General features: G+C 61.5%; 54 protein-coding genes (1 of these 54 only partly in view). 35 read left to right on the top strand and 19 right to left on the bottom strand.

Annotation, left to right across the window (positions count from 1 at the left end):
* Both ACE3PP_RS21265 and hemB read left to right on the top strand, forming a co-directional pair.
* A protein-coding gene (locus ACE3PP_RS21265) for an O-acetylhomoserine aminocarboxypropyltransferase/cysteine synthase family protein (RefSeq protein ID WP_374385321.1) crosses the window boundary here: on the top strand, window positions 1–1,142 show its 3' portion. 172 nt of this gene lie to the left of the window's left edge; only the last 1,142 of its 1,314 coding nucleotides appear in the window; the start codon falls outside the window, past its left edge; its stop codon occupies window positions 1,140–1,142.
* 139 nt (window positions 1,143–1,281) lie between these two features.
* A complete protein-coding gene (gene hemB / locus ACE3PP_RS21260) occupies window positions 1,282–2,319 on the top strand; it encodes a porphobilinogen synthase (protein WP_374385320.1) in 1,038 nt (345 codons plus the stop codon).
* Window positions 2,320–2,439: 120 nt separating this feature from the next.
* Here hemB and blaOXA read toward each other — a convergent pair whose 3' ends face one another.
* The 4 genes from blaOXA to ACE3PP_RS21240 all read right to left on the bottom strand — a co-directional run bounded on the left by blaOXA (window position 2,440) and on the right by ACE3PP_RS21240 (window position 6,286).
* On the bottom strand, window positions 2,440–3,249 hold the full coding sequence (gene blaOXA, locus ACE3PP_RS21255) for a class D beta-lactamase (protein ID WP_374385319.1): 810 nt from the start codon (window positions 3,247–3,249) through the stop codon (window positions 2,440–2,442).
* 72 nt (window positions 3,250–3,321) lie between these two features.
* Entirely contained in the window at window positions 3,322–4,305 is a 984-nt protein-coding gene (locus ACE3PP_RS21250) for a YheT family hydrolase (RefSeq protein ID WP_374385318.1), read from the bottom strand.
* Window positions 4,287–5,135, bottom strand: a complete 849-nt coding sequence (locus tag ACE3PP_RS21245) for an alpha/beta fold hydrolase (protein ID WP_374385332.1) — start codon at window positions 5,133–5,135, stop codon at window positions 4,287–4,289. Before ACE3PP_RS21245 ends, ACE3PP_RS21250 begins: the two co-directional genes overlap by 19 nt.
* Window positions 5,135–6,286 (bottom strand): type III PLP-dependent enzyme, encoded by a 1,152-nt coding sequence (locus ACE3PP_RS21240; RefSeq protein ID WP_374385317.1) that lies wholly within the window; start codon window positions 6,284–6,286, stop codon window positions 5,135–5,137. Before ACE3PP_RS21240 ends, ACE3PP_RS21245 begins: the two co-directional genes overlap by 1 nt.
* Window positions 6,287–6,421: 135 nt before the next feature.
* Here ACE3PP_RS21240 and ACE3PP_RS21235 point away from each other — a divergent pair, with 135 nt between their 5' ends.
* The 10 genes from ACE3PP_RS21235 (at window position 6,422) to ACE3PP_RS21190 (ending at window position 17,751) form a co-directional block, all read left to right on the top strand.
* Window positions 6,422–7,606 (top strand): CaiB/BaiF CoA transferase family protein, encoded by a 1,185-nt coding sequence (locus ACE3PP_RS21235; protein ID WP_374385316.1) that lies wholly within the window; start codon window positions 6,422–6,424, stop codon window positions 7,604–7,606.
* Window positions 7,603–9,912, top strand: a complete 2,310-nt coding sequence (locus ACE3PP_RS21230; protein ID WP_374385315.1) for a penicillin acylase family protein — start codon at window positions 7,603–7,605, stop codon at window positions 9,910–9,912. The genes ACE3PP_RS21235 and ACE3PP_RS21230 overlap by 4 nt, the downstream gene beginning before the upstream one ends.
* A 135-nt stretch (window positions 9,913–10,047) precedes the next feature.
* Window positions 10,048–10,908, top strand: coding sequence for a flagellar motor stator protein MotA (motA, locus tag ACE3PP_RS21225; protein ID WP_374385314.1), 861 nt, complete (start codon window positions 10,048–10,050; stop codon window positions 10,906–10,908).
* A gap of 34 nt (window positions 10,909–10,942) precedes the next feature.
* Window positions 10,943–11,950: a flagellar motor protein MotB gene (gene motB / locus ACE3PP_RS21220; protein ID WP_374385313.1), complete on the top strand. Its 1,008-nt coding sequence runs from the start codon at window positions 10,943–10,945 to the stop codon at window positions 11,948–11,950.
* A 97-nt stretch (window positions 11,951–12,047) separates the two neighbouring features.
* On the top strand, window positions 12,048–12,533 hold the full coding sequence (locus ACE3PP_RS21215; RefSeq protein WP_374385311.1) for an RDD family protein: 486 nt from the start codon (window positions 12,048–12,050) through the stop codon (window positions 12,531–12,533).
* A gap of 69 nt (window positions 12,534–12,602) precedes the next feature.
* Window positions 12,603–13,343 carry an arginyltransferase gene (locus ACE3PP_RS21210; RefSeq protein ID WP_374385310.1) on the top strand — a complete coding sequence of 247 codons (741 nt, stop codon included), beginning with the start codon at window positions 12,603–12,605 and terminating at the stop codon, window positions 13,341–13,343.
* A gap of 124 nt (window positions 13,344–13,467) precedes the next feature.
* The gene (locus ACE3PP_RS21205; RefSeq protein ID WP_374385309.1) at window positions 13,468–14,583 is read left to right on the top strand and encodes a TRAP transporter substrate-binding protein; all 1,116 of its coding nucleotides are present in this window, start codon (window positions 13,468–13,470) and stop codon (window positions 14,581–14,583) included.
* Window positions 14,584–14,659: 76 nt separating this feature from the next.
* Window positions 14,660–15,286 (top strand): LysE family translocator, encoded by a 627-nt coding sequence (locus tag ACE3PP_RS21200; RefSeq protein ID WP_374385308.1) that lies wholly within the window; start codon window positions 14,660–14,662, stop codon window positions 15,284–15,286.
* A 165-nt stretch (window positions 15,287–15,451) separates the two neighbouring features.
* Complete coding sequence (locus ACE3PP_RS21195; protein ID WP_374385307.1) at window positions 15,452–16,057, top strand: TRAP transporter small permease subunit; 606 nt, start codon at window positions 15,452–15,454, stop codon at window positions 16,055–16,057.
* Window positions 16,054–17,751 (top strand): TRAP transporter large permease subunit, encoded by a 1,698-nt coding sequence (locus ACE3PP_RS21190; protein WP_374385306.1) that lies wholly within the window; start codon window positions 16,054–16,056, stop codon window positions 17,749–17,751. The genes ACE3PP_RS21195 and ACE3PP_RS21190 overlap by 4 nt, the downstream gene beginning before the upstream one ends.
* Window positions 17,752–17,805: 54 nt before the next feature.
* On the opposite strand, the gene ACE3PP_RS21185 is transcribed toward ACE3PP_RS21190, so the two are convergent.
* Window positions 17,806–18,909, bottom strand: a complete 1,104-nt coding sequence (locus ACE3PP_RS21185; RefSeq protein WP_374385305.1) for a TRAP transporter substrate-binding protein — start codon at window positions 18,907–18,909, stop codon at window positions 17,806–17,808.
* Between the two features lie 299 nt (window positions 18,910–19,208).
* Between ACE3PP_RS21185 and aguB the strand changes: the two genes are divergently transcribed.
* The 6 genes from aguB (at window position 19,209) to ACE3PP_RS21155 (ending at window position 26,091) form a co-directional block, all read left to right on the top strand.
* Window positions 19,209–20,084, top strand: coding sequence for an N-carbamoylputrescine amidase (aguB, locus tag ACE3PP_RS21180; RefSeq protein ID WP_374385304.1), 876 nt, complete (start codon window positions 19,209–19,211; stop codon window positions 20,082–20,084).
* Window positions 20,085–20,233: 149 nt separating this feature from the next.
* On the top strand, window positions 20,234–21,445 hold the full coding sequence (locus ACE3PP_RS21175) for a polyamine ABC transporter substrate-binding protein (RefSeq protein WP_374385303.1): 1,212 nt from the start codon (window positions 20,234–20,236) through the stop codon (window positions 21,443–21,445).
* Between the two features lie 281 nt (window positions 21,446–21,726).
* Window positions 21,727–22,971, top strand: coding sequence for a polyamine ABC transporter substrate-binding protein (locus ACE3PP_RS21170; RefSeq protein WP_374385302.1), 1,245 nt, complete (start codon window positions 21,727–21,729; stop codon window positions 22,969–22,971).
* Between the two features lie 109 nt (window positions 22,972–23,080).
* Window positions 23,081–24,229, top strand: a complete 1,149-nt coding sequence (locus ACE3PP_RS21165; RefSeq protein ID WP_374385301.1) for an ABC transporter ATP-binding protein — start codon at window positions 23,081–23,083, stop codon at window positions 24,227–24,229.
* Between the two features lie 69 nt (window positions 24,230–24,298).
* On the top strand, window positions 24,299–25,252 hold the full coding sequence (locus ACE3PP_RS21160) for an ABC transporter permease subunit (protein WP_374385330.1): 954 nt from the start codon (window positions 24,299–24,301) through the stop codon (window positions 25,250–25,252).
* Complete coding sequence (locus ACE3PP_RS21155; protein WP_374385299.1) at window positions 25,249–26,091, top strand: ABC transporter permease subunit; 843 nt, start codon at window positions 25,249–25,251, stop codon at window positions 26,089–26,091. The genes ACE3PP_RS21160 and ACE3PP_RS21155 overlap by 4 nt, the downstream gene beginning before the upstream one ends.
* Window positions 26,092–26,139: 48 nt before the next feature.
* Here the strand turns inward: ACE3PP_RS21155 and ACE3PP_RS21150 are convergent, their stop codons facing one another.
* The gene (locus ACE3PP_RS21150; RefSeq protein WP_374385298.1) at window positions 26,140–28,209 is read right to left on the bottom strand and encodes a putative bifunctional diguanylate cyclase/phosphodiesterase; all 2,070 of its coding nucleotides are present in this window, start codon (window positions 28,207–28,209) and stop codon (window positions 26,140–26,142) included.
* A gap of 230 nt (window positions 28,210–28,439) precedes the next feature.
* Between ACE3PP_RS21150 and ACE3PP_RS21145 the strand changes: the two genes are divergently transcribed.
* The 10 genes from ACE3PP_RS21145 to ACE3PP_RS21100 all read left to right on the top strand — a co-directional run bounded on the left by ACE3PP_RS21145 (window position 28,440) and on the right by ACE3PP_RS21100 (window position 37,406).
* Complete coding sequence (locus tag ACE3PP_RS21145) at window positions 28,440–29,771, top strand: MATE family efflux transporter (protein WP_374385297.1); 1,332 nt, start codon at window positions 28,440–28,442, stop codon at window positions 29,769–29,771.
* 42 nt (window positions 29,772–29,813) lie between these two features.
* Window positions 29,814–30,299: a YajQ family cyclic di-GMP-binding protein gene (locus ACE3PP_RS21140; RefSeq protein WP_374385296.1), complete on the top strand. Its 486-nt coding sequence runs from the start codon at window positions 29,814–29,816 to the stop codon at window positions 30,297–30,299.
* A gap of 8 nt (window positions 30,300–30,307) precedes the next feature.
* Window positions 30,308–30,769, top strand: coding sequence for a GNAT family N-acetyltransferase (locus tag ACE3PP_RS21135; protein WP_374385295.1), 462 nt, complete (start codon window positions 30,308–30,310; stop codon window positions 30,767–30,769).
* A 10-nt stretch (window positions 30,770–30,779) separates the two neighbouring features.
* On the top strand, window positions 30,780–31,127 hold the full coding sequence (locus ACE3PP_RS21130; RefSeq protein ID WP_374385294.1) for a hypothetical protein: 348 nt from the start codon (window positions 30,780–30,782) through the stop codon (window positions 31,125–31,127).
* Between the two features lie 17 nt (window positions 31,128–31,144).
* Window positions 31,145–32,242 (top strand): ABC transporter ATP-binding protein, encoded by a 1,098-nt coding sequence (locus ACE3PP_RS21125; RefSeq protein WP_374385293.1) that lies wholly within the window; start codon window positions 31,145–31,147, stop codon window positions 32,240–32,242.
* A complete protein-coding gene (locus tag ACE3PP_RS21120; protein ID WP_374385292.1) occupies window positions 32,239–33,069 on the top strand; it encodes an ABC transporter permease subunit in 831 nt (276 codons plus the stop codon). Before ACE3PP_RS21125 ends, ACE3PP_RS21120 begins: the two co-directional genes overlap by 4 nt.
* Complete coding sequence (locus ACE3PP_RS21115; protein ID WP_374385291.1) at window positions 33,066–33,884, top strand: hypothetical protein; 819 nt, start codon at window positions 33,066–33,068, stop codon at window positions 33,882–33,884. Before ACE3PP_RS21120 ends, ACE3PP_RS21115 begins: the two co-directional genes overlap by 4 nt.
* The gene (locus ACE3PP_RS21110; RefSeq protein ID WP_374385290.1) at window positions 33,881–35,293 is read left to right on the top strand and encodes an amidase; all 1,413 of its coding nucleotides are present in this window, start codon (window positions 33,881–33,883) and stop codon (window positions 35,291–35,293) included. Before ACE3PP_RS21115 ends, ACE3PP_RS21110 begins: the two co-directional genes overlap by 4 nt.
* Window positions 35,294–35,385: 92 nt before the next feature.
* Window positions 35,386–37,074: a thiamine pyrophosphate-binding protein gene (locus tag ACE3PP_RS21105; protein ID WP_374385289.1), complete on the top strand. Its 1,689-nt coding sequence runs from the start codon at window positions 35,386–35,388 to the stop codon at window positions 37,072–37,074.
* A complete protein-coding gene (locus tag ACE3PP_RS21100) occupies window positions 37,071–37,406 on the top strand; it encodes a DUF1491 family protein (RefSeq protein ID WP_374385288.1) in 336 nt (111 codons plus the stop codon). The genes ACE3PP_RS21105 and ACE3PP_RS21100 overlap by 4 nt, the downstream gene beginning before the upstream one ends.
* Window positions 37,407–37,514: 108 nt before the next feature.
* Here ACE3PP_RS21100 and ACE3PP_RS21095 read toward each other — a convergent pair whose 3' ends face one another.
* The 4 genes from ACE3PP_RS21095 to ACE3PP_RS21080 are packed head-to-tail and all read right to left on the bottom strand — an operon-like array spanning window position 37,515 to window position 39,144.
* Window positions 37,515–37,973 carry a PspC domain-containing protein gene (locus tag ACE3PP_RS21095; protein ID WP_374385287.1) on the bottom strand — a complete coding sequence of 153 codons (459 nt, stop codon included), beginning with the start codon at window positions 37,971–37,973 and terminating at the stop codon, window positions 37,515–37,517.
* Window positions 37,970–38,206, bottom strand: coding sequence for an envelope stress response membrane protein PspB (gene pspB / locus ACE3PP_RS21090; RefSeq protein ID WP_374385285.1), 237 nt, complete (start codon window positions 38,204–38,206; stop codon window positions 37,970–37,972). Before pspB ends, ACE3PP_RS21095 begins: the two co-directional genes overlap by 4 nt.
* 60 nt (window positions 38,207–38,266) lie before the next feature.
* Entirely contained in the window at window positions 38,267–38,938 is a 672-nt protein-coding gene (gene pspA / locus ACE3PP_RS21085; RefSeq protein WP_374385284.1) for a phage shock protein PspA, read from the bottom strand.
* Window positions 38,939–38,991: 53 nt separating this feature from the next.
* A complete protein-coding gene (locus tag ACE3PP_RS21080) occupies window positions 38,992–39,144 on the bottom strand; it encodes a hypothetical protein (RefSeq protein ID WP_374385283.1) in 153 nt (50 codons plus the stop codon).
* Between the two features lie 147 nt (window positions 39,145–39,291).
* On the opposite strand from ACE3PP_RS21080, the gene pspF reads away from it, so the two are divergent.
* A complete protein-coding gene (gene pspF / locus ACE3PP_RS21075; protein WP_374385282.1) occupies window positions 39,292–40,284 on the top strand; it encodes a phage shock protein operon transcriptional activator in 993 nt (330 codons plus the stop codon).
* Here pspF and corA read toward each other — a convergent pair.
* Complete coding sequence (corA, locus tag ACE3PP_RS21070) at window positions 40,279–41,250, bottom strand: magnesium/cobalt transporter CorA (protein WP_374385281.1); 972 nt, start codon at window positions 41,248–41,250, stop codon at window positions 40,279–40,281. The two genes, pspF and corA, sit on opposite strands and share 6 nt — an antisense overlap.
* A 191-nt stretch (window positions 41,251–41,441) precedes the next feature.
* Here corA and ACE3PP_RS21065 point away from each other — a divergent pair, with 191 nt between their 5' ends.
* From ACE3PP_RS21065 to ACE3PP_RS21045, 5 genes are all read left to right on the top strand, one after another.
* Entirely contained in the window at window positions 41,442–42,017 is a 576-nt protein-coding gene (locus tag ACE3PP_RS21065) for a sigma-70 family RNA polymerase sigma factor (protein WP_374385280.1), read from the top strand.
* The gene (locus ACE3PP_RS21060; protein ID WP_374385279.1) at window positions 42,014–42,691 is read left to right on the top strand and encodes a hypothetical protein; all 678 of its coding nucleotides are present in this window, start codon (window positions 42,014–42,016) and stop codon (window positions 42,689–42,691) included. The genes ACE3PP_RS21065 and ACE3PP_RS21060 overlap by 4 nt, the downstream gene beginning before the upstream one ends.
* Window positions 42,692–42,707: 16 nt before the next feature.
* Window positions 42,708–44,000, top strand: coding sequence for a S8 family serine peptidase (locus ACE3PP_RS21055; RefSeq protein WP_374385278.1), 1,293 nt, complete (start codon window positions 42,708–42,710; stop codon window positions 43,998–44,000).
* Window positions 44,001–44,093: 93 nt separating this feature from the next.
* Complete coding sequence (locus ACE3PP_RS21050; protein ID WP_374385277.1) at window positions 44,094–44,864, top strand: sulfite exporter TauE/SafE family protein; 771 nt, start codon at window positions 44,094–44,096, stop codon at window positions 44,862–44,864.
* A gap of 180 nt (window positions 44,865–45,044) precedes the next feature.
* Window positions 45,045–45,635, top strand: coding sequence for a hypothetical protein (locus ACE3PP_RS21045; protein ID WP_374385276.1), 591 nt, complete (start codon window positions 45,045–45,047; stop codon window positions 45,633–45,635).
* A gap of 79 nt (window positions 45,636–45,714) precedes the next feature.
* Here the strand turns inward: ACE3PP_RS21045 and xsc are convergent, their stop codons facing one another.
* From xsc to ACE3PP_RS21015, 6 genes are all read right to left on the bottom strand, one after another.
* On the bottom strand, window positions 45,715–47,490 hold the full coding sequence (xsc, locus tag ACE3PP_RS21040; RefSeq protein WP_374385275.1) for a sulfoacetaldehyde acetyltransferase: 1,776 nt from the start codon (window positions 47,488–47,490) through the stop codon (window positions 45,715–45,717).
* A 108-nt stretch (window positions 47,491–47,598) separates the two neighbouring features.
* Window positions 47,599–49,083 carry a PLP-dependent aminotransferase family protein gene (locus tag ACE3PP_RS21035; protein WP_374385274.1) on the bottom strand — a complete coding sequence of 495 codons (1,485 nt, stop codon included), beginning with the start codon at window positions 49,081–49,083 and terminating at the stop codon, window positions 47,599–47,601.
* A gap of 114 nt (window positions 49,084–49,197) precedes the next feature.
* Window positions 49,198–50,070, bottom strand: a complete 873-nt coding sequence (locus ACE3PP_RS21030; RefSeq protein WP_374385273.1) for an ABC transporter permease — start codon at window positions 50,068–50,070, stop codon at window positions 49,198–49,200.
* Complete coding sequence (locus ACE3PP_RS21025; RefSeq protein ID WP_374385271.1) at window positions 50,067–51,071, bottom strand: ABC transporter permease; 1,005 nt, start codon at window positions 51,069–51,071, stop codon at window positions 50,067–50,069. The genes ACE3PP_RS21030 and ACE3PP_RS21025 overlap by 4 nt, the downstream gene beginning before the upstream one ends.
* Window positions 51,064–52,149 carry an ABC transporter ATP-binding protein gene (locus tag ACE3PP_RS21020; protein WP_374385270.1) on the bottom strand — a complete coding sequence of 362 codons (1,086 nt, stop codon included), beginning with the start codon at window positions 52,147–52,149 and terminating at the stop codon, window positions 51,064–51,066. Before ACE3PP_RS21020 ends, ACE3PP_RS21025 begins: the two co-directional genes overlap by 8 nt.
* A gap of 142 nt (window positions 52,150–52,291) precedes the next feature.
* Window positions 52,292–53,458 carry an extracellular solute-binding protein gene (locus tag ACE3PP_RS21015; protein WP_374385268.1) on the bottom strand — a complete coding sequence of 389 codons (1,167 nt, stop codon included), beginning with the start codon at window positions 53,456–53,458 and terminating at the stop codon, window positions 52,292–52,294.
* Between the two features lie 602 nt (window positions 53,459–54,060).
* On the opposite strand from ACE3PP_RS21015, the gene ACE3PP_RS21010 reads away from it, so the two are divergent.
* On the top strand, window positions 54,061–55,161 hold the full coding sequence (locus tag ACE3PP_RS21010) for a mandelate racemase/muconate lactonizing enzyme family protein (RefSeq protein WP_374385267.1): 1,101 nt from the start codon (window positions 54,061–54,063) through the stop codon (window positions 55,159–55,161).
* Between the two features lie 6 nt (window positions 55,162–55,167).
* On the opposite strand, the gene ACE3PP_RS21005 is transcribed toward ACE3PP_RS21010, so the two are convergent.
* Together ACE3PP_RS21005 and ACE3PP_RS21000 are read right to left on the bottom strand one after the other, a co-directional pair.
* The gene (locus ACE3PP_RS21005; RefSeq protein ID WP_374385266.1) at window positions 55,168–55,566 is read right to left on the bottom strand and encodes a type II toxin-antitoxin system death-on-curing family toxin; all 399 of its coding nucleotides are present in this window, start codon (window positions 55,564–55,566) and stop codon (window positions 55,168–55,170) included.
* Window positions 55,563–55,790, bottom strand: a complete 228-nt coding sequence (locus ACE3PP_RS21000) for an AbrB/MazE/SpoVT family DNA-binding domain-containing protein (RefSeq protein WP_374385265.1) — start codon at window positions 55,788–55,790, stop codon at window positions 55,563–55,565. Before ACE3PP_RS21000 ends, ACE3PP_RS21005 begins: the two co-directional genes overlap by 4 nt.
* Window positions 55,791–56,073 lie beyond the last annotated feature (283 nt).

Below are 56,073 nucleotides of genomic sequence, written 5' to 3'. Positions count from 1 at the left end.
GCATCATGAACCCGACGACCGCCGTCCTTGAAGAGCGGTTGGCAACCCTGGAAGGCGGTGTCGCCGCCCTCGCCGTTGCGTCGGGCCAAGCGGCCTCGGCCTTCTCGATCCAGAACATCGCCAAGGCGGGCGACAACATCGTCTCCTCGACCGACCTTTATGGCGGTACCTGGAACCTGTTCGCCAACACGTTCAAGGACCAGGGCATCGAAGTGCGCTTCGTCGATCCGAAGGACCCGGAAGCCTTTGCCAAGGCGACCGACGACAAGACCCGCGCCTATTATGCCGAGACCCTGCCCAACCCGAAGCTGCGCGTCTTCCCGATCAAGGAAGTGGCGGATATCGGCCGCAAGCTGGGTGTGCCGCTGATCATGGACAACACGGCAGCGCCGATCATCGCCCGCCCGTTCGATCATGGCGCAGCCATCGTCGTCTACTCGACCACGAAATATATCGGCGGTCACGGCACGTCGATCGGCGGCGCCATCATCGACGGCGGCAATTTCGATTGGGAAGCCAATGCCGCGCGCTTCCCCGGCCTCAACCAGCCGGACCCCTCCTATCACGGCGCCGTCTGGACGCAGGCCGTGAAGCCGCTGGGGCCGATCGCCTATATCATCAAGGCGCGTGTGACCTTGCTGCGCGACCTCGGCGCCGCGATGAGCCCGTTCAATGCCTTCCTTTTCATCCAGGGCCTGGAAACGCTGCCGCTGCGCATGCGTGAGCATGTGAAGAACGCCCAGGCGGTCGCCAACTATCTCAACAGCCACCCGTCAGTGAGCAAGGTCATCTATCCGAGCCTTGCCGGCGGTGAGGAGAAGCGTCGCGCCGACGCCTACCTCAAGGGCGGCTACGGTGCCCTGCTCGGTTTCGAGATCAAGGGCGGGCTGGAAGCCGGCCGCAAGTTCATCGACTCCCTGAAGCTCCTCTACCACGTTGCCAATATCGGCGACGCGCGGAGCCTCGCGATCCACCCGGCCTCGACCACCCATTCGCAGCTGACGCCGGAAGAGCAGCTGTCGAGCGGCGTCTCCGACAGCTATGTGCGCCTGTCCATCGGCATCGAGCATATCGACGATATTCTCGCCGATATCGGCCAGGCCCTCGACGCCGCCACCGGCAAGGCGAAGGCGGCGGAATAACCACCCATCGTTACCGGGTGCCGGCCCCATCGCCGGCACCCGTCTTCTCCCTGCGGCGCCGGCGCCTGTTGCACACAGGTTCGGTACGTTGTATCCGACGGTAATCTTTCTGATTTGAAGCCGCCGCCAGGATCCGCCGATGACCGAGCACAGCCATGATGCCCATGCCAAGCGCCAGCCGTTTGGCCAGTTTCCCCGCATCCGCATGCGCCGAAATCGGCAGGAAGACTGGTCGCGCCGGCTGGTGGCGGAGAACGCCCTTTCGGTCAACGATCTCATCTGGCCGGTTTTCGTCAAGGAAGGCGGCCCGGCGAAAGAGGCCGTGCCGTCGATGCCCGGTGTCGACCGGCTGACCATTCCGGCCTTGCTCAAGGCCGCGGAAAAGGCGGCGAAGCTCGGCATCCCAGCCCTCGCCCTTTTCCCCGTCGTGCCGCGCGACAAGAAGTCGCCCGACGCCGAGGAAGCCTGCCGCGCCGACAATCTGTGCAATCGCGCTGTCCGTGCCCTCAAGAAGGCCGTCCCCGAAATCGGGATCATCTGCGATGTGGCGCTCGACCCCTACACGGATCATGGCCATGACGGGCTGATGCAAAAGGGCGAGATCGTCAACGACGCGACCATCGAGGTCCTGATCCGCCAGACCCTGGCACAGGCCGATGCCGGCGTCGATATTGCCGCCCCCTCCGACATGATGGACGGGCGCATCGGTCGCCTGCGCGATGCCCTCGATGCAGCCGGATATCAGCGGGTGAAGCTGATGTCCTATGCGGCGAAGTATGCGAGCGGCTTCTATGGCCCGTTCCGCGACGCTGTCGGTTCGAAATCTGCGATCGGCAAGGGTGACAAGCGTACCTATCAGATGGACAGCGCCAATGGCGACGAGGCCTTGCGCGAATGCGCGCTCGACGTCGCCGAGGGTGCCGACATGCTGATGGTGAAGCCGGGCCTCCCCTATCTCGACATCGTCTGGCGCGTGAAGGAAGCCTTCAAGATGCCGGTCTTCGCCTATCAGGTCTCAGGCGAATACGCGATGATCAAGGCCGCCGCCCAGAACGGTTGGCTCGACAATGACCGCGTCGTGATGGAAAGCCTGCTCTGCTTCAAGCGTGCCGGCGCCGACGGAATTCTCACCTACTCCGCCATCGAAGTGGCGGAGAAGCTAGCGAAGGCGAAGTAGGCCTCCCCCCTCTCATTCGTCATCCCCGGGCTTGACCCGGGGATCGGTTGCGACTGGGCTCTGTGCTTCAGTTGCAGGCTGATGCCCGGGTCAAGCCCGGGCATGACGGATTGGAGGAATTCACAACTTCCCCAGTACCCCCGGCAGCCACTCAAGCGCGCCTTGCTTGGCGCGCATGCCGGCGAAGGATTTCTGCTTCGTCTTGTCTTCGATGAGGCGCACGAAGACGATTTTGCGGCCGTCTTTTTCCGCCCAGCCGACGAACCAGCCGAGTTGACGCTTTTGCGCATCCTTGGAGCCGTCGGCATTGCTGAGGAAACTGGTGCCGGTTTTGCCGGAGACGGTCCAGCCGCTGTCGAGCTTGGTTTGCGGCATCGATGCATAGGTCATGTCGAAGGCCTTCCCTGAAACCGGCAGCGAGCGGTCGAGGAGTTTCTTCAGGAAGGCTGCCTGCTGCAGCGGTGTGATCTTCAGCGAGGAGCCGAGCCAGGCCTGCGTGAGGCCGTCATCCTTGCCGGAATTGCCGCTGACATCCTTGTTACCGTAATCGAATGCTTCGACATAGGAGCGGAACTTCTCCATACCCAATTTCTTGGTGAGTTCCTGGCTGTACCAGACGACGGATTTGTCGAGCCAGTAACGCGGGGTCACAGTCGTCTTCCAATTCTCCATCCAATCGGCAAATCCCGGCTGGAAGTCCCAGGCCGGATGTTCGGCATCTACCAGGATGTCGGAATCGAAGCCCATCACCGCCAGCGGCACCTTGAAGGTTGAGGCCGGTGTGACAGCACGGTCGCATTCGCCTTCATGCAGCAGCTCGGCACCGCTCGCCGCATCGACGAGCAGCGAGCAGGTCACGTCAGCGTGTGCCGCCTGTGCAGCGGTGCCAGCCAAAGCGACAAGCACGACAGCGATAATCCTGTTGAACATCAGCGTCCCCTGAATTGAGAAGATCGCCTGTATATGGATGGCTCGGGGCAAAATTATGGCGGCGACACTGTGTCAGTGCGCTTTGTGCCGCAAGATGTCGAGGAAGCGGAGAATGGCAAGATCGTACCAGGGGCGGTCGAGGCCGATGCCGTGGAAACCGACATGGCCGCCGGAGACCGGCAATTTGAGATGCAGATAGGGGTTGTCGTCCCAATGCACCTGTCCATAGGTCTCGACGGGAATCCAGGGATCGTCGGAGGCGTGAATGACGAGCGTCGGCACGCGAATGCTCCCCAAACGCGGCGCGGCGGAGCATTCGGCGTAATATTCCTCGGCATCGCGGAAGCCGGCCTCCGGTGCGACGATGCGGTTATCGTATTCGGTGATCGTGCGGATGTCCTTGGCGTCCAAGCCCCGCTCCTTGCGCATCCCTTCGATGAGATGCGCATGATAGAGCCGGTTGCGCTTCGAGGTGATGCAATGCGCGGCCGCTCGGAGATCGATCGGCGCCGAAATACTGACGGCACCGAGGAGATCGGCACTGGCGCCAACCTCAGCGAGATATTTGAGAACGACATTGCCGCCCAGCGAGAAGCCGATGACCACGATGCCGTGCCGCTTCAGCTTGTGATCGAGATCGTGGATGACGCTCGCCACGTCCTCGCTGCGGCCGGCGTGATAAGTGGTCTTGGCGAAATCGCGCCCGGGCCCCGCGCCACGCAGGTTAAGCCGCATCACCGGATAGCCGGCGGCCAAGAGATGCGCGGCGCTGACTCGGCAATAATAACTGTCTTCGCTGCCAGAGAGGCCGTGGACAAGCAGGATCAGCGGGCGGCGGGCGGCATGGGTCGGACGATGGAGCTTCGCGATCAGCCGATCACCGCTGCCATCATGGCAGGTGAAGATATAACCTTCGCCCGGCCATTGATCGAGTTCGTCCTTCGGCGGGCGCAGCCAGTTGCGCAAGGTCTGCAGATCGCCGCCCCGCCACAGGCGTAACGGCCGGAACGGCGGCAGATCGAATTTCTGCAGGATCCTCAGCTCGCCGTCAGCCATGCCTCGATCACGCTTATCTGGTCCGGCGCCATCAGGGCCGGCGCATGTCCCATGCCGGGAAACGTCACCAATTTGGCGCGCGGGCCGCGCCGGGTCATCTCGTCGGCTGTCTGCGGCAGCAGCAAATCGGAATCCCCACCGCGCAGCAACAACGTTGGAATGGAGATGCGGTCCCACAGCGCCCACAGGTCCCAATCCTGCACCGCCTTCTTGACGTTCTCCGCGATGGCCGGATCGTAGGCGAGACCGAAGGTGCCATCGTCGCGCCGCCGGTGACCGTAGGCGACGAGATGCTGCCACTGTGCGTCGGTCAAAGGGCCGAACGGTGCCAGCACCTTTTTGAGATGCGTCTCCAGCGAGGTCAGCGACGAGAAGCGATTGTCGAGGCCGACATAATCCGCAATGCGCAACAAGGCCGCCTTCGGCACGAAGGGCCCGACATCGTTGATGACCAAGCGTCGGATCGGCGAGCCGGCCTGCGCCGCCAATGTCATGCCGATGAGCCCGCCCATCGACGTGCCGACCCAGTCGAGCTCGGTCACATCCAGGCGCGCGATCAACGCGGCCATGTCGGCGCAATATTGCGGATAGCCATAGTGCGCCGGGTCGCGCAGCCATTCACTGCGGCCGCGACCGACGATGTCGGGGCAGATCACGCGGGCGGACTTTGCCAGTTCCTTGGCGAGCGCGTCGAAGTCGCGACCGTTGCGCGTCAAACCGTGACAGCAGACGATCGTGCGCGCCGCTTGCGGATCGCCCCATTCAGCATAGGCGACACGGTGGAAACCGGCCGGGCTGAGGCCGAGGAACGATTTCTGCCGCGGCTCCATCAAGCGACCGATCCGATCGGTTGATCATGGACAACCACCAGGGTTTCCGGCGTGAAGCCGTTGAAATGCGTGGCAAGCGCGTTTGAATAAGCACCGACCCGGTCGATTTCGATCCAATCGCCCTCGTCGATATCGGCGGGCAGCGAGAAGGTCGATGGCAAAACGTCGAGGGAGTCGCAGGTCGGTCCGTTGAGCGTGAAATCCATCGGCGTCCCTGAGAACTGGCCATTGAGGCGATGCGCCCGCGCCGGCAGGCGAAGGCCGGCATCGACCATTTCCGAGAGCGAGCCGTAGATTCCGTCATTGATGTAAAGCTGATTGTCCTTGCGCAGCTGCACCTGCGTCACCACCGACACGGCATGGGCGACAAGGGCACGGCCGGGCTCGCACATCAGCACGCAGTCGCGGCGGAGTTTCAGGCGCTTCACACCCTCCTCGATTTCGTGGATGAAATCCTCGAAGGGGGGCATGTTGGTGCCCAGATATTGGGCGGGGAATCCGCCGCCGACATCAAGGCCGACGATATCGACCTTCGCCTTCTCGAGAATCTCACCGGCAATCTTCAAGGCCTCGGCATAGGCGCCGGGGACAAGGCATTGCGACCCGACATGGAAGGCCAGACCGACGCGGCAGCCGCGCGATGCCGCCTCGCGCAGGATCGCAGCGCTCTCATCCGCTTCGGCACCGAACTTCGCCGCCAGATGATAGAGCGCGCCATCGACCGGCGGCGTCTTGAAACGGACATAGATGGTAAGGCCCTCGGCACCGCCCGTCTCGGTCAGGATCTTGTTGAGCTCGCTGATATGGTCGACCACATAGGTGTCGATTTCATAGACCTTGGCAGCCGTACCGATCACCGCCCGGCCCTTCACCGGATGCATGAAATAGCAGGCAGCGTCGCGGAAGGTTTCGCGGACCTGGGCGATCTCGGGCAAGGAGGCCGTGTCGAAATGCCGGATGCCGGCCTTGTGCAGGGCGCGCAGAACCTCGGGGTGCGGGTTGCATTTCACGGCATAGAGGACGCGCCCCGGAAACTGGTCGAGGAAGCGACCGGCGGCCTGGCCGATGATATCGGGCCGCAGGCAATAGACCGGATAGCTCGGCTTCAGCGCCTCGATCATGCTGCGCACGCTGTCGAATTCCTTGGCCATGGCGTACCCCCGAGGCTTCCTTTAGGCAGATGAACGGCTTCTAGCCGATGGGCCGCCGGTTGTCACCCGGCCCCGGGATCAGCTATCTACATGCCCAATCAACAAGTCAAATGAATGACAACAGGGGATTTGAGCATGACGCAATCCGGCCAGGCGCCGACGGCCAAAGACATCCGACAGCAGGGGCCACTGGCCGGGATCGTCGTCATCGACCTGACCAGGGTCCTGGCCGGCCCATTTTGCACCATGCTGCTTGCCGACCTCGGCGCCCGGGTGATCAAGATTGAAAACCCAAATGGGGGTGACGATTCCCGGGCCTATGGCCCCTTCATCAACGGCAAGTCCGGCTATTTCATCGCCCAGAATCGCGGCAAGGAATCGATCGCGCTGGATTTGAAACAGAACGCGGACAAGGCCATCCTGCATCGCCTGCTGAAACGTGCCGACGTGCTGATCGAGAATTTCCGGCCCGGCACGATGGCGCGCCTCGGCTTCGGACAGATGGCGCTGAAAGAAATGTACCCGCAGCTCATCTACGCCTCGACTTCCGGCTTCGGCCAGACCGGCCCCTATGCCGACCGGCCGGCCTATGACATCATCGCGCAGGCGATGGGTGGTATCATGAGCATCACGGGACATGAAGGAAATGAACCGACGCGGGTCGGCGCGTCGATCGGCGATCTCGGCGCCGGCCTCTTCACCACGATCGGCATCGTCTCGGCGCTGCATCACCGCAACCGTTCGGGCGAAGGGATCACGGTCGACGTCGCCATGCTCGACAGCCAGTTGGCCCTCCTTGAGAACGCCATCGCCCGCTATTACTCCAGCGGCAAGGCACCGAAACCCTTGGGTGCCCGCCATCCGTCGATTGCGCCCTTCGAAGCCTACCGGACGCAGGATTCGCATGTCGTCATCGCCTGCGGCAATGACGGGCTGTTTCGCACCTTTTGCGAGGTGATCGAGCACCCGCACCTCGCCGACGATCCACGCTTTGCCACCAACGCCAAGCGGTCTGAGAATGTCATTGAGTTGAAGACGGCTTTGGAGGCGTTCCTGACCGGAAAGACGACGGACCATTGGCTCGACCTCTTCAATCGCACCGGCATCCCATCGGCGCCGATCAACGACGTGGCGCAGGCGATCCACGATCCGCAGGTCCAGCATCGGCAGATCGTGCTGCCGGTCGACGATGACAGCGTGGCGCCGCTGGCCGTTGCTGGTTCGCCCATCAAATTCTCCGGCTTTCCTCAGGCGACCAGCCGGCCGCGTGCGCCGGAACTTGACGAGGACCGGGCGCGGATCCTGGCGGACTTTCCTTGATCCTGCGCTGGTCCCTGCGCCTCTTCCTCGGCGCGCTCCTCCTCATCGCGATCGTCTCCGGCGGTGGCTTCCTGTGGCTGCGTACCAGCCTGCCACAGGAAGACGGCACGCTTTCCCTACCCGGACTTGCGGCCGAGGTCAGCATCACGCGGGATGATCGCGGCATACCGACCATCAACGCACAGTCCCTGCCCGACGCCTATTTCGCACTGGGCTTCGTTCATGCGCAGGACCGCCTCTTCCAGATGGATGCCATGCGGCGCCTGGGTGCCGGGCGCCTGTCCGAACTCCTTGGGACGGCGACGCTTGAGACGGACCGGCTGATGCGTACGCTCGGGCTCTATCGGTCGGCCGAGGAACAGGTCGCCGCCGCGAGCCCCGCCCTCAAGAGCGCGCTTCAATCCTATGCGGCCGGCGTCAACGCCTTCATCGACCACCATTCCGGCGCCTTGCCGCCCGAATTCTACCTCCTCAACTACCAGCCGGAGCCCTGGCAGCCGGCGGATTCGCTCGTCTGGGGGCGCCTGATGGCGCTCGACCTTTCCAACAATTGGAAGAGCGAAAGCGACAATCGCGCGCTTCAGCGTGGGCTGCCGCCCTATCTCTTCGACCTGCTCGTTTCGGCGCCGTCGCCGGCACGGGCATCGAACGACGACGGTCTGCCAGCTTTCCGCCAGCCGCTCAGCGAGGCGTCGAATTCCTGGGTCGTCGGTGAGCAGCGCAGTGCCAGCGGCAAGCCGCTCATCGCCAACGATCCGCATCTGGGATTGGCGATGCCCGCAACCTGGTATCTCGCCCGGGTCGAGACGCCCGACTATACCTGGACCGGGGCGACCGCGCCCGGGCTGCCTTTCTTCATGATCGGCACGAACGGCCGGGTTGCCTGGACCTTCACCACGACGCATAGCGATACGCAGGACCTCTTCGAGGAGAAGCTCGTCGCGGGTCAGCCGGATCAATATTTGACGCCTGATGGACCGGCGACAATGACGACGCGCGAAGAGAAGATCGCGGTCAAAGGCGAGGCCGATGTCACGCTCAAAATTCGTGCGACCCGGCATGGGCCGGTCGTTTCCGATCTCGGCGGCGATCCGCCACCCCCGGATTCGGTCCTGGCCCTCGCGTGGACGGCGCTCCTCCCCGGCGATCGCACGCCGGAGAGTATCCTCGCCGTCAACCGGGCACACGATGCGGCCGCGCTTGAAGTAGCTCTCGTTGATTTCCACGCGCCGCAGCAGAATGTGGTCTATGCCGACAGCGAGGGCGTGACCGGCTTCATCGCGGCCGGCCGCGTGCCGGTGCGGCGCAACCTCTTCGCTGATAGCCGACTGCCGGCCCCCGGCTGGAGCGGCGCATATGATTGGACCGGCACCTTGCCGATGTCGTCGCTGCCGCAGCTGCGCGGCGACAGCAACGACTTCCTGGTCACCGCCAACAACGACATTCGGCCCCAGGGCTACCGCCCCTTCATTACCGCGGATTGGCCCGACGACGCCCGCGCCAAGCGGATCCGCAGCCTGCTGGCACCGCAGGAAGGGCTGACCCTCGATGCGCTGAAGAAGATCCAGCTAGACAATCACTCGGCGCCGGCCCTCGACTTCGTCCGCCATTGGCAGGATGCCGCCGCAGCCGCCGATCCAGACCTTGCCGCGATCCTGGCGCACTGGGATGGTAGCATGGCGCGGGATGCCGCTGCCCCGCTCATCGCCACCATCTGGATCGATCGGACCGCACGGCGGCTTCTCGCCGACGAAATGCGCGGCCATTTCGACGATTGGTGGTTCTGGCAGGTCGACCGGCTGGAAAGCGTGCTGGCCGACGGCCATGCCTGTAACGATATCCAGACCCCAGCGGCGGAGGGTTGCGCAGACATCCTGGCCGAGGCACTACGCGACACCCGCCGTGATCTGGCCGCCGCCTATGGCGCCGATCCACACCAATGGCGCTGGGGCGACAGCCACAGGGCACCCTTTGACCATCCGGTCTATCGGCAGATTCCGATTCTCGGCGATCTCCTGTCTGCCGATTTGGCTACCGACGGGGACTTCTTCTCAATCAATCGCGGGACCATCCGGCCGCCACGCCAGGGTGTTGCCCTTCCACACGTGCATGGCCCCAGCCTGCGCTTCCTGATGGATCTCGCATCGCCGGATGATGCCCTCTTTGCCCTGGCCGGCGGACAGTCCGGTAATCCCTTCTCGCCGCACTACCAGGATGGGCTTGGCGACTGGCGCGATGGCGTCTATCGCAAAATCGGCGGTGGCGGGGTCGCACAGCTTGTCCTGGAACCGTCAGCGCAACCCTGAATCGGCAAGAAATCCAGCAGGGGCAAGAGGCTAATTTGAACTGCAATTCAAGCCCTTGCCCCGACTCCTAAACCAAGTATTAACTAAAACCGGCCATCTTGGGGCGAAATCAAGTGGGGCGGGCCTCGGCATTCCATGCTGGTTATTGTCGGTATCATCGTTGTCTTCGGCTGCGTTTTTGGCGCCTACGCGGTGCATGGCGGCCATTTGGGCGTGCTCTGGCAGCCCTCCGAATTCGTCATCATTCTGGGCGCCGCCGTCGGCGCCCTGATCATTTCGAGTACCAAGACCGGCCTAAAAGCCGTTGGCGCGGCCTTCAAGCGCGCGCTCAAGGGTCCGCATTACAAGAAGCCGGACTATCTTGAGCTCCTCTCGGTGCTCTATCAGATCTTCCGCCTGGCCAAGACAAAGGGCATGCTGGCACTGGAACAGCATGTTGAAAAGCCGGACGAGAGCACCCTCTTCGCCCAATTCCCCAAGTTCCAGCATGACCACCATGCGGTCGAATTCCTGTGCGACTATCTGCGCATGATGACGTTGGGAACGGAGAATCCGAACGAGGTCGAAACGCTCATCGATGCTGAACTGGAAACGCACCATGCCGAGCTTCATGTCGGCGGCCACGCAATCCAGAACACGGCCGATGCCATGCCCGCCCTCGGTATCGTCGCCGCGGTGCTGGGCGTCATCCACACGATGGGCTCCATCACCGAGCCGCCGGAAGTCCTCGGCCATCTGATTGGCGCAGCACTTGTGGGTACGTTCTTCGGTATCTTGATGTCATATGGCGTCTTCGCGCCGATCGCTAGCTCGGTCAACGCGACGGACAATGCCGATTCCAAATATTTCCAATGCATGAAGGCGGGATTGCTGGCCCACATGCAGGGCTATCCGCCCGCCGTGTCTGTCGAATTTGCTCGCAAGGTTTTGTGGTCGACGGAACGGCCGAGCTTCTACGAAGTCGAGCAGGCGGTGAGCGCCCTGCCGGCGCCGTAACGCTTGCACGCTCTCGCGCTGAAAGGTCTGCCAGATGGCGGATGAAAGACCAATCATCATCAAGCGCATCAAGAAGTCGGGTGGCGGCCATCATGGCGGCGCCTGGAAGGTCGCCTATGCCGACTTCGTGACCGCGATGATGGCTTTCTTCCTGCTGCTGTGGCTCCTTGGCAATACCACCGAGGAGCAGAAGAAGGCGATTGGCAACTATTTCAATCCCACGATCGCCATCTCCTCATCCTCGACCACCGTCGCCGTCATGGATGGCCAGCCCCAGGTCATGGAAACCACCGCCGGCGGTGCTGCCGCCGAGGTCGATGTCGAGGAAGATGGAACCGGCCAGACTGGTGATGGCACCGGCCAGACCGATGAAGGCGAGGCGCCATCGGCACAAACCCAGGGCGAAAAGCCGGTCGACGAAAAGCAGGCCGAAGCCGCGCTGAAAGCCGCCGAGACCAAACGCTTCGAAGAAGTCAAACAGCAGATCCAGCAAGTTATTGCCCAGACGCCGGACCTATCCGGGCTTGAAGACAATCTGAAGATCGACCAGACACCCGAAGGTCTCCGCATCCAGCTCCTCGACAAGGAGAAGGAGTCGATGTTCGCGTCCGGCAGCGCGCAGATGGCCGAAAAGAGCCGCAAGCTGCTGTCATTGGTGGCGCACGCGGTGAAGAACATGCCGAACAAACTCGCCATCTCCGGTCACACGGATGCCACGCCCTATGCCGGCACAGATGGACGCAGCAACTGGGAATTGTCGTCTGATCGCGCCAATGCGGCCCGTCGCGTGCTTGTCGAGAACGGGATCGATCCGGCTCATGTGCGCAATGTGGTCGGGCGCGCCGATACCGACCCATTCATCAAAGACAATCCCAACGACCCGCAAAACCGTCGCATCTCAATCGTGCTTCTCTCCGAGGTACACGCACCCGATGCAGCCGCTGCGGGCGCAGCGCCGGCAGCCGCGCCGGCCGAACCGGCTTCGCCGCCAGAGGAGATTGTTCCCCCGGCACAAAGCAATGAATCCGGGTCGGGCGGCTGACTTTTGCGTGATGATCGCCAGCGCTCTTGCGCTGCAGGCCCAGCCCTCACATATACCGGCAGCCACATAATGGGGATTGCCGCCCGTGACCAATAGAATGCCGCCGCTCATCGAACTCGGCTCGCTCGGGGACAACCGATCCACTTTGGACCTGGACGACCCCAGGCTTTACGACGGCATCCTGTTGCGTCGGACCTTTGCCGCCTTTCTCGATTTCGTCATCGTCACGGTAATCGCCAGTCTGCTCTGGTTGGTTAATTGCGCAGCAACCCTGGGCACTTTGGGACTGCTGTCACTGCCGGCCTTTGTTCTTGCCCCGGTCGTGATCCATTTGGCCATGAGCACCTTTCTTGTCGGCGGCAGTCGCAGCGCCACATATGGGATGCGCGCCTGCGGCGTCCGCCTCATTGGCCGGAATGGCGGTCGTGTCGACCACGTTCAAGCCTTTCTGACGACGGCAATGTTTTTCGCCAGCGTATCGATTTTCTTCCCAATCCTGCTGGTCGGCTTCTTCACGCCGCGTTCCCGTCTGGTCCACGACATTGTCGTTGGCACGCTGGCGATCCGCGACGAGGTCAAATGAGACGGGCGAACTGACGCCCCTGCCCCGCCGATATTGGCATGGCCACCCAGATTGCCCTAAACTGGAGGCATGAGCGTCCAGAGCCGCAGCTTTCCGATCAGCTTCATGGTGACCACCGAGGTCCCGTGCCCGTATCTGCCTGATCGGATGGAACGCAAGATCATCACCGAGCTTTCCGGCGGTCAAGCGACGGAAATGTTCGAGCTTCTGTCCCGTGCCGGGTTCCGCCGCAGCCATTCCATTGCCTATCGACCGGCCTGCGCCGGGTGCAATGCCTGCGTCCCGGTGCGGATCGATGTGGCAAACTTCAGCCCATCCCGCTCCCTTCGCCGCGTCCTGGCGCGTAATGCCGATCTGGCGTCGGAAATCCGGCCGGCGCACCCGACGCAGGAGCAGTATCAGCTTTTCAGCCGATACCTGGACATGCGCCACAATGACGGTGAAATGGTCGGCATGGGTCCGCAGGACTATGCCAGCATGGTGGCGGACAGTCCGATCGACACGCGTATGATCGAGTTCCGCGATCCAGCGCGCTCACTTGTCGCTGCCTGCCTCACCGATTGGAGTTCGGACGGCATTTCTGCCGTCTACAGCTTCTTCGCCGCAGATCAGGTCCACAAAAGCCTGGGGAGTTTCGTCGTTCTCCGCCTGATCGAACTCGCCGCCCAGATGGGATTGCCTTATCTCTATTTGGGCTACTGGGTGAAGGGCAGTCAAAAAATGGACTATAAGCGCCGCTTTCAGCCGTTGGAGCGGTACGGTCCGGACGGTTGGCAACCGTTGGCGTTTCAGGAAGGTACCTTGAAATGACCCATTCAGGCCGCTTTTCTTGCCCATTGTGACCTGTTAGTTTCCGGCGCGAGACAGTTAACGGGCTTTGGGGCGACCGCCCCCGGACACGGCCGAGCGCCCATCGACCAGATTGAGGAATGCCATGCGACGTCGTCGCTTTTTGACCGGTGCCCTGACGGCCGGAGCCGCGGGCGCAGCCACCACGTTGGGCAGCACTTTTCCAAAGCCCGCCTTGGCCCAGGAACGTACCGAATGGAAAATGGTGACGGCTTGGCCCAAGGGACTGCCGGGTCTGGGTTCCAGTGCTGAACGGCTGGCCGAGCGCATCAACCAATTGTCCGGCGGCCGTCTGGTAGTGAAGGTCTTTGCCGGCGGTGAACTGGTATCTCCGCTTCAAGGATTTGCCGCGGTCTCGCAGGGGACGGCGGAAATGGCGCATGACTTCTCGCTCTATCATATCGGCCAGATGCCGGCGGCGGGCTTCTTCAGTGCCGTCCCGTTCGGCCTGATCCCCAACGAATTCAACGGCTGGATCAACTTTGCCGGTGGTCAAGAGCTGTGGGACGAACTCTATGACGCCGCCGGCGTCAAACCGTTCCTGGCCGGGAATACTGGCGTGCAGATGGGCGGCTGGTTCCTGAAGGAAGTGAACAGCGTCGCCGATCTGAAAGGACGCAAGTTCAGCATCCCCGGCTATGGCGGCGAAGCGCTGCGCAAGTTGGGCGTCGATGTCATGCCGATGGCAAGCGGCGAGTTGTTCGCCAAGCTGCAAGACGGTGCCATCGATGGTGCCGAATGGGTCGGGCCCTATAACGACCTGTCCCTAGGCCTCTATAAAATAACGAAATTCTATTATTGGCCCGGTTTCCAAGAGCCCGGTACGGGCCTTGAGTGCATCGTCAACAAGGGGAAGTTCTCCGCCCTACCCGACGATCTGAAGCAGATCGTCGCTGCTGCTTGCATGGCGGAGAACGGGCTGACGGCAGCTGAATATAGCGGCCGCAGCCCGGCTGCCCTGGCCACGCTGGTCAACGAACATGACGTGCAACTCAAGAAATTCTCGCGCGACGTTCTTATCTCGTTCGGCAACGCCTCGAGCGAAGTCGTGCAAGAGGTTCTCGACAACGGTGACGATGTGACCAAGCGCATCGTCACCTCCTATCTGAAATATCGGAAGACCACCCTCACTTGGACGCGCGTCAGCGAAGGCGGCTATCTCGCGGCCCGCGATCTCGGCTTCGATTATCCGACGGGCTGACCGCCCGGCAATCCCGCGCTGGACGATTGGTGAAGGCTGTGGCTTGCTCTTCCCATCCACAGGGTGGGAGGCAGTCATGTTATGGGAGACTTGGGCGGCATTTGCGGCAGCGTCCGCCCTGCTGATGATCATTCCCGGCCCTACCATCCTTCTGGTCATTTCCTATGCACTGGGCCAAGGATGGCGAGCCGCTCTGCCGATGGCGATCGGTGTGGCACTCGGAGATTTTACCGCCATGTCCCTGTCGATGCTGGGCCTTGGCGCCCTGCTGTCGACCTCGGCCACTATTTTCACCCTCCTCAAATGGTGTGGCGCCGCCTACATGGTCTGGCTCGGCATCAAGATGTGGCGGGCGGGAGGACGCTTGAACACCCAGCCGCGCCGGGATGCGGCCGGTGCGCTGTACATGCTGGGCCATGCCTGGATCGTGACTGCGCTCAATCCGAAAAGCATCATCTTCTTCGTGGCATTCTTACCCCAATTCATTGATCCGAAACGGGATTTTCTGACCCAGATGCTTGTTTTCGAAAGCACCTTCCTGGTGCTCGCCTTTGCCAACGCATTCGCCTACGCCCTTCTGGCCTCGCGCGCCCGTGCCGCCATGGGCAGCGAGCGCATGATCGGTTTCGCCAACAAAGTGGGGGGCTCGCTGCTGATTGGGGCGGGGGCACTGACCGCCACGGCCCGGGCAGCCCAAAGTTGACTGGCTCAACTGCAGCGAAGGGATAAACCCCAAGCATCTCCCCTGCCCCCATACCAAAGTCGAACTTGGCGCCAGATCAGGAATGATTGCGGGTCATCAAGGCTTTAGTTAGCTTTCTCGGATAGCTAAACCCACTCCAAGAGGTGGGACTCGGGGAGGAACAGAATGCAGGGTGTCCTGACAATCTGTCGCGGCATTGATGCCGTGACCGCGTTTATTGGCCGGCAAGTGAAGTGGCTCATCCTGGCCGCCATCATTGTCAGCACCGTCAACGCCATCGTGCGCAAAGTGTTCGACGAGAGTTCGAACGCTTGGCTTGAACTGCAATGGTACCTCTTCGGCGCGGTGTTCATGTTTGCAGCTGCCTATACGCTGCAGCGGAATGCGCATATCCGCATCGATGTCATTTCCAGCCATTTGAAGAAACGAACCCGCGACTGGATCGACCTCTTCTGCCACATCGTCTTCCTGATGCCCTTCGTCCTCCTGATGCTGTGGCTGTGCTGGCCGTTTTTCCTGGAATCTTATCGAACGCAGGAAATGTCGATGAACTCAGGAGGCCTCATCATCTGGCCCGCAAAGGCAATTATCCTGATCGGGTTCGTCCTGCTCTTCTTCCAAGCACTCTCGGAAATCGCCAAGCGCATCGCCATTCTTGCCGGGCAAATGGATGACCCGGACGATCATGGCTCGATGCACGCGACTGTCGCCACAGAACTGGCGGCAACTGGGATGGACCATCCACATGGCGATCGGGAGAATGGCCGATGATTGAAATTATCGCCCACAATCTGGCGCCGATCATGTTCGCGGCGCTGATCATTTTCTTGATCTCAGGCTATCCGGTCGCTTTCGCCCTGGCCGCCAACGGTTTGTTCTTCTTCTTCATCGGCGTGGAGCTGGCGCCGCTCTCCGGCGGCGAAATCACACTTTCTTGGCCCTTGCTGCAAACCTCGCCGGGCAGGTTGCTCGGCGTCATGAATAACGAAACGCTGCTGGCCATCCCCTTCTTCACCTTTATGGGAATAGTGCTGGAAAAATCCGGCATGGCGGAAGACCTTCTCGACACGGTTGGGCAGCTGTTCGGTCCGGTGCGCGGCGGCCTTGCCTACGCGGTCATCCTGGTGGGTGCCGTCCTTGCCGCAACGACGGGTGTCGTTGCCGCATCGGTCATGGCGATGGGTCTCATCTCCCTCCCCATCATGTTGCGCTATGGCTATGACCGCTCCCTTGCCACGGGTGTCATTGCGGCGTCGGGCACACTCGCCCAGATCATCCCGCCTTCCTTGGTCCTGATCGTCCTTGCCGACCAGCTCGGGCGTTCCGTCGGTGACATGTATGCAGGCGCCATCCTTCCGGGTCTTATGCTCACGGGGATCTACTGCATCTACATTTTCGTCATCACGATCATCCGCCCGAATGCGGCGCCGGCCCTGCCGGCAAGCGCACGTACGCTGGGCAGCGGCGCCACCTCGCTTCTGGTCGTCACTGTCTTGGGCGTGGCGGTCGCGGTCGCGGTCTATTTCGCACTGTTGTCCGAAAGCCCTAACGGTGCCGGCATCTGGGGTGCCACTATCGGCGCGTTGATTGCCTATTCCCTGGCCGTCGCCAATCGGACGATGAAGCTCAACCTGCTTTCCCGCCTCGCGCAGGAAGTGGTCATAACCTTGATACCACCCTTGGCGCTTATCTTCCTGGTCCTCGGCACGATCTTCCTCGGCATTGCCACGCCGACCGAAGGTGGTGCCATGGGTGCCGCCGGGGCGCTGGTCATGGCGCTTGCGAAACGGCGCATCTCCTGGGTGTCCCTGCGCGAAGCCCTGGATTCGACGACCCGCCTATCTTGCTTTGTACTTTTCATCCTGATTGGCGCGCGCGTCTTCTCCTTGACCTTCTATGGCGTCAACGGCCATGTCTGGGTCGAAGAGCTCATGTCGAGCCTGCCCGGCGGCGAGTGGGGCTTCCTCATCGCCGTCAACATCCTGGTTTTCATCCTGGGATGCTTCATCGACTTTTTCGAAATCGCCTTCATCATCATCCCCTTGCTGGCACCGGTGGCGGCCAAGCTCGGGATTGATCTCATCTGGTTCGGCGTGCTTCTTGGCGTGAACATGCAGACTAGCTTCCTGACACCGCCCTTTGGCTTCGCACTCTTTTACATGCGATCCGTGGCACCGGTCGGGAATTGGCTGGACAAGGTCACCGGCCGTACGCTTGCCGGCGTGAAAACCACGGAAATCTATCGCGGCGCGGTCTCGTTCATCCTGCTGCAGCTCATCATGGTCGCTGCGGTCATGCTGTTCCCCAAGCTGGTCACGCATTACCAAGATGAGATATCGACCGTTGACCCCAGCAAGATCGAAATCACGCTTCCCGGCAGCGACGGTGGCGATGGTAGTGGGCTTGAGGAACTACCCAGCCTCGACCTCTCCGAGCCACCGACGATCGAGGTGGAGCCGCAATAAGAAAAGGCCCGGCGATCCTTGCGGATCGCCGGGCCAGCTACGTCAGCGCAAAGCTTAGAGCTGCTTGGCGCGCTGCTGGTTCATCATGAAGGTGTCGAATGTGTGTTCCGACACCTGGAACCACAGATACTCATCGGCACGCATGGCCGACATCGACTCATAGGCCTTTTTGAAGGCCGCGTTGCCGGCAGCAATCTCTTCATAGGCCGCCTTGGCGGACTTGAAGCAGGCTTCCATCACGTCCTTCGGATAGGGCTTCAGCTTGGCGCCACCGGCCACCAGCTTCTTCAACGCCGTCGGGTTGAGGAAGTCATACTTGGCCTGCGTATCGGCCGTCGTCGCCTGGGCCGCCGCGCGAACGATCGCCTGATAGCTCTTCGGCAGCGCGTTCCACTTCTCGGTATTGATCATGATGTGGAGATAGGCACCACCTTCCCACCAGCCCGGATAGTAATAGAACGGCGCCACCTTGTAGAAACCGAGCTTCTCGTCGTCATAGGGGCCAACCCATTCGGCCGCGTCGATCGTCCCTTTTTCCAGGGCCGGATAGATCTCACCACCCGCGATCTGCTGCGGCACGACACCGACGCCCGACATGACTTTGCCGGCGAAGCCGGCAATGCGCATCTTGACGCCCTTCAAATCCTCGACGGATTTGATCTCCTTGCGGAACCAGCCACCCATCTGGGCACCCGTGTTGCCGCATGGAAGACCGAAAAGATTGTGCGTCCCGTAGAACTCATTCATGAGATCGATGCCGCCGCCATAATACATCCAGGCGTTCTGCATGCGGCTGTTGAGACCGAACGGCACGGCGGTCCCGAAAGCGAATGTCGGGTCCTTGCCCCAATAGTAATAGGAACAGGTGTGGCAGATTTCGACCGAGCCCTTGCCGACCTCATTGGCGGCCTCCAAGCCCGGCGCAAGCTCGCCGGCCGGGAAGACCTGAATCTTGAACTTGCCGTCAGTGGCATCTGAAACGTAATTGGCGAAGGTCTCCGCCGCGCCATAGATCGTATCGAGGCTCTTGGGAAAGCTCGACGTCAAGCGCCAGTTCAATTCAGGCGCGCTTTGCGCGATGGCCGGGGCCGCGACGGCACTGGCGGCCAAGCCGACGCCACCCAGTCCGGCGCCCTTCAGAAATTTGCGACGAAGCATTGGATTTCCTCCCGATTTGACGGTCGTTGACGGGACCCTGGGGGCCCCGCGTGATTGGTCGCAAAGGACCATTTTCTGGGCGCCTGCACTTGCCGCAGGGACAAAACTGTACCTCGCAGCCGCAAAGCGCGCCGCCCACGACACAATGTGACGATTCCAGAACAACCTGCAAGTACTCCTAAAGGAGGGGCTGCATGCCACGAAGGGCTTGATCAGCGGCAGGCAAGAGCTATGAATCCTTGCAGTCGGATGTTTCCTGATAAAGGGGCCGTCGGTGTGAGAGTTTTGGGGAAGACCGCATGGCAAGGGTAACGGTAGCGGCGACGCAATTCGCCTGCAGCGCTGACGCCGCCAGCAATGTCGACCGGGCGGAGGCACTCATCCGCCAGGCGGCCAACCGCGGCGCGCAAATCATTCAGCTCCAGGAGCTGTTCGAAACACCGTATTTCTGCAAAGACCAGAAGGCGGAGTTGTTTGACTTGGCCCACCCGGTCGACGATCACCCGACCATCATGCGCATGCAGGAATTGGCGCGTGAGCTTGAAGTTGTCCTCCCCGTCTCCTTTTTCGAAGCCGCCAACAATGCCTATTACAATTCGTTGGCGATCCTGGATGCCGATGGGGAGATGTTGGGGCTTTATAGAAAATCCCACATTCCCGACGGCGTCGGGTATCAGGAGAAGTTCTATTTCAATCCGGGCGACACCGGGTTCAAGGTTTGGGACACCGCCTTCGGCCGCATCGGTTGCGGCATCTGCTGGGATCAGTGGTTTCCCGAATGCGCGCGTGCTCTGGCCCTGATGGGAGCGGATATCCTGCTCTATCCCACGGCCATCGGCAGTGAGCCCAACGATCCAGACTACAGCAGTGCCGAGCATTGGCAACGCGCGATGCAGGGGCACGCCGCGGCCAACATGATCCCAGTCGTTGCCTCGAACCGGATCGGCCGCGAAGATGGCGAAACCTGTGCCATTACTTTCTACGGCCGGTCCTTCATCGCCGGTGCGCGCGGTGAAATCATCGCTTCGGCGCGAGATGAGGAAGCTGTATTGACCGCTGAGTTCGACTTCCAATCGCTGCGCCGCCAGCGCGCCGGCTGGGGCCTCTTTCGCGACCGACGGCCGGATCTTTACACGGTCCTCATGACCTTGGACGGTCAAAATTGGAGCGAATGACGCAGTCGGCTGCTTTTTCACGGGCATTTGTTGACAAAACCACCCCGCCGGATGCCACAATGCCGCCTATAAGGGACTCAATAAGTTAACTATTTTCTGGATCGCCGGGACCCCGACCGGGATCAATTCATCAACAGAACCAGGAGGCCATGGTGCAAAAGTCGAGATTGGTTGGAATTGCGTTCATTTCCGCGCTGCTGCTGGCTGGCTGCGGCGAGGAGAAGAAGGAAGCCGAAACGCAGCAATCGTCGGCCAACACCACGGAGACCGCACCGGCCAGCAACACGACTGAAACCGCTGCGGCAACGGCCGAAGCTGCCCCGGCTGAGGCCGGCGCTGGCGGTAAGCTCAACATTTACAACTGGTCGGACTATATCGCCGAAGAGACGGTGCCGGATTTTGAAAAAGCGACCGGTATCAAAGTCCAGTATGACGTCTACGATTCAAATGAAATGCTGGAAGCCAAGCTGATGGCTGGCGGAACCGGCTACGACTTGGTCCATCCGTCCGGCGCCTTCCTCGGCCGCCAGATCGTTGCCGGCATCTATCAGGAGATCGACCCGGCCAAGATCCCCAACTACAAGAACCTCGATCCGAAGATCATGGAACTGCTGGCGGCGTTCGACCCCGGCAACAAGTTCGCCGTGCCATGGTTCTGGGGCACGACCGGCATCGGCTACAACGTTGCCGAGATCAAGAAGCGCATGCCGGATGCGCCAGTCAACAGCCTCGACATGGTATTCAAGCCGGAACTGGCGCAGAAGTTCGCCGATTGCGGCATTTCCATGCTCGATGCACCGTCTGAAGTGCTGCAGATCGCCCTCAACTATCTGGGCAAGGATCCGTACACCGCCAGTGCCGACGACTACGCCGCTGCTGAAAAGCTGCTGCTGGCTGTCCGGCCCTATGTGAAGTACTTCCATAGCTCCAGCTACATTAACGATATTGCCTCTGGCAGCATCTGCCTCTCGCTCGGCTGGTCGGGCGACTTCAGTATCGCGGCCGCGCGTGCCGAAGAAGCCAAGAACGGCATCGAGGTCTCCTACGCGATCCCGAAGGAAGGCACGATCATTTGGATGGACACGATCGCCATGCCGAAAGATGCCGTGAACATTGACCAGGCTTATAAGTGGATCGACTACAACCTCGATCCGAAAGTAGCCGCCGCCAATGCAAACTACGTCGCCTATGGCAGCCCGGTTGCCGCCGCCTTGCCGATGATCAACAAGGAACTCCTGGACAACCCGAACATCTATCCGCCGGCCGACGTCCAGGCCCATCTCTTCCCGGACAAGGTTGCGACGCCCGAAGTCGAGCGACTCCGCACCCGCACCTGGACAAAAATCAAGACCGGCCAGTAACAACCGGGATGTAAGCGCCGTAAGCGCTAGCATCCCATCAAAACTGGGGCCCCGCGGCACATGCCGCGGGGTTTCTTTATTGCGCAATGACGAATCCGGATACGAGTCTGACGCCTCGCATCATCTCCAAGGTTGCTGCGAGGGTTGACAGCCCGCATGCCGGCAGGGTCAGATATAAGAAATAATTAACGATCGATGAACAGGGATTGATCGCGCAGGAAAAGACCGGAGCATCGCCGGCACCTGCGTGATAAGGGCGTGAACAGTAGGGAGTACAAATCGTGGCAAAGACTGAATTCGGTCGCTTCACCCTCATGGGTGCGACGGTGCTGGCGGCTGGGATCCTGCTGACAGCCTGCGGCGAAAAGAAATCCGACGAACAGGCAGGCGTGTCCACGGAAAGCACCAGTTCTGCCACCTCTGAGGCGACCAGCAATTCCACTGCCACCACTGCAGCACCAGCGACTCAAGAAGCATCTGCCCCGTCAACCGGCGATGGCACCAAACAACTCAACGTCTATAACTGGTCGGACTATATCGGCGAAAATACGGTTGCCGATTTCGAGAAAGAGACCGGCATCAAGGTGCAGTACGACACCTTTGACGGCAACGAAACGCTCGAAGCCAAGCTAATGACCGGTGGCACCGGCTACGACGTCGTATTCCCTTCCTCATCCTTCTTTGCCCGCCAGATCAAGATCGGCCTCTTTCACAAACTGGATAAGAGCCTGCTGCCGAATCTCAAGAATTTGGATCCCCATATTATGGAGATCCTGTCCAAGGATGCCGATCCCGGAAACGACTACGCCATTCCCTACATGTGGGGCACCAACGGCTTTGCCTATAATGTCGACGTCATCAAGAAGCTGATGCCGGACGCGCCGCTGGACAGCCTTGCCATGCTGTTCGACCCGAACGTCGTTTCAAAGTTCAAGGATTGCGGCGTCACGCTGCTGGACTCACCTGAAGATGTGTTCCCCTTGGCCCTCGCCTATCTCGGCAAGGATCCGACGTCGCAGAAGGAAGAGGACATCGTCGCCGCCGCGGATTTGGTGATGAAAGTCCGCCCCTTCATCAAGAATTTCGATTCTCAGCAGTATCTGACGGCACTTCCCAACGGCGAATATTGCATGTCGATGAGTTGGTCGGGCGATTACGCCACCGCCGCTGCGCGCGCGGCCGAGGCCGGCATCAAAATCAATCTCGCCTATACGATCCCGAAGGAAGGCACCAACGTCTGGTTCGACGGCATGCTCATCCCGGCCGACGCACCGCACGTGAAGAACGCGCATCTGTTCCTTGACTATATGATGCGCCCGCAAGTGATTGCCGATGCGACGAACTACACGAACTACGCCAATGCCAATGTGCCGGCGAAAGAGTTCGTCAACAAAGAGATTCTGGAAGATCCCGCCGTCTACCCCACCGAAGAAGTGATGAAGCGCAGCTTCCCGTCGGTGGTGCGGGACGACAAACTCAGTCGCGTCATTACCCGGGAATGGACGCGGGTCAAGACCGGACAATGAACAAACAGGGCAGCACATTTCAAATGTGCTGCCCATTTTCATAGAGAAGATCGACTCATCGTCGAGGCGCAGACACCAGCCCTTCGGGGCAATCAAAACAGGACGCATCATGGCGGCTGAAAGAGCAAGAGCAGAAACGACGACCCAGGTCTGGAACGACCCGAACGCCAAGCCCTATATTCGCATTGAGAATGTCACCAAGAAGTTCGGCGATTTCGTCGCCGTCAACGACGTGTCACTCAATATCTATCGCGGCGAACTTTTCGCGCTGCTGGGCGGATCGGGTTGCGGCAAGACCACGCTGCTGCGCATGCTCGCCGGCTTTGAGCAGCCGACTTCAGGCAAGATATATATCGACGACGTCGATATGGCCGACATTCCGCCCTATGAGCGCCCGACTAATATGATGTTCCAGTCCTATGCTCTCTTCCCGCATATGACGGTCGAACAGAATGTCGGTTTCGGCCTGCGCCAAGACAAGGTTCCGGCTGAGCAAGTCAAGACGCGCGTTGGCTCGATCCTCGACATGGTGCAGATGCGCCAGTTCGCCCACCGCAAGCCCCATCAATTGTCCGGCGGCCAACGCCAGCGCGTGGCCCTTGCCCGCTCTCTGGTCAAGGAACCCAAGCTCCTGCTCCTCGACGAGCCATTGGGCGCCCTCGACAAGAAGCTGCGCGAAGCGACCCAGTTCGAAATCATGAACATTCAGGACCGCCTCGGCATTACCTTCATCGTGGTGACGCACGATCAGGAAGAAGCCATGACACTGTCGACCCGCATCGGCGTTATGAACAGCGGCCAGATCGTCCAGGTGGGAACGCCCAAGGAGATCTACGAATACCCGAACACCAAGTTCGTCGCCGACTTCATCGGCTCGGTCAATCTGTTCGAAGGCAACATCGTCGAAGACGAACCCGACCATGTGCTGATCGGCTCACCCGAGGCCGGAACCGAGATCTACATCGACCACGGCATCTCGGCGGCGCCCGGCGCCAAGGTCTGGGTGGCGATCCGGCCCGAGAAGATGGACCTCTCCAAAACCCGGCCTGACGGAGATGGCCGCAACGCGACGCCCGGCATCGTCAAAGGCATCGCCTATATGGGCAACCTCTCCGTTTATCTGATCAAGCTCGACAGCGGCAAGGAAGTCAAAGTGACCATGTCGAACCAGCGTCGCGCCGCCGAGCACGCGATCGATTGGGATGATCGGGTCTATGTCACCTGGCATGCCAACAGCCCCGTCGCCTTGCTGAGCTGAGGCGACATCATGGCTTCTGAAACAACACACCAAACATCGCTGCCGCTTGGGGGGCAACTTCACAAGATCATGGTCGCCCTGGGCCTGCGCCCGCGCGCGGCCGTGATCCTGGTGCCCTATCTGTGGCTGACGATCTTCTTCGTCGTCCCCTGCCTCATCATCCTCAAGATCAGCCTGGCGCAAACGCTGATCGCGCAGCCGCCCTACACCCCCATGCTGGGACCGGACAGCGTACCGCATGAACAGCTGTTCGATAATTTCAAGCGCCTGGGCCAAGATTTTCTGTACATCATTGCCTATGGCAACTCCCTGAAGCTGGCAGCAATCTCGACGGTGCTGTGCCTGCTTATCGGTTATCCGATGGCCTATGGCATCGCGCGCTGCTCGCCCTCGACACGATCACTGCTGTTGCTGGCGATCATCCTGCCGTTCTGGACCTCATTTCTCATCCGTGTTTATGCCTGGATGAGCATTCTGGGTAAGGAAGGCGTTTATAATAAGTTTCTTGACGCCATCAACTACAATTGGTTCGCGCAGAACTTTAATGACCTCCTCATTTTTCTGCATGTGACCAGCGAGCCATATCTGAGCTTGGCGCCATTGCAGATTCTCTACACGCCCACGGCGATGTATATCGGCATCGTCTATGCCTATCTGCCGTTCATGATCCTGCCGCTCTACTCCAACCTTGAGAAGATGGACCTCTCCCTGCTGGAAGCCGCAGCCGACCTTGGTTGCCGGCCTTTCAAGGCCTTCTGCGTGATCACCATCCCGCTCTCTTTGCCGGGCATCATTGCCGGCTCGTTGCTGGTCTTCATTCCGGCCGTCGGCGAGTATGTCATTCCGGAATTGCTGGGCGGTCCGGACGCGCTGATGATTGGTCGCGTCGTCTATAACGAATTCTCGCAGAACCGCGACTGGCCGATGTCTTCTGCCGTGGCGGTTGCCATCCTCCTGGCGCTCGTCATCCCGATCATGCTGTTCCAATACTTCCAGAACAAAGCCCAGGAGGCGCCGAAATGACCAATCGGCTTTCCTGGTTCGTCATCGCCGTCCTCGTCGCCGGATTCATCTTCCTTTACGGACCGATGGTGGTGCTCATCACCTATTCCTTCAATGCCAACAAACTGATGACGTTGTGGGGTGGTTTTTCCACCAAATGGTATCCGGAGTTGCTGGGCGATGCGGCTGTTCTGACTGCTGCCAAGAACAGCTTCATCGTTGCATCCGTGAGCGCGACGTTCGCGACGGTGCTGGGTACGATGGCGGGCTACGTCCTTGCCCGCTATCGGAAGTTCCACGGTCGCACCGCCTTCAGCGGCATGGTGACGGCACCGCTCGTCATGCCTGAGGTCATCACCGGCCTTTCCATGCTGCTCCTCTTCAAGGAGATGGGCTATTGGTTCGGCTGGCCGACATCGATGGGCTTTTCGACGGTCATTCTGGCGCACATCACATTCTCGATGTCCTATGTGACGGTCGTGATGCAGTCACGCTTCTCCGTCTTCGATATGTCTCTTGAAGAAGCGGCTCTCGATCTCGGGGCAAAGCCCTTGAAGACGTTCCTGGTCATTACCCTACCGATCGTGGCGCCGGCCGTGGTTTCCGGTTGGCTTCTCGCCTTCACGATCTCGCTCGATGATTTGGTGATCACCATCTACAACAACGGCCCGGGCTCGGGCACGCTGCCGCAGCTCATCTTTTCAAAGGTGCGCCGTGGCGTCGACCCGACGATCAATGCGCTGGCGACCATCATCATCACGGTGGTGGCGACAGGTGTTATCGCCTCGCATGTCCTCATGACACGTGCCGAGAGGCGACGACAGCGGGATATCCAGGCGGCCCTGCAGGCCAATCAATAGGGAAAGAAAAAGGGCGCCATTCAAAATGGCGCCCTTTTTTCTTGTCGACTATCGGCCGGTTGCGCGCTTGGGGTCTAGAGCGCGGTCGCGCATCAATTCGACGCAGGCGTCTACCGCCAGTGGCTTGCCGTACCGCCAACCCTGACCAAATTCGCAATCGCGTTCCTTCAGCAGCCGCTCTTCCTCTTCACTCTCGATGCCTTCGGCGACGACCTTGAGATCGAAGAGGCGTGCCAGCTGCAAGATGGCCTCGACCATCTTGACGCCACTGGTATCGGCGGTCATTGCGCTCACAAAGGACCGGTCGACCTTCAGCGTATCGACCGGCAACCGGCGCAGAAGGCTCAAGCTGGAATAACCGGTGCCAAAATCATCGAGCGAAAGTCCGACGCCGATTTCCTTCAGCCGTTTCAGCAGCTTCATGGTCAGTTCGAAATCGCGCATGACGGCGCTTTCCGTGATCTCGAGCTTCAGCTGCGCGGGTGAGAGACCTGATTCGCGCAGCGCCTGGCGCACAATTTCCGGAAGGGCCGGACCATCGAGCTGACGCGACGAAACGTTGACACTGATGAAGAGGTCGGGTGCCAGCTTCTGATCCGTCCATTCCCGGCGCTGGCGGCAAGCCTCCTGGACGACCCAAGTACCGATCGGCACGATCAGGCCGGTCTCCTCGGCAATCGGAATGAAATCCATCGGCGAGATCATGCCGCGCTGCGGATGGCGCCAGCGGACGAGGGCCTCGAAGCCCGCAAGCCGCGCGTTGCGCAGGTCAAAAATCGGTTGGTAGAGCAGCAGCAGTTCGCCGCGCTTCAATGCCAAATGAAGCTCCGCTTCGATCCGCAGTCGGTCGCGTGCGCGCCGCTGCATGTCGGGATCGAAGACGACCTCCTGACCACCACCTTCGGCACGCGCTTTGTTGAGGGCGGCCGTCGCGTCGCGGATCAGATCTTCGGCGCTCTGATGATGCGCCTGGGCCTGCGCCATGCCGATCGACAGGCTCAAGAGGACGCTTTCATCGCCCAGCGTGATCGGCTCTTCGGCCGCCGCGCGCACGCGGTGCGCCACGCGCACCAGGTCTGTGTCGTCGCGCATCACGTCAAGGAGGATGCACATCGTGTTCTCACCCATGATGGTGAGCGTATCCGTGGTACGCAACGTGCCGACCAGCCTCTGCGCTACGACCTTCTGGACGGCATCGCAGAAGACCTGACCATAGGCCTCGCGCATCGTCTCAAAGCGATCGATCTGCAACAGGATGATGCCGAAATTGGCATTCTGCTTGCGCCGGTTCTTGACGATGGTCTGGTTGAGACGGTCGTAAAGGACGATGCGGTTGGGCAGCCCCGTCATCGCATCGGTCAGTTTGCGTTCACTGATATCAGTGAGCGAACCGGCAATCCGGAATGCTTTGCCGGTGTTGTTGCGCTGGCCCGTGCCGCGCACCAGGAACCAGCGATATGTCTGGTTCTTGTGCAGCATGCGGCATTCCATCTGCAGGGACAGGGTAATGCCTTCCAGATGGTTGCGCAGTTCGACCTGGAACTGGTCGACATCGTCCGGGTGAATGATGGCGAGCCAGTCTTCCAACCGGCGGAATCCATCTTCGCCGGTGCGGCCCAGCAATTCAAAGCAGCGCGCCGACATGAAGAGCGAATCGTCCTGCAGCGTCAGATCCCAGATCCCATCGCTGGAACCGGCGACGGCCAGGGCGAAGCGCTCGCGCTCAAGACGGGTTGCGGCAACTGCATGTACCCGGTTGAGCTGGCTCCTGACGCGGGCAAGCAATTCGGTGCCGTGAAGCGGCAAGGTCAGAATGTCGTCGGCCCCGCGGGCGAGGCACTCCTCGACCAGGCTTTCGGTACCCGGATCCACCAGCAAGACGATCGCCATCCGCTCGCTATCGAACAGAGCCCGCAAATCTCCAATGAAGTCGGCATCGGCCGGGGTGCGAACACGCAACAGCAAGACGTCAGCCGGTAAGTCGCTTGACTTGGAACCCTGAAAGAAAGCGTGGTCGGCGACAAAATCGACATGTCGCCCCTCGGGACCGAGGACAGCTTTGACCGCGGCGCGTACTGCGTCGTCGGCGCTGACACAAAGAATGTGACCCTCAAGCATCCTGGCAATATACCTCATCCGGGGCGACCGCCCGCGCCCCGCGACAACCATCAAGCGCGGAATCCCACAACGTTAACTAAATGGAATTGTTTAAGGATATCTTACTGGCGCGCTAGTCCTTTGAATTGCCAAGGAAAATGGCGGAAATCCGCCAATTCCATCGTTGCCGGTTCCCTTGCCAGTGCGCACCGAGGGTGCCTATATTGCGCCCGCCCTTCCAAATCAGTCCCATGACCGACACAGCCGTTCACATGCCCCGGGTCACCCACGCGCGGATCTTGGCCGTGGCGATTCCGGCCATTCTGGCCAATTTTTCGGCCGTCCTGCCGCAATTGGTCGATACAGCCCTGATCGGCCAGTTGGGCGAGGCGGTGGCGCTGGGCGGGATCTCGGTCGGCGCATCGCTTGCCACATTCGTGCTTTGGGCTTTCGCCTTCCTGCGCCTCGGCACGGCCGGCTTCACGGCCCAGGCCTATGGTGCCGAGGATGGCGATGAGATCAAGGCGACGCTCAACCGGGCCCTCGCCCTCGCCTGGATCTTCGGCTTCATCATTCTCCTGCTCATGGTGCCGCTGGCCTATGTGACCGTGCCCCTCTTTGGTGCCAGCGAAGCGGTCGCCGATCTGGCCGCGCGCTATTTCCACTACCGCCTGTTCAGCGCCCCCTTCGATCTCACCAATTACGTGATCCTCGGCTGGCTGGTGGGGCTGCAGCGGATGGGCCGGGCGCTAAGCCTGCAATTGCTGCTCAACGGCCTCAATGTCGTGCTGTGCTGGCTCCTCGTCTACAAATTCCATCTCGGTGTGGACGGCGCCGCCATCGCAACGGCCCTCGCGCAAGCGGCGACGGCGATTGCCGGCCTCATCGTCGCCCGACGACTGCTGCGCATCGTCCCGTTGAGCGACGATGCCGGCTCGCTCATCGATCTCGACAAATTGTTCGAGCTGGTTTCGGTCAATTTCGACATCTTCCTGCGCACGCTCGCCATCATGTTCGTCATGGTCTATTTCGTGGGCCTCGGCGCGCGCATGGGCAACGAAACATTGGCCGCCAACCAAGTGCTGTTCTCGTTGCTGGCCACCATCGCGCAGTCGCTGGATGGATTTGCACAATCGGCCGAGACTCTAACCGGCCAGGCCATCGGCGCCCGCGACCGGCGTCAGCTTCGCGCCGCCGTCTCCGGTTCCTTCCTCTGGGCACTCCTTCTGGCGCTGCTCCTGGCGCTGCTGCTGCAGCAGCAAGGCCCGGTCATTGTCGGCCTCTTCACCGACGATCCCGCTGTGATCGCAGCAGCCCTCCCCTATCTCCCCTGGCTGGTGGCGACGCCTCTTGTCGCCCTCTGGTGCTATATCCTCGACGGCATCTTCATCGGTGCCACTCGTGGGCGCGAGATGCGCAACAGCATGGTCGTCTCGGCGCTGGGGGCTATCATCGCCCAATATTTCGCCATTCCCGCCTTCGGCAATCACGGGCTTTGGGGATCGCTCATGCTGTTTTTCGTCCTGCGTGCCCTGACGCTCTACGTGTCCTATCCGCGCATTCCCCGCTCGCTGGCGGAATGAAGCGAGCTGTGGCAGATTTCAAGGATATTTCTGGAGGTTCCGATGCCGTCATTTGACATCGTTTCGAAAACCGAACTCGCCGAGGTCGAGAACGCCGTCCAAGGCGTCGTGCGCGAGATCGGCACACGTTTCGATTTCAAGGGCTCGCATTGCACGATCGAGCGCAAGGAAGCGGTCATCACCATCAATGCAGATGACGATCTGAAATTGAAGCAGGTGCAGGAACTGCTGCGCGTCCATATCACCCGCCGCAAGCTCGACCCCGGCTGCCTCGAATTCAAGGACGAGCAGAAGGCGACGGGCAATTCGCGCCGCCAGGAAGTGGTGGTCAAGCAAGGAATCGAACAGACCTTGGCGAAGAAGATCGTCAAGGACATCAAGGACAGCAAGTTGAAGGTCCAGGTCTCGATCCAGGGCGACGAATTGCGCGTCACCGGCAAGAAGCGCGACGATCTGCAGGATGCGATTGCCTTTGTGAAGGGCCTCAAGATCGAGCAGCCGCTTCAGTTCACCAATTTCCGCGATTGAGGCAGACCTTGCTCACACCGATCATCCGCATCGAAAATCCCGACCAGCCAGATGTGCGCACCATGCTGGCCGAGGGCGATGCCTATTACGCCACCCTCTATCCGGCCGAGAGCAATCATCTGGTCGATGTCTCGACCTTGCAGGGGCCTGAAACAAGCTTCTATGTCGCCCGCGTCGACGGTGCCTTGCACGGCATCGGCGCCATTCTGCGCCAGCGCGATTACGCCGAGATCAAGCGCATGTATGTCGACCCAAAGGCGCGCGGCCTGAAACTCGGCAGCCGCCTCCTCCACGCGCTCGAGGCCGATGCGCGCGCCGTTGGCATGCGCTGCCTGCGCCTTGAAACCGGCGTCAAGCAGCCCGAAGCGATTGCGCTTTACAGCAAGGCCGGCTTCCGTGAAATCGGCCCCTTCGGCAGCTATCAACTCGATCCCAATTCGCTTTTCATGGAAAAGCACCTCACGGCATAGGATTTCCGATATGGCGCTCAAAAAGAACCCGCTCAACCTCAACGCGCTGCAATTGAAGACGCTGACCCTGTTTCAGGCCCTGTCCGGCCTCGACGGATACGCCTTGCCCGGGGAAGAGCCCGGCCATACGCTGATCCAACGCCTGCCGCATGCGCATGGCGACCACTTCCATCTCGGCCCCTGGGTGATTTCTGCGAGCGACGCGACGGGCCTTGGCAACGACGCCGCCTGGAAGGCACTGGAGCGTAAGGGCCTCATCCGTTCCATGTATCCGATGGCCTGCATCCTGACACCCGCCGGCCACGCCTATGATACCGGATTGCGCCAGGCGATCCTGCACGAAGCGCATCATCATTGAGCGCCGGCGGGCCGAGCATGAACACGGCCAGCCATCTGGATCTGCGCGACCTTTCGGCCGGGGCGGTCGCTGGTGTGCTCGACGGCTTCTCGGCCGAAATCGCTCGTGGTCAGATGTTGGCTGTCGTCTCGCCGGAAGCCGCATCGCTGCGCACGCTGATCGACCTCATCGCCGGATTTGCCCGCCCGCACCACGGACGCATCCTCCTTGATGGCAAGGACCTCGCACTGCGCGCGCCGGGCGAACGCGGATTCATGTCGCTGCGCGCCCATCTGGCCCTGTTCCCGCATCTCGATGCCCGGGCCAACATCGCCTTTCCATTGGAACAGCGCGGCCATGACCGCGCCGAATGCAATAACCGCCTGCAGCGCCTCGTCGAAGAAATCGGGATTGCGCCCGATCAATTGGGCCTGCTGCCTGGCGCGCTCGACCCAGTCATGTCCTTGCGCGTAGCGCTTGCCCGCGCCTTGGCGGGCGAACCGGAGGTCCTGCTGCTGGAACGGCCGCTGCAATCCCTGCCCTCGGCTGCGCGGCGCGCGTTCCTGCCGGAATTGAAACGCCTGCACCGGCAATTCGGCATCACAGCACTTCTCGCCACCGATGATCTGGCCGAAGCGATGGCTCTCGCCGATTCCATCATCGTCCTTTCCGGCGGTCGCGACGTGCAGCGCGGCCGGCCCGACGAGCTGTTCAGCAAGCCGGCCAATGCCATCGTCGCGCGCCTCGCCGGCCCCTGCAACTTGCTGCCCGTCGATATCGTGCCCGGTGAAACCAAGATCGACGTGAGATCCCCCCTGCTGCAATCGGGCGGTGGCGAGATGCCGCGCGAACGCTGCCATCCGGGCCTTGGGGCCGGTCCCGCCTTGCTCCTGGTGCGGCCCGAAGTGGTGCGGCCGTTCCTCGGCATCCGCCGCTTCGACATGCTGACCGACGGCAGCATCGTCGACGTGATGCCGCGCGGTGGCGCCGCACAGATCCGTGTCGCCGTCGACGGTTTGCCGGCAGGTATCATGGCCGAGATTCCCTTGCCGTCCCCCTTCCCGCTCGAAAGCGGTCGCCGCGTAACGCTGGGCTGGAACCGAACCGATTCATACCTGTTGCCGGCCGAGCCATGATCGCCAAGGGAAGCGACCTGCCGAATGCACCACGGGGCATCTTCCTGCAGGTCGCCGGTATTGCCTTGCTGCTGCAAGCGATTGCGCTCATGGTCCCGCTCGCCGGTGCTGGATGGCTCAGTCTTCAGGCAGAGAGTGATGGGGCATTGAGCTTCACCGCCTGGACCCGGCTTGCTGGTTCGCCTGAAGCGCGCGCGGCCCTGTTCAACAGTCTGCTTCTTGCTGCTGTGACGGCGGTAGCGACTGTTCTTCTTGGCATTCCACTCGCCTTCGCTGTTTTGCGCGCGCGGCGCTGGCTGGGGCGCCTGCTACTTGCCGTCATTCTCATTCTCTGTTTCGCCGATCCGGGCATCCGCATTCTGGGTTGGATGCTGGTATTCAAGGATCTGATCGCGTCCGGGACATTGCCATTGCTCCTCGGTGGCGGCTTCATCGCCGAATGCATTGCCGCCACCCATGCCTGGCTGCCACTCGCCACCATCATCCTCCTGGCCGGTTTCGCACGCGTCGATCAGGTCGTGCTCGACGCAGCCCGCGAATGCGGTGCCACGGCCTTCACGCTGCTACGACGCATCCTGCTGCCGCAGAGTTGGTTCGTGGCAGGATTCGCTGCCGCAGTTACCTTTTGCGGATCTCTTGGCAGTTTTCTCGAGCCGCGCCTCCTGGGAACCGTCGACGACCAGCAGGCCAGCGAGTGGTTGCAGCGGGCATTGGAATCGGAGACAGGCTGGCCCTATGCAGCCACCATGCTGCTGCTGATGCTCGTTCTGTCCGTACTGCCCCTCCTGGGGCTGCTGTTCCTGCGCGCGCGCAAGGTGATGGCATGACCCGCGGCGTCAATCCCGTTTCGCGCTGGCTGCTGAGTTGCCTCGCTTTGCTTTTGCTGCTGTTTCTGCTGTCGCCCATCGCGGCCATTTGCGGGATCGGCCTCTATTATGCGCTGGGCATCTTTCTGGTCGCCGATATCGGTCAGCTCGACGCAGCGCTCGGCAAGGAATCCGGCATTGCCCCCGCCCTGATGATGACGCCGCTGACAGCCCTCGGGGTCAGCCTGCTCGCAACACTTTGGGGATTGGCTCTCGCCGCACTCTGGCGGCACTGGCTGGCACGCCGGCGCTATCCGTTGCTGCTGCTGTCGGCCCTTCCTTTTCTGCTGCCGCGCTTCGGTCTCGGCGCCCTCTTCCTCCTCGCCTGCCTCAAGCTTGCGCAATGGGGCGGCAACGCCTTGGGGCTGCCGCTAGTCGCCGCGAGCCAAGCCGCCGTCGCCGCCCCGATGGTGGCGGCCCTCCTGTGCATCGGCTGGCGTCGTGTCGATCCCGATTGGCGCCGCACGGCGCTCGAGGCCGGCGCCGACGAATGGACCATCTTCAGCCGCCTGACCTTGCCGGTCCTCAAACCCTACCTCGTCTTCGGCGCGCTGCTTTCCGCGCTCCTGTCACTGGGCGACTTTTATCTCAGCAATGCGCTTTCGGGCGATGCGGTGCTCCTGCCCGGCGCGGTCTTCTCTGGTGTCGCCCAGAATGTCTCACCGCTCTATCATGCCCTTGTCGCCTTGATGGTGCTGGTCGATCTGCTGTTTCTGATTTTCGTCTTCCGCGGCCTTGGCCGCCTCAACTTCGTTCGCAATGGGATGCGCCCGTGACCGATCTCGATCTCTGCTACACGCCCGCCACCGAACTTGCCGCCCGCATCCGTGCCGGCAGCCTGTCGCCCGTCACCATCGTCGAGAATGCGCTCGAGCGGATCGCCACCGTCAATCCGACCCTCAATTGCTTCTGCTTCGTCTATGCCGACGAGGCCTTGGCCCAGGCGCGGCAGATGGAAGCCGAAGCGAAGGCCGGTCACTTCCGCGGGCCCCTTCATGGCGTTCCCTATGCCCTGAAGGACCTCACGCCGACCAAGGGCAAGCGCACGACGCTCGGCTCTTACGCTTACGAACACTGGGTACCGGATCATGACGCGCCGATCGCCGAGGCGTTGGCAGGTGCCGGCGGGATCCTCATCGGCAAGACCACGACACCGGAATTCGCCTATTCGAGCTTCACCGAAAGCCCGCTCTGGGGCATCACGCGCAATCCCTGGAACACCGAGCGCACGGCCGGTGGTTCATCCGGCGGCTCGGGCGCCGCTGTCGCCAGCGGTTGCGTGCCGTTCGCCGAAGGCTCCGACATGGGCGGCTCCGTGCGCATCCCCGCAAGCTTTTGCGGCATCGTCGGCTTGAAGCCGAGCTTCGGCCGCATCCCCTTCACCATCCTCCCCAGCCAGTTCGACCAGCTGTCGCATTTCGGTCCACTTGCCCGCACCATCGGCGATGCCTGTCTCTTCATGCAGGTGACGCAAGGGCCGGATGATCGCGACATCCAATCGCTCACCACGCCACTCGATTTCACCGGCCCGCTGCCGAGTGACCTCAAAGGGCGCCGTCTCGCACTCCTGCTCAAGGTCGGCAATCATGTCTGGCATCCTGAGGTCGAGGCCGCCGTGCGCCGTGCTGCGGACAGTTTCGCCAAGGCCGGGGCCATCATCGAGGAAGTCGAGCTCCCCTGGGGCAAGGACGAGGACGAATTGTGGTCGGCGCATTGGGGCGTGTACCTTGCCACCTTCTTCGGCCATGTGCTGGAAGAATATCGGGCCAAGATGGACCCCAATGTGGTGCGCCTCATCGAGAACGGCTTCGCCATGAACGCGGTCGAATTCAAGAAGATCGAGATCGTCCGCACCCGCATGTGGGGCGAGATCCAGCCGATCCTCGCCCGCAACGAGGCGATCCTGACCGGTACCATGTGCCAGCCGGCGGCCAAGGTCGGCCGCAACGATACCGAATATTGGCAGCTTGACGCGCAGGGCCGCTATCACGCTCTCGATTTCACCTCGGTCTGGAACTTCGTCAGCCCCTGCCCGGCTCTCTCCGTGCCGGCGGGCCTGACGTCCGAAAAACTTCCCATCGGACTTCAGATCATCGGGCGGCGGCATGATGACCTGGGCGTTCTCGGCCTCGGCGCGGCCCTGGAGAAGCTCCAACCCTGGTGGGACCGCCGGCCGCCACTCTAGATCCCCGCCGCCCCTTGCCAAGCCGGGGCAAAAGGCGCTAGCCCTAGCCCCGCAATTCCCGAACTTTGATCTGTGAAATCTAGGTGCAGTCCATGAGCAAAAATGTGAAGCCGCGCAATGGCGGCAGGATCCTGATCGATGCCCTCATCAGCCACGGCGTCGAGCTGGCATTCTGCGTGCCGGGCGAAAGCTATCTGGCTGCCCTCGATGCCCTGCATGATGTCCAGGACAAGATCAAACTGGTCGTCTGCCGCCAGGAAGGTGGCGCCGCCTATATGGCCGAGGCCTATGGCAAGCTCACCGGCAAGCCCGGCATCTGCTTCGTGACGCGCGGCCCCGGCGCCACCAATGCCTCGGTCGGCGTACACACGGCGTTCCAGGATTCGACGCCGATGATCCTGTTCATCGGTCAGGTGGCGCGCGATCAAGTCGAACGCGAAGCCTTCCAGGAAATCGACTTCCGCCGCATGTACGGGCAGATGGTCAAATGGGTGGCCGAGATCGACGATGCCGCGCGCATTCCCGAACTGGTGAGCCAGGCATTCCACCGTGCCGTCAACGGTCGGCCCGGTCCGGTCGTCCTCGCCTTGCCGGAAGACATGCTGACCGATATCGCCGAAGTAGGCGATGCGATGCATTACAAGGTGAGCCGCGCACATCCGGGCGAGGAGGAAATCGCCGACTTCCGCGCGCTGCTCGCGAAGGCGCAGCGGCCGCTGGTCATTCTGGGCGGCGGCGGCTGGGACGCCGATGCCGTCGCCGACTTCCGCACCTTTGCCGAGGCCAACAATCTGCCGGTCGGCTGCGCGTTCCGTTGTCAGGATCTCTTCGACAATACGGCGGCGAACTATGTCGGCGATGTCGGTATCGGTATCAACCCGAAGCTTGCCCAGCGCATCAAGGAAAGCGACCTGCTGATCGCCGTGGGGCCGCGCCTCGGTGAAATGACGACTTCAGGCTATACGCTCATCGACATTCCGGTTCCCGCACAGAAACTGGTGCATGTGCATGCCAGCGTCGAGGAACTGGGCCGCGTCTATCAGGCGACGCTGCCGATCAACAGCGGCATGGCGGCCTTCGCTCGTGCCCTGCGCAAGATGGCGCCGGTCGATCACAAGGCGTGGGATGCTTGGACCACAGCGGCGCGCGCCGACTATGTCGAGAATATCAAGCACAGCCCCGTCCCCGGCGATTTGCAGATGGGCGACATCATGGCCTGGCTGCGCGAGCGCCTGCCGGCCGATGCGATCCTCACCAACGGCGCCGGCAATTATGCGACCTGGAGCCACCGCTTCTATCAGTATCGCAAGTTCCGCACCCAGCTCGGCCCCACCAACGGCTCAATGGGCTATGGCGTGCCGGCCGGTGTCGCCGCAAAGCTCGCGGCCCCCAGCCGCATCGTCGTCTCCTTCAACGGAGATGGCTGCTTCATGATGAACGGTCAGGAACTGGCAACCGCCGTGCAATACGGCGCCAATGTCGTCTTCCTCGTGATCAATAACGGCATGTACGGCACCATCCGCATGCACCAGGAAAAAACATATCCCGGCCGCGTCAGCGGGACCGAGCTGCACAATCCGGATTTCGTGGCGCTCGCCAAGGCCTACGGCGCCCATGCCGAACTGGTCGAGAAGACGGCGGAGTTCGCGCCGGCCTTCGAACGCGCCCTTGCCGCCGGGAAGCCGGCCTTGCTCGAACTCCGCATTGATCCGGAAGCGATCACGCCGAAGGCTTCGCTCACTGATCTTCGGAATGCAGCGTTGAAAGCCCAGAAGGCGTGAGCGACAGGCTCGCCACCGAGCTCTACGTCAAGGCGCATGTGCGCCAATGTTTCGCCAAGGGTCTGACCGCGATCATCGCGCATAAGGGCGACGATTGGGGCGGCGCCATTCTGGTGAAGCTCAATCTGCTGGGACCCGGCTGCCGCCTACTCAACCAGACCCGCGATGCCGATGGCGAGATCGCCTGGCTGCCGGTGCAGGGCGGCGCGCTCCTCAGCGAGCGCGACGCCGACGATTATATCGCCAAGGCGGTGAACCGGGATCCCGATCTCTGGGTGGTCGAAATCGAAGACCGCACCGGCACCAACCCCTTTCCGGGCAAGATTCTCTGACCTGATGCAAACGCATCATCCCCGGGAGAATCATTCCCGGGGACCCACTGCAATCGGGGGGAGGGAGTGGATGCCCGCTCTTCACCCGGGCATGACGCGGGGAAACGGCTAGGCTTCGCCCATCTGCCGGAAATCGCGGCGCAGATGGAATTCCTGCGACGTTACCTGCGCTTCCATCGCCCCGGCCCGTTCCTCCAGTTCCTTGAACTTGGCGCGCAAGGTCGGGAAGGAAAGATCGGGCGGCAAATCCTGATAACGCGACGCCCCGGCGGTCGGCTCCGCCGGTTCGGCTTGGCTCGCTGTCTGCGGCGGCAATTCTTCCGCCTTGATGAAAAAGGTCGCCAAGCCATAGGCGATGAGGATCGGCATCGGCAGGAAGATGAGGCCGAGCACTGCGGCGATCCGCACCCACTTCACCTTGATGTCCCAATAATTGGCAATGCCGGCGCAGACGCCGCTGATCTTCCCCCGCGCCCCGTCACGCCGCAATTTCTTGAACGTGTCGAAGGGAGAAGGTCCACCTTCCCGGTGCCAACCTTTCTGCCAATGTCCGTGCCCGCATTTCATTTCTGTGTCTCCCGCCAGCCCGGCGCCTCGGCGTCGAGCAATTTCTCCAGATTAGCAACGCGGCCTTCAAGCCGCTGTGCCACGGCCCACATTTCCTTGACGCTCTTCTCGTCGTTGGCGCCGTTCGACTGCTGCCGCTTCCAGATCGTGCGGTAGTGAAAGATCAGCCACAATGGCGCCACGACCACCATGAAGATGATCGCCGGCACGGACAGGAACTCGAGGAAACTCATAGACGATACCTTCGGGCGGATGGGCGGTTGCGATGGCGCTCAGCCAGAACATAGTCGGCCTTACGCCTTGTGCTCGGAGCGGAGCTTGTCCTTGAGCGCCTGCAACTCTGCATCAAGGCCGCTTTCGGCTTCAAGGTTTGCAAACTCCTGTTCCAGGGTTTTACCCTGCCCCATATCGTAAACCTCGGCCCGACCTTCAAGCTCGTCGATCTTGGCGTGCAGGGCGTCATAGCGCGCCAACGCGTCATCGACCCGGCCATCGGCCAGCGTCTGGCGCACCTGGACCCGCTTCTGGGCGGCATTGAGGCGGATGAGGAGCGCCTTCTGCTTGGCCTTGGCCTCCTGCAGCTTCGACTGCAACCGCGCCAGATCCTCGTCATGCCGCGCCAGCGCGTCGTCGACTGCCTTCAATTCGCCGCGCATCGCATTGGCGGTATCGGCGAGCTTGCGCTTGGCCAGCAAGGCCCCCTTCGCCAGATCATCCCGGCCCTTGGAAATGGCGAATTCCGCTTTCTGGGCCCAATCGGCCTCAGCTGTCGCCAATTGCTCCAGGCGGCGCTCAATTTCCTTCTTTTCCGAGATGTTCTTCACCGCCGCCGAGCGCACCTCGACCAGCGTGTCCTCCATCTCCTGGATCATCAGTTTCGCCATCTTTTCGGGGTCTTCCGCGCGGTCCAGCAGCGCGTTGAGGTTGGCGTTCACGATGTCACTGAGGCGCGAGAAAATGCCCATATTGCTTGTCCTTTATCGAAATCGAATGGTCGTGATGGAGGGGGAGGATCAGATCAGAAGAGGAAATGGCCGAGCGCGATGCCACAGCCGAAGAACACCCAGTCGGAGGCCGTGCGGCCGCGGAGATAGCCACGGATCCAATCGACCGCCCGATCGAGATCGGCGGCGATGCCGCGGCGGAAGCTGGGACTGGTATCGTCGGTCATGGGGAACTCCTCAAATGAAGATGCCCTCTAACAGCACGCCCCGTGCCAAATGCAGTCATGTGATATTTCAAATAGTTAGATGGATTTCCAATTCAAGTATGGCGAAATTAGCTATTCAATTTCGCCATTAATGACTATATTCGCCATATGGAGATCATCAGTAATCCTGACGCTGCCGGCACGACACCACTGCTCGGCTCGGACCCCGCCTTCCTGGAGGCGCTGGAGCATGTTTCACGCTTGGCCCAGCTCGACCGGCCGGCGCTTGTCATTGGCGAGCGCGGCACCGGCAAGGAACTGATCGCCGAGCGACTCCATTACCTCTCCCCACGCTGGGATGGCCCCTTTGCCAAGGTGAACTGCGCCGCCCTCACCGAGACATTGCTGGAAAGCGAACTCTTCGGCCATGAGGCAGGCGCCTTCACCGGCGCAAGACAGCGGCGGCGCGGCCGGTTCGAACGCGCTGATGGCGGCACTCTCTTCCTCGACGAAATCGCCACCGCCTCGCCGCGCCTCCAGGAGCAGATCCTGCGCGTCATCGAATATGGCGAGTTCGAACGCGTCGGCGGCGAACAGACCTTGAAGGTGAATGTGCGCGTTGTCGGCGCTACCAATGTCGATTTGCCGGAATGTGTCGCGGCCGGCAAATTCCGCGCCGATCTTCTCGATCGGCTCTCCTTCGATGTGGTGACGCTGCCCCCGCTCCGCGCACGCCCCGCCGATATTCTGGAACTGGGCGAGGCGTTCGGCATCCGGATGGCGAAGACCCTCGGCCACCCGCTCTTTCCGGGCTTCACCGCCTCATGCCGGCATGCGCTGCTCGATCATGCCTGGCCCGGCAATGTGCGCGAGCTCAGGAATGTTGTCGAACGCGCGGTCTACCGCGCCGGGCCCTCCGAGCAGCCCATTGCCGAGATCCAGATCGATCCCTTTGAAAGCCCGTGGCGCCCCGGCAGCGCCCCCCAACAACGCGCGCCTGAGATTCCAGTCGGCGATTTCACTGCCAGTGTTGCCGCCTTCGAACGCGACCTCTTGAGACGGGCCCTTGCCGGCCATGACGGCAGCCAGACCAAGGCGGCGCAGCAGCTTGGCCTCGGCTATCACCAGCTGCGGCGCCTCTTGAAGAAATACGCGCTATAGCCAGCCGGATCTCTTGAAGCGCACGAACAGCAAAGCGCAGACGGCCACGATCAGGCCGATAACGCCGAAATAGCCGTATTTCCAGGTCAATTCGGGCATGTTCTGGAAATTCATCCCATAGATGCCAGCCACCGCCGTCGGCACCGCGAGCATGGCGGCCCAGGCCGCCAACTGACGCATCACCTCGTTCTGCTTCATGGCACTCATCAGCATTTTGGTGTCGACCACCGTCTTGATGAGTTCGCGGAGGTTCTCGATGCGGTCGAGCAGGATCGTGCTGTGGTCCGATACGTCGCGGAAATAGGGATGCGTATTGCGGTCGATCAGCGCCATGTCATAGCGCATCAGGCGCTGGCAGATTTCCGGCAGCGGCGCCACCGCATGGCGCATGTGCAGGAGGTCGCGGCGCAGCACCGTGATCTCTTCCAACACATCCATCGTGCTGCGCCCGTCAAGTACCGCCTCCTCCAGCCGTTCGATATCGTCCTCGATACTGTCGACGATGGGGAAATAGCGGTCGACGATGAAATCCATCAGGGCATAGAGGATGAAATCCTCGCCCTTCTTGAAATTCTCCGGCGAATTCTCGCAGCGCGCGCGCACGTCGGAATAGCTCGTCGACGGGCCGTGGCGCACGGTGATGATATAGCCGCGACCGATGAAGAAGCTGGTCTCGCCCATCGCGACATGGCTTTCATCCATCTGCGCCGTCTTCATGACGACGAACATGGTCTCGGCATAGAGTTCCAGCTTGGGCCGCTGGTGGGCGCGATAGGCGTCTTCGACCGCCAGTTCGTGCAGACCGAAATAGTGCTGGAGCTTGGTCAGAACATCCTGTCCCGGCTCATAAAGGCCGATCCAGATCACCCGGCCCGGCTGCACCTTCATCTGCTCCGGATCGTTGATGTCCAGGCTGCCCAGGCGCCGGCCACCTTCATAAATTGCGCAATCGACGACGCGGCCCATCTCTGGCTGCTCCGGAAAGGGTGAAAAAAGGGCCCTTCAGCATTCCCTTTTCGACCCGATTAGACCACTAACCCGGCCCTGGCAAGCAGCCTATACAAGGCGGGGCTGTCGGATTACTTTCCCGCCCATCCCCTGCCGTTGAACCCAAGGGCGGGCTCGGACGACGGATGGAACAGGATGGCAGAGTTTCGATGAAGCTGGATGCGGGCGGCGCCACTTCCGATGGAAAGCTGCTGGACGGTATCGCCAAGGGCGACCGGACGGCATTTACCGAGTTTTACCAGCGCCATAACCGCGCCCTTTTCGCATTCCTGATGAAAATGGTCCGGGACCGGGAGCTGGCCGAGGAAGTCTTGAGCGAAACCATGCTCGACGTCTGGCGCCAGGCCGGGCGGTTCGAGGGGAAATCGTCGGTCACCACTTGGCTCTTTTCGATCGGCCACCACAAGGCCGTCAGCCGCCTCCGGCGCATGCGCGAGGTGGCACTCGATGAGGAAGTGGCGGCCAATATCGAGGATAGCGGCCCGACCCCGGACAAGCTCGCCTCGGACAAGGACATGTCGCGTTTGCTGGCGCGGCTCATCGAGTGCCTGTCGCTGGATCATCGTGAGATCCTGCAGCTGGCCTATTATCAGGAGTTTTCGGTCCAGGAGATCGCCGAAGTCCTCGATCTTCCGGAGAACACGGTAAAGACCCGCATGTTTTATGCCCGCCAGCGCCTGAAGGCGCTGCTCGAGCAGGCCGGAGTGAAAGGAGCGGTGGCATGAGTGCCCGGAACGACGAGAAACGCCCGCTCAGCCTGGAAGATGCACAGGAGCTGCTACCCTGGTATCTGACCGGCAAGCTCAGCAGCGCCGAAAGCGACGCCGTCGACGATATGCTGAAGGGATCGGCGGATCTCCGCTCCCAGCTTGAGACCGCGCGCGCCCAGCAGAACGCGGTCATCGAAAGCAACGCGGATGTCACTGGCCCCAGCAGCGCCAATCTCACCAAGCTGCTGCAGCAGATAGAGAGCACCAAGCAGCGCCGCTATGTCGTCGCCAACGAGCCGGGCTTCTTCGAACGCCTGCTCGGCAGCTGGGCGCGCCCCCGGCCGGCCCTGCAATTCGCCTTGGTCGCTGCCTGTGCCCTCATCGTCGCGCAGGGCGTGATGCTCTATCAGTTCCAGGGCAAGTCGCAGCAGGCTGGCGGTGATTACGCGACCGCCAGCGCCGGCGGCGAAGTCGCGATACCCGCCGCGAGCCTCATCGTGTCCTTCCGCCCCGACGTGACGACCGCGCAACTGGCACAGATGCTGAGCGAGATCGACGCCACCGTCATCGATGGGCCGAAACCGGGCCAGACCTTCATCCTGGGCCTTGCCGATGCGGCATCGCTCGACGGTGCCATCGCCAAGCTGCAATCGCGGCCCGATCTGGTCGCCAGCGCCCAGAAGCGCTGATCCAGGCTGGGGTCCGATGCGTCGCTTTTTCCTGGCAGGAATTTTGCTCGCCGCCTTGGCTGGTCCCGCGGCCGCACAGGTGCGCCCCGGTCCAGCTCCGGGACCGACCCCGACCATCCCCAATACCAACCCGAACCAGGGACCAGCCGCCTCGCTTCCCGATATCCTGGGGACCGAGGATGAGATTGCGTCCGACAAGCGCAAGAAAGCCGGCGGTGGCGACAACATCCCCAACGAGATCTGCGTGATCTTCGCCCCGGGCACCGACGCCGGCGTGCCCGATGGCTTTGCGGGCGATTTCAAACTCGAGCCGACGCGCAATTTCACCATGAGCGGCCTCGGCCTCAGGGTCTATCTGATGCGGGTCGCCGATGGCGCCAATCCGGAACAGGTCTTCGAGCGCGCCGCTGCCGATCAGCGCCCGCTCTGGGTGCAGAAGAACTACATCTATCAAAGCAGTGCCGGCGATGCTGCCGCCCAGCAATATGCGCTGCAACAGATCCGCGCGGACGCAGCCGCGGCAAAGGCCAATGGCGGCAGCGGCGTCAAGATCGGCCTCATCGACAGTGGCGTCGATCTGCAACATGAATCGCTGCGCGGCGCGCACATCAAGGGCATCGACGTAGTCGATGGCGGCGATGTCAACGCAGAGACCCACGGCACGGTGATCGCCAGCATCCTGGTCGGCCAGGGGCCCCTGCATGGTGTCGCACCAGCAGCGGACCTCATTGCCGTTCGCGCGTTCCACGAAGTCGACCCAAAAGTGGGTGCCGCGCAGAGTTCTTCCTTTCTGCTCTCGCAAGGCATCGATACGGCTGTGCGGGAGGGCGCGCAGGTCATCAATCTCAGCCTTACCGGTCCGCAAGACCGGCTGGTCGGGCAGATGGTCAACGAGGCCCTGATGCATAAAGTGAGCGTCATCGCCGCCGCCGGCAATGAAGGTCCCAAGGCCGCGCCTGCCTACCCGGCCGCTCAGGACGGCGTTATCGCCGTGACCGCGACCGACGCCAAGGATCATCTCTACAAGAACGCCAATCGCGGCGACTATATTTCGGTGGCGGCACCTGGCGTCGACATCCTCGGCGCCAAGCCGGGCGGCAGCTACGATTTCTTCAGCGGGACCTCGATGGCAACCGGCTATGTGACCGGGGTCGCCGCCCTGATGATGGCGAATGACCATCAACTGACCGTCACGCAGTTGCGAAAGGCCGTCGAAGCATCCGCCGTCGACCTTGGCCCGCCTTCCCGCGATCCGGAGTTCGGCGCCGGCCGCATCGATGCCGCGTCAGCCCTCGAGCAATTGCCCTAGGCATTCTTCGGCCAGCCGAATCTCTGCTGCCCCCATCGAAAGTCACAACTTGCCCTACCGGGCCTATGGGGCCTCGGCTAGAGTGCGAGCCGCATGCTCGACACACTCATCTCATTCGCCACCGACAACTGGCAGACCCTTGCCATCAGCAGTGCGGCCATCTTCCTGGCCGCCATCGTCCGCGGCTTTTCGGGCTTCGGCTTTTCGCTGCTGTCCATCACCGCCATTTCGCTGTTGCTGCCAGCGCGCGAGATCGTGCCCTCGATCTTCCTGCTGGAGGTCGCCGCGTCGATCAACCTCATCCCCAGCATCTGGCGCGAGATTGACTGGCGCTCGATCGGCTGGCTCCTGCTGGGCTATGTGATCGCGCTGCCCTTCGGCATATTCGCGCTCGCACGTTTCCCCGAAGTGCCGATGCAGCTTGCCATGTCCATCTTTGTGCTGTGGACCGCCATCATGATGCTGCGCGGCTTTCGCCTCGCCAAGACGCCGAGCGCCGCCGCCACGACCGCGACCGGCGCTGCCTCCGGCATCTTCAACGGCGCCTTCGGCATCGGTGGCCCGCCCGTCGTTCTGTTCTATTTCTCGACGCCTGCCGCCGCCGCCGTCAGCCGCGCCTCGGTCATCGCTTTCTTTTTATCGACCGATGTCCTCGGTCTCACCGGCCACTATTTCGAAGGCCTGCTGACGACCCAGAGCTTTGCCCAGTTCTTCGCCTGGCTGCCGGCCCTCCTCATCGGCGTCTGGGTCGGCGCCCACGGCTTCCGCCGCATCGACCAGGCCCTCTTCCGCCGTATGGTCCTCGTCATCCTGGCCGCCCTCGCCGTACTCAGCCTGGGCAAGGCGCTTTACGACTGGCAATAGTTCCCTCACATCTTCGAACATTGGTCGATATCAGCATGTAGCTAGAACTTGCATTCGGCGCATGCATTTGTCATATTCTACTTTTAATTGATTTTTGGTTACATATTCTTCTTCCCGTCACACAAGATTCTTTAGGGGGATCAGATGCAGAAGCGAGCTATGCCGACACTTAAGAAGAACATGGCGAACATCGCAAAATCGCTTCCCAAAAGCCCCTCCAAGGCCATAGAGCGCTTGATCATGAAGGCCCTCGAAGCGTCAGGCAAAGAGTATCAACGTATAGTTGAGGCAGGCACTTTCGACGTCAAACCGAAAGAAGATCAAATCAAATGCGCCATCTATTCCTCGTTCCGCGAAGAAGAATATTTGGTCCAAGTTGAAGCCGCGACGGCACGGCACGGCAAGCGATGTGATTTAAGGATCATTGGAAAAGCAGGCGATTCAATTGCAATCGAGATTAAGACGGCCTGGGCGGGTGTAAATTGGAACAACAAGCCGATAGAGCAAGGAAGTTCATGGCTAAAAGATGTGAAGAAGCTTTCATCGCTCGCCGACTTTGGTACGTCGGCAATAGTCGATCGCTTTTTTGTGTTGATGGTTGCGTCTCAAGATGATTGCGACAAGATCTTGGCAAGCCAAATCGAGGCCTTGAAAAATTGCGGGGCCACCTGCCTCAAAGAAACCAAGAAGATTGGCATTAACAATTGGAATGGATTGAACAGGCTCACCTTCTACCTGTTCCGCATCAAGCTGAATTGCCCGGCGAGCTGAACGGTCGAGTATTCTTCATGCCGCCTAAATGAAATAGAGGGCGGACTGACGTCCGCCCCCCTCAACATTCCACAGAGGATCAGGCGCCCTTCTGCGGACGCATGTCCTTCTTGTCGATGCCGGCGACGACGACCGGCTTCTTCATGGCGTCGCGGCGGAAGGGTTCGCCGAGCTCCTGGTTGAGGATCACTTCGATGAAGGTGGTAATGCCCTTCTTCTGCGCCTCGCAGGATTCCTTCAAGGCCGCCGTGAGTTCAGCTTGCGTCCGCGCCTGGACGCCCTTCAACCCGCAGGCTTCGGCGATCTTGGCGTAGGAAAGCTCGGGGTCGAGCTCGGTGCCGACAAAATTGTTGTCGTACCACAGCGTGGTGTTGCGCTTCTCGGCACCCCATTGGTAGTTGCGGAAGACGACCATGGTGATGCCCGGCCATTCCTTGCGGCCGACCGAGGTCATCTCGTTCATGCTGATGCCGAAGGCTCCGTCGCCGGCAAAGCCTACGACCGGCGTATCGGGGCAGCCGATCTTGGCACCGATGATCGAGGGGAAGCCGTAGCCGCAGGGGCCGAAGAGGCCCGGCGCCAGATATTTGCGGCCCTTCTCGAAGGTCGGATAGGCGTTGCCGATGGCACAATTGTTGCCGATGTCGCTGGAGATGATCGCGTCCTTCGGCAGGCCAGCCTGGATGGCCCGCCACGCCATGCGCGGGGATAGGCGTTCCGGCTGGCGGGTGCGCGCATCGTGGTTCCAGCTGGTGCCGGGATCGTCATCCTCATGGTCCATGCTGGACAAGGTCTGCAACCAAGCGGACTTGGTCTGGTGGATGAGCGCCTTCCGCTCCGCGCGGCCCGCATTGCCGGCCTCCGGCGTCAGCTGGGCGAGGATCGACTTCGCCACCTGCTTCGCATCGCCCGCAATGGCGACGCTCACCTTCTTGGTCAGGCCAATACGGTCCGGGTTGATGTCGACCTGGATGATGCTGGCATTCTTCGGCCAGTAATCGATGCCATAGCCGGGCAGCGTCGAGAACGGGTTGAGGCGCGTGCCGAGGGCCAGCACGACATCGGCCTTGGAGATGAGCTCCATCGCCGCCTTCGAGCCGTTATAGCCCAGGGGGCCAGCCGCCAGCGGGTGCGACCCCGGGAAGCTGTCATTGTGCTGGTAGGAGGAGCAGACCGGCGCATCGAGGCGTTCGGCGAGCGCTTGGCATTCGGGGATGGCACCGCCGAGGACGACACCGGCACCAGAGAGGATCACCGGGAACTTGGCGCTGGAAAGGAGCTTCGCCGCGTTCGCAATGGCTTCGGCGCCACCGGCCGGCTTCTCGATCGGGTAGATCTGCGGCAGTTCGATATCGATCACTTGGGTGAAGAGGTCGCGCGGGACGTTGATCTGCGCCGGGGCCGAGTTGCGGATCGCCTTCAGGATCACGCGGTTGAGGACTTCGGCCATGCGGGAGGCGTCGCGCACTTCTTCCTGGTAGCAGACCATGTCCTTGAAGAGGGCCATCTGCTCGACTTCCTGGAAGCCGCCCTGGCCGATCGTCTTGTTGGCGGCCTGCGGGGTCACCAGCAGCATCGGCGTGTGGTTCCAGTAGGTGGTCTTGATGCAAGTGACGAAATTGGTGATGCCCGGGCCGTTCTGGGCGATGCACATGGCGATCTTGCCGGTCGAGCGCGTGTAGCCGTCGGCGATGTAGCCGCCGTTGCATTCATGCGCCACGTCCCAGAACTTGATCCCGGCCTTGGGGAAGAGATCCGAAATCGGCATGAAAGCCGAGCCGATAATGCCAAAGACATGCTCGATGCCGTGCATCTGCATGACCTTCACGAAGGCCTCTTCCGTGGTCATTTTCATTGTCGTATGTCCGTTCGTTGGATGGCGTCGAAAAGCGATGCTGACACGATAGGCATGGTCCTGGCCCCTTCATAGGTCCAGGCGCCAGCGCCTACTTGGGCCAGGATTCTAGCGGGAAACCTCGCGCACGGCCTCAGCGAGAAGCCGGATTCCGGTCTCGATCCGCTCGGTCGGGATCGAGGAAACGCCGAGACGGCAGAAATTGGCCGGTCCCGGCTGGCCCAGGAAATGGACCGCCCCCGGCTCGATGACGACGCCGCGCTTCTCGGCCGCGGTGGCGATTGCCGCCATGTCGCAATCCTTGGGCCCCCGGATCCAGAGGGCCGTGCCCCCAGCGGTGAGATTGACGGTGAATTCCGGCAGGTGCCGGGCGATGGCGGTGACGGCGGCAGCCAGGCGCTCGCGATAGACGTTGCAGAGGCGCCGGAGCAGCGTGTCATGGTGCCCGTCGGCCAGGAACAGCGCCACCGTGCGCTGGTTGTTGGCGGCCGGGTGGCGGATCATCAGGCGCCGGAGCGCCCGGAGTTCCGCGATGAGCGGCTTCGGCGCCACCAGGAAGCCCATGCGCAGGCCCGGCGCCAGAGTCTTCGACAGGCTGGAGATGAAGATGACGCGGCCATGCCGGTCGAGCGATTTCAGGGCCGGCTGCGGCGACCCGGCATGGGTGAGCTCACTTTCATAATCGTCCTCGATGAGGAGGAAGTCCTTCTCGACCGCGCGCTCAAGGATGGCGTGGCGCCGCTCCAGCGACATGGTGACGGTGGTCGGAAACTGGTGGCTCGGCGTCACATATACATAATCGCAGCCGTCGAGCTGCGATCCCAGCATCAGTCCCTGTTCATCGACGGGCAGCGATACCAGGCGGCAACCGCGAAGCCCCGCAATATTGCGGGCATCGGTATAGCCGGGGTCCTCGATGCCGAAGACCGTCTTCTGGTCGAAGAGCAGTGTCGAGAGCAGATAGAGCGCCTGTTGCGCCCCGACCGTCACCAGGATCTCGTCAGCCCCCACGCGGACACCGCGGCGCGGCAGCAGGCGCGTGCGGATCTGCTCGATGAGGAGCGGATCGTCCTCGGCAAAGCGGTCGTTGGCCCATTCCCGGACCGAATTGACGCTGAGCGCCTGCCGCGAACATTCGCGCCAGGCGGCGAGCGGAAAGAGGGTCTGGTCGATCTGACCGTAGATGAAGGGATAGGGATAGTCCTGCCAGTTGGCCGGCTTCACGACATTGCGCTGCTGGGTGGGGCGGCATTTGAAGCGCGCCGTCCAATCCGGCGCATCGCTGCCCCCACCCTCCGGCCGCGTCACCAGTTCCTTGGGGCGGGCGGAGAGGATATCCGGATTGACGAAGAACCCGCTCCGCTCCTTGGCGATGAGGAAGCCTTCCTCGGTCAAATCCTGATAGGCCAGCACCACCGTGTTGCGGGCGATCTTCAGCGATTGCGCCAGCGCCCGGCAGGAGGGGAGCGGACTGCCCGCCGGGATCTGGCCGTCGAGGATGGCCGAGACCAGCATGCGCCTGAGCTGCGCCTGGAGGGTCGTCGTGCGATCATGCTCCAGGTGAAACAAAATTGCGCGGCTATCGTGACCCACTGCCCTGCCCCCGCTGTCTGACTGGTACCGATAGGGCCAGACCGATCTGGCTCTATTGGCACCACGTCAACACAAGCTGGCCCCAATGGCAACCGCCTGTTGCAATTCTGGCCCCTAGGCTGGCACCTCGTCGCGCTCGGCGATGAGGGCTTCGCGCTGGGCGCGCTCGGCCTGCTGCTGCTCACGCCGCTTCAGGATTTCAAAGACGATGGCCCCCACCAGCGAGATGCTGATGATGATCACCGCCAGCGCCGACAGCGCCGGGTTGGTCCCCTGCCGCACCTCGCCCGCCAACACCGTTACCAGCGTCTTGTCCGCCAGGATCGAGAAGGTGGTGGTGTTGTAATTCTCGAACGAAGACAGGAAGCCGATGACGATCGACGAGATGACGGCGGGTTTGAGGAACGGCAGCAGGATGTGCCAGAAGACCTGCGGATAGGAAGCGCCGAGATCGAGCGCCGCCTCTTCCTGCGACCGGTCGAAACGGGTCAATCGCGCCATGAAGATCAGCAGGCAATAGGCCGAGACGAAGCTCGCCTGGCCGAAGATCGTCAGGATGATGCCCTTGTAGAAGGTCTCCTTGGTGAAGTCCGTAAGACCCAGCATGTCCTTCCAGAAGATCACCGTCGAGATGCCGATGATGACGCCGGGCGTCAGAAGCGGCGAGATCGTCACCAGGTAATAGAGGCTCCGTGCCCGGTAATAGATCTGGTTCATGATGATGGCGGCGGCAAGGCCGATCGGCACGGCAAGCGACACCACGCCGAGCCCGATGATGACCGAGTTCTTGAGGCCGTCCATCATCGACCGGTGGTTCCACAATTTCACGAACCAGTCGAGCGTGAAGCCTTCGAACGGATAGGCCTGCGGATAGGCCGGCGTGTTGAAGGCGGTGACGCTCATCACCAGCAGCGGACCGAACAGATAGAAGAAGAAGAGGAAGATGTAGAACCCGATCATCCCCCTCATGATGGTCTTGGAATTCATCGGATCGTCTCCCCCAGCGACACTTTGAAGAGACGCAGCAGGAGCATCACCAAAGCGATACAAACGGCAAGCAGGATGAAGGCATAGGCCGCACCTCTCGCCCAGTTGAAGTTCTGGAAGAAGAAATCATAGATGATGGCGGTGAACCACAGCATGCGCGGCCCGCCCAGGAACTGCGGCGCCGCCAGCGACCCCGCCGACAGCATGAAGACCATGGTGCAGCCCGACGCGATGCCGGGCTTGGCATAGGGGATGACCACATCCTTGTGGATGCGCCACCAGGGTGCGCCGAGGTCCCGCGCCGCCTCGATCTGGTTCTTGTCCAGGCTCTCGATCGCGTTATAGAGCGGGAACATCATCACCAGCAGATAGGCGTAGGAAAGGCCGACATAGAGGCCGGTATTGTTGCCGAGGAAATCTACGGGGACATCGGTGAAGCCCGACCACATCAACACCTGGTTGATGAGCCCCTTCGACGCCAGCAACAGGCGCAGCGCGAAGGCGCGCAGGATCTCGTTCACCCAATAGGGGACGATGAGGCACAGCATCAGCAGGCGCACCTTCTGCGGCGCCCCGGCCTGGGCCATGTAATAGGCGAGCGGATAGCAGATGCAGAAATTGAGCGCTGTGACGATGATCGAGACGAAGATCGTGAAGCCCAGCGACCCGATATGCAGCCAGTTGATCCCGGCATCATGCTTGTTGAGCAGGAAGGACTGGTACTGCGCGATGGTCAGGATGTCGTCCGGTCCGCCGCGCTTGGTCGGCGGCAATTGCGGATGGAAGCTTTCGACCACCATGTAGAGATAAGGGAGGCCCACCAGACAGAGGGTCCAGAAGGCGACGAGCGCGATGAAGACGATGCCCAGCACCGTCCCGTTGCGCTCGAAGAAGCCTTTCCGCGTCGGGTCGGTATTGTTGCGGTACTCGAACTTCGCCATCGCCCAGAAAATGGCGATGATGATGATCGGTACGATGAAGACGAATGCGCGGCTACTCACGGGCCATCTTCCCTTCCGGCAGGACGAGACCCAGATCCGGATCGTAGGAGATGGCGGCCACCGCATCCTCGGTCGGGATGTTGGCACCATCCCGGCGGCCGACCGTGACGGTCACGTCCTTCTTGCCGATGCCTTCCAGGAAGACGTGGGACATGTTGCCTTCGAAGGCGACGCTCTTGACCTTGGAGTGGAATGTGGCATCCGCGGCACCGGGGGCGAGGCGCGCCGATTCCGGGCGGATGAACAGGATCGCGCGGGCACCGGCCTGCAGCCCCTGGCTGTTGCGGCCGCGCAAGGGCCCGAACGGCGTATCGACCACCGCATAGCCGCCCTCGGCGCGCGTCACCGTGCCGGCAAAGGCGTTGTTCTCGCCGACGAAGGAAGCGACGAAGGCCGTCTTCGGATCGTCATAGACTGACTTGCCGTCGGCCACCTGCTGGATGACGCCGTCGCTCATGACCGCGATCCGGTCCGACATGGTGAGCGCTTCGCCCTGGTCGTGGGTGATATAGATGAAGGTGATGCCGACCATCTGCTGGATGGCGCGCAGCTCGTTGCGCATATGCTGCCGAAGCTTCAGATCGAGTGCCGAGAGCGGCTCGTCGAGCAGCAGCACCTTGGGCTGCACGGCCAGCGCCCGGGCAATCGCCACGCGCTGCTTCTGCCCGCCGGAAAGCTCGCTCACCAACTTGTCGCCCTGGCCAGGCAGCGCAATGAGTTCCAAAAGCTCGTCAGCCTTCTTGCGCCGCGTCGCCTTGTCGGCACCGCGCACGCGCAGGCCATAGGTGATGTTCTCGGCAACGCTCATCAGCGGGAACAGCGCCAGGTTCTGGAAGATCAGCGCCGTCGGCCGCTTGTTGGGGCCGCTGCCGCGCATGTCCTGTCCGCCGATCCGGACCGTCCCTTCGGACGGTTCCAGGAACCCCGAGACGGTACGCAGAATCGTGGTCTTCCCGCAGCCGGACGGCCCCAGGAAGGAAAAGAACTCGCCGCCCTTGATGTCGAGTGTCGCGTTATCGACAGCCGTGAACTCACCGAAGCGGACCGTAATGTGGTCAAGCTCGACGCCCGCACTCATATCGTATCCCTGTTCTTGTTTTATTGTTGTCGTTGGGTGAAAGCCTCCGCGCCGGCCTTCATGAGACCGGGCTTGTCAGAGGCCCACCGAAAATGAGTCAGCCCCGGCGAACCGGGGCTGACCATGCCATTTCGAGACGCGGTTACGCGGCTTTGAACTGATCGACGTACTGGCTGCGGATTTCCGCGTACCAGGCGGGTTCCGCCGGCCAGGGCCAGATGTTCTTCAGCGCATCGCCCGGATAGGCGTCCTGGAAGTTCTTCTTGAACGCTTCCGAGGTCAGCGCGTCGCCGCCGGTGACGACCGGGTTGTAGTTCGAGCCATCGGCCACCTGCGCCGAAACTTCCGGCGTGTGGAGATAGTTGATGAACTCGTAAACCTGATCGGTGTTCTTGGCGGCCTTCATCATGGAGAGACCGTCGATCCACACGATCGCGCCTTCCTTGGGCGAGGTGTAGTTGACGGGCTTGCCTTCCTTCTTGAGGGTCAGCGGCGGGCCGTCCCAGGTCTGGCCGATCCAGACATCGTTCTCCATCAGGCCCGACTTGGTGTTATCGGCCGAATCCCAGAACTGCTTCACCCACGCCTTGTGTTCGATGGCGAACTTCAGGATCGGGTCCCAGACCTTCTTGAAGCTGTCTTCGTCCTTGTAGCCGTCGAGCATGCGGTTCGAGGCCTGCTTGCCTTCGGCATCCCACCACAGGCCGATGGCCAGCAGGAACGAGTGGCCGCGGCCCTGCGTGTGGCCCTTCACATCGTCGGCCCACAGCGAACCGTAGGACAGCTTGGAAAGGTCGCCCTTGTAGAGGTCGGTGCGGTACGAGATCGCTTCCGAACCCCAGCAATGCGGCACGTGATAGAGACCGCCATCCCAGGTCCACAGCTTCTCCGACGCGCCGATCATCGACGGCACTAGGTCCGACGCGTGCTTGAACTTGTTGGTGTCATAGGGCGCCAGAACCGCGAGGTCCTGATATTGCGGCGCGCGGTTGCAGGTCGGCTGGCACAGGTCGAAGCCTTCGCCGCCCGTCGCCTGCAGCTTGTTGATCTGCTCTTCATTCTGCGAGAACGGGGTCTGGTTGACCTTGATGCCGGTCGCTTTTTCGAAGTTCGGAATCACCGGATCCGGAAATTCGTCCGACCACATCAGCAGGTTCAATTCGCCCGAGGACGAGAACGCATTCTTGACGAGCATGGGGGAGCTGAGACCCACGGCGCCGACGGCGGCCGCAGAGCGCAGCATCGTGCGCCGGTTGAACAATGCGGCACGCATCGTCTCCTGCGCGGAACTCAGTACCTTCTTTGTCATTCAGACCTCCCTGTTGACGACCGGGCGGGATGCCCGGCCGCTACAAAATCCCTGTTACTCTTCACTTCTTACGGCCATTCCCGTGCGTTTCCCGCCTTCGTCCCGTGTTCGGCTTTTCTTTGGGGATGGCACGATACTCTTACATCTGGACCGGAAAAAGTGAATGCTCTTGGTCAGGTGCCGGCGACGGAAAGCTATCCTGCCCCCGATCGGTCCTGACTCGATTTTTTCTTATGCTGGAATGGTTCCGAACAGCGCCCGAAACCCGGGCGCGCGCCATCCCCTTGCCGCCTGCTACCGGAAACGTGACATCACGCAACATCGGTCTCTCCGCGAGAGGGGGGGGGGGGTATGGCCAGATACGGATCCTGCCGAGGTTTTACCGCACTCGCGAAATAGCCGCAAGCAGACCCGTACCTATAGCACTCATAGGGCCGGCCACTGGTTGGGCCTAGACCCAATGAAACGCCATTCTTGGGGCCAGTATATCAGCCACGGCCCCACCCCGGCCGTCACGAAACCGTCATAGGGCGGAACAGCTGGTCAATTGCGGGGTCCACCGACTGCGACTAGATTTGCCGCCGCAATCAACGGGGGATTTCATGAAGATCAAGTCGCTCGAGACTTTCACCAACCGCGCTGTGGGCTTCGTCCGCGTCACCACCGATGACGGGCGCCAGGGTTGGGGCCAGGTCTCGACCTATAATGCCGACATCACCTGCCAGATTTTCCACCGTCAGGTGGCCCCCTACGCGCTGGGGGCGGACGCGCTCGATATCGAGAGCCTCGTCACCACCATCCCCGAACGCGAACATAAGTTCCCCGGCTCCTATCTGATGCGTGCCCTCACTGGCCTCGACACGGCGCTCTGGGACCTGCGCGGCAAGATCGAGCAGAAATCGGTCTGTGAATTGCTGGGCGGCAAGCCACGCCCTTTCCCGGTCTATGCCAGTTCCATGAAGCGCGGCGAGATCACGCCGAAGGATGAAGCCGCGCGCTTCATCAAGCTGCGCGACCAGCACGGCTACAACGCCTTCAAGTTCCGGGTGGGCAAGGAATGCGGCCATGACCAGGACGAATGGCCCGGCCGCACCGACGAGATCGTGCCCTTGATCCGCAAGACGCTCGGCGACGATGTGCGCCTCCTCGTCGACGGCAACAGCGGCTACACGCCGAAGAAGGCGATCGAGGTGGGCAAGATGCTGCAGCAGCACGGCATCATCCATTTCGAGGAGCCGTGCCCCTACTGGGAATATCATTGGACCAAGGAAGTGAAGGAAGCGCTCGACCTCGACGTCACCGGCGGCGAGCAGGATTGCGATCTCGCTCTCTGGCGCTTCGCGATCGACATGCGCGCGGTCGACGTGGCACAGCCCGACGTCTGCTATCTCGGCGGCATCAACCGCACGCTCAAAGTCGTCGAGATGGCGAAGAAGGCAGGCCTCCCCATCACACCGCACTCCGCCAACCAGTCGCTGGTCACCGTCTTCACGCTGCACCTCATGGGCGCCATCGAGAATGCCGGCCCCTATGTCGAGTATTCGATCGAGGGCACCGATTATTATCCGTGGGAACCGGGCCTCTTCGACCCCGTGCTCGTCGCCAAGGACGGCAAGGTCCAGATCCCCGAAGGCCCCGGCTGGGGCGTCGAGATCCGCAAGGACTGGCTCGACAAGGCCCAATATCAGAAGAGCGAGCTGTAACGAGTCCTATCGCCCGGTATCGCGCGCGACATTGGCGGCCAGGAAGGCCGCATATTGATGCTCGTCGAGTGTACCGGCGGCGAGCGCGATAACGGCTTGGGCCGCCTCGGCCTGATGAGCGGTGAAACGATAGCGGTTGAGTTCGAGGAACAGGATTCCGAGCACGAAGCCCGTGCGCTTGTTGCCATCTACGAAAGGATGGTTGCGCACAATGGCTGCCGTATGCAGGGCCGCGAGAAAGATGACGTCCGCTTCATCGGTATAGGCTGCATACTGTCGCGGCCGCGCCAATGCCGAACTCAAGAGCGCCGCGTCGCGAACACCCGGCGCACCGCCATGCAAGACCAACAAACGTTCATGCAGGATGAGGGCTTCACGTTCCTCGATCCAGATCGGCCCTGTCATTTGGCGAGGACATGCAGTGTGTCGCGGTAGCGCTGCATAATGTCCTCAGCCATTGCCATCTTCTCTTCAAACGCGGGATCGAAGGGCACCAGCCGATACCCACCCTCCGGCTCCTCGGTCAGATATAGCGCCGCGCCATCCTCGGTGTTGAGGCGCGCGATCACCTCCTTGGGCAAGACGACTCCCAACGAATTGCCAAAGCGGCGAACCTTGAGTTCCACCATGCGAGCCTCCTAGCGAGTTATGACGAGTGTAATAACATGCGTGGCAGTCAGCAATATAAGCGCAGCGAGCCTGACGATCCCTGAACAAGTTCCTATTTTGTTCTTGACAAAGAACTAGGAATGTTGTACTAATAGAGCTGTGCACACATCACCCTGGCTCCCCATCCGGAGCCGCTCGGTTGTCCCTCGGCGCAAGTCCAGCGATGGGCGCAGGCCGAATGCATCGGCCCCTGTTTGAGAGGGGCAGGCTTGGTCGGCGGCCACAAGGCCCGATCCCCCGGAT

Source organism: Dongia sp. (genome assembly GCF_041910485.1).
In the GTDB taxonomy this organism is placed as follows: Bacteria; Pseudomonadota; Alphaproteobacteria; order Dongiales; family Dongiaceae; genus Dongia.
The sequence above is the reverse complement of the archived record's forward strand: the minus strand, read 5'-3'. Positions and strand labels throughout refer to the sequence as shown.

Excerpts from the sequence above, each read along its gene's own strand:
- hemB (WP_374385320.1), top strand. The coding sequence starts at position 1,282 with ATGACCGAGCACAGCCATGATGCCCATGCCAAGCGCCAGCCGTTTGGC.
- blaOXA (WP_374385319.1), bottom strand. The coding sequence starts at position 3,249 with ATGTTCAACAGGATTATCGCTGTCGTGCTTGTCGCTTTGGCTGGCACC.
- ACE3PP_RS21250 (WP_374385318.1), bottom strand. The coding sequence starts at position 4,305 with ATGGCTGACGGCGAGCTGAGGATCCTGCAGAAATTCGATCTGCCGCCG.
- ACE3PP_RS21245 (WP_374385332.1), bottom strand. The coding sequence starts at position 5,135 with ATGGAGCCGCGGCAGAAATCGTTCCTCGGCCTCAGCCCGGCCGGTTTC.
- ACE3PP_RS21240 (WP_374385317.1), bottom strand. The coding sequence starts at position 6,286 with ATGGCCAAGGAATTCGACAGCGTGCGCAGCATGATCGAGGCGCTGAAG.
- ACE3PP_RS21235 (WP_374385316.1), top strand. The coding sequence starts at position 6,422 with ATGACGCAATCCGGCCAGGCGCCGACGGCCAAAGACATCCGACAGCAG.
- motA (WP_374385314.1), top strand. The coding sequence starts at position 10,048 with ATGCTGGTTATTGTCGGTATCATCGTTGTCTTCGGCTGCGTTTTTGGC.
- motB (WP_374385313.1), top strand. The coding sequence starts at position 10,943 with ATGGCGGATGAAAGACCAATCATCATCAAGCGCATCAAGAAGTCGGGT.
- ACE3PP_RS21215 (WP_374385311.1), top strand. The coding sequence starts at position 12,048 with ATGCCGCCGCTCATCGAACTCGGCTCGCTCGGGGACAACCGATCCACT.
- ACE3PP_RS21210 (WP_374385310.1), top strand. The coding sequence starts at position 12,603 with ATGAGCGTCCAGAGCCGCAGCTTTCCGATCAGCTTCATGGTGACCACC.
- ACE3PP_RS21205 (WP_374385309.1), top strand. The coding sequence starts at position 13,468 with ATGCGACGTCGTCGCTTTTTGACCGGTGCCCTGACGGCCGGAGCCGCG.
- ACE3PP_RS21200 (WP_374385308.1), top strand. The coding sequence starts at position 14,660 with ATGTTATGGGAGACTTGGGCGGCATTTGCGGCAGCGTCCGCCCTGCTG.
- ACE3PP_RS21195 (WP_374385307.1), top strand. The coding sequence starts at position 15,452 with ATGCAGGGTGTCCTGACAATCTGTCGCGGCATTGATGCCGTGACCGCG.
- ACE3PP_RS21190 (WP_374385306.1), top strand. The coding sequence starts at position 16,054 with ATGATTGAAATTATCGCCCACAATCTGGCGCCGATCATGTTCGCGGCG.
- ACE3PP_RS21185 (WP_374385305.1), bottom strand. The coding sequence starts at position 18,909 with ATGCTTCGTCGCAAATTTCTGAAGGGCGCCGGACTGGGTGGCGTCGGC.
- aguB (WP_374385304.1), top strand. The coding sequence starts at position 19,209 with ATGGCAAGGGTAACGGTAGCGGCGACGCAATTCGCCTGCAGCGCTGAC.
- ACE3PP_RS21175 (WP_374385303.1), top strand. The coding sequence starts at position 20,234 with ATGGTGCAAAAGTCGAGATTGGTTGGAATTGCGTTCATTTCCGCGCTG.
- ACE3PP_RS21165 (WP_374385301.1), top strand. The coding sequence starts at position 23,081 with ATGGCGGCTGAAAGAGCAAGAGCAGAAACGACGACCCAGGTCTGGAAC.
- ACE3PP_RS21160 (WP_374385330.1), top strand. The coding sequence starts at position 24,299 with ATGGTCGCCCTGGGCCTGCGCCCGCGCGCGGCCGTGATCCTGGTGCCC.
- ACE3PP_RS21155 (WP_374385299.1), top strand. The coding sequence starts at position 25,249 with ATGACCAATCGGCTTTCCTGGTTCGTCATCGCCGTCCTCGTCGCCGGA.
- ACE3PP_RS21150 (WP_374385298.1), bottom strand. The coding sequence starts at position 28,209 with ATGCTTGAGGGTCACATTCTTTGTGTCAGCGCCGACGACGCAGTACGC.
- ACE3PP_RS21145 (WP_374385297.1), top strand. The coding sequence starts at position 28,440 with ATGACCGACACAGCCGTTCACATGCCCCGGGTCACCCACGCGCGGATC.
- ACE3PP_RS21140 (WP_374385296.1), top strand. The coding sequence starts at position 29,814 with ATGCCGTCATTTGACATCGTTTCGAAAACCGAACTCGCCGAGGTCGAG.
- ACE3PP_RS21130 (WP_374385294.1), top strand. The coding sequence starts at position 30,780 with ATGGCGCTCAAAAAGAACCCGCTCAACCTCAACGCGCTGCAATTGAAG.
- ACE3PP_RS21125 (WP_374385293.1), top strand. The coding sequence starts at position 31,145 with ATGAACACGGCCAGCCATCTGGATCTGCGCGACCTTTCGGCCGGGGCG.
- ACE3PP_RS21120 (WP_374385292.1), top strand. The coding sequence starts at position 32,239 with ATGATCGCCAAGGGAAGCGACCTGCCGAATGCACCACGGGGCATCTTC.
- ACE3PP_RS21115 (WP_374385291.1), top strand. The coding sequence starts at position 33,066 with ATGACCCGCGGCGTCAATCCCGTTTCGCGCTGGCTGCTGAGTTGCCTC.
- ACE3PP_RS21105 (WP_374385289.1), top strand. The coding sequence starts at position 35,386 with ATGAGCAAAAATGTGAAGCCGCGCAATGGCGGCAGGATCCTGATCGAT.
- ACE3PP_RS21095 (WP_374385287.1), bottom strand. The coding sequence starts at position 37,973 with ATGAAATGCGGGCACGGACATTGGCAGAAAGGTTGGCACCGGGAAGGT.
- pspB (WP_374385285.1), bottom strand. The coding sequence starts at position 38,206 with ATGAGTTTCCTCGAGTTCCTGTCCGTGCCGGCGATCATCTTCATGGTG.
- pspA (WP_374385284.1), bottom strand. The coding sequence starts at position 38,938 with ATGGGCATTTTCTCGCGCCTCAGTGACATCGTGAACGCCAACCTCAAC.
- ACE3PP_RS21080 (WP_374385283.1), bottom strand. The coding sequence starts at position 39,144 with ATGACCGACGATACCAGTCCCAGCTTCCGCCGCGGCATCGCCGCCGAT.
- pspF (WP_374385282.1), top strand. The coding sequence starts at position 39,292 with ATGGAGATCATCAGTAATCCTGACGCTGCCGGCACGACACCACTGCTC.
- corA (WP_374385281.1), bottom strand. The coding sequence starts at position 41,250 with ATGGGCCGCGTCGTCGATTGCGCAATTTATGAAGGTGGCCGGCGCCTG.
- ACE3PP_RS21065 (WP_374385280.1), top strand. The coding sequence starts at position 41,442 with ATGAAGCTGGATGCGGGCGGCGCCACTTCCGATGGAAAGCTGCTGGAC.
- ACE3PP_RS21060 (WP_374385279.1), top strand. The coding sequence starts at position 42,014 with ATGAGTGCCCGGAACGACGAGAAACGCCCGCTCAGCCTGGAAGATGCA.
- ACE3PP_RS21055 (WP_374385278.1), top strand. The coding sequence starts at position 42,708 with ATGCGTCGCTTTTTCCTGGCAGGAATTTTGCTCGCCGCCTTGGCTGGT.
- ACE3PP_RS21050 (WP_374385277.1), top strand. The coding sequence starts at position 44,094 with ATGCTCGACACACTCATCTCATTCGCCACCGACAACTGGCAGACCCTT.
- ACE3PP_RS21045 (WP_374385276.1), top strand. The coding sequence starts at position 45,045 with ATGGCGAACATCGCAAAATCGCTTCCCAAAAGCCCCTCCAAGGCCATA.
- xsc (WP_374385275.1), bottom strand. The coding sequence starts at position 47,490 with ATGAAAATGACCACGGAAGAGGCCTTCGTGAAGGTCATGCAGATGCAC.
- ACE3PP_RS21030 (WP_374385273.1), bottom strand. The coding sequence starts at position 50,070 with ATGAATTCCAAGACCATCATGAGGGGGATGATCGGGTTCTACATCTTC.
- ACE3PP_RS21020 (WP_374385270.1), bottom strand. The coding sequence starts at position 52,149 with ATGAGTGCGGGCGTCGAGCTTGACCACATTACGGTCCGCTTCGGTGAG.
- ACE3PP_RS21015 (WP_374385268.1), bottom strand. The coding sequence starts at position 53,458 with ATGACAAAGAAGGTACTGAGTTCCGCGCAGGAGACGATGCGTGCCGCA.
- ACE3PP_RS21010 (WP_374385267.1), top strand. The coding sequence starts at position 54,061 with ATGAAGATCAAGTCGCTCGAGACTTTCACCAACCGCGCTGTGGGCTTC.
- ACE3PP_RS21005 (WP_374385266.1), bottom strand. The coding sequence starts at position 55,566 with ATGACAGGGCCGATCTGGATCGAGGAACGTGAAGCCCTCATCCTGCAT.
- ACE3PP_RS21000 (WP_374385265.1), bottom strand. The coding sequence starts at position 55,790 with ATGGTGGAACTCAAGGTTCGCCGCTTTGGCAATTCGTTGGGAGTCGTC.